This is a genomic window from Alkalilimnicola ehrlichii MLHE-1, from assembly GCF_000014785.1.
In the GTDB taxonomy this organism is placed as follows: Bacteria; Pseudomonadota; Gammaproteobacteria; order Nitrococcales; family Halorhodospiraceae; genus Alkalilimnicola; species Alkalilimnicola ehrlichii.
Genome location: NC_008340.1, coordinates 3,182,380 through 3,238,085, shown reverse-complemented (window position 1 = coordinate 3,238,085; position 55,706 = coordinate 3,182,380). Strand labels below are relative to the sequence as shown.

At 68.7% G+C, this 55,706-nt stretch carries 51 protein-coding genes and 2 riboswitches (2 of these 53 only partly in view); of the genes, 30 read left to right on the top strand and 21 right to left on the bottom strand.

Going from position 1 to position 55,706, the window contains the following annotated elements:
* The 5 genes from MLG_RS14405 to MLG_RS14385 form a co-directional block, all read left to right on the top strand.
* A protein-coding gene (locus MLG_RS14405) for an endonuclease/exonuclease/phosphatase family protein (protein WP_011630582.1) crosses the window boundary here: on the top strand, positions 1-182 show its 3' portion. Its footprint begins 649 nt before the window's first position; only the last 182 of its 831 coding nucleotides appear in the window; its start codon lies off the left edge, out of view; it ends in the stop codon at positions 180-182.
* Between the two features lie 58 nt (positions 183-240).
* Positions 241-1,626 carry a sodium-dependent transporter gene (locus MLG_RS14400; RefSeq protein WP_011630581.1) on the top strand — a complete coding sequence of 462 codons (1,386 nt, stop codon included), beginning with the start codon at positions 241-243 and terminating at the stop codon, positions 1,624-1,626.
* Between the two features lie 93 nt (positions 1,627-1,719).
* Complete coding sequence (gene coaBC, locus MLG_RS14395) at positions 1,720-2,973, top strand: bifunctional phosphopantothenoylcysteine decarboxylase/phosphopantothenate--cysteine ligase CoaBC (RefSeq protein ID WP_011630580.1); 1,254 nt, start codon at positions 1,720-1,722, stop codon at positions 2,971-2,973.
* A complete protein-coding gene (gene dut / locus MLG_RS14390) occupies positions 2,924-3,382 on the top strand; it encodes a dUTP diphosphatase (RefSeq protein WP_041718096.1) in 459 nt (152 codons plus the stop codon). Before coaBC ends, dut begins: the two co-directional genes overlap by 50 nt.
* Positions 3,383-3,640: 258 nt before the next feature.
* Entirely contained in the window at positions 3,641-5,050 is a 1,410-nt protein-coding gene (locus MLG_RS14385) for a phosphomannomutase/phosphoglucomutase (protein WP_011630578.1), read from the top strand.
* Between the two features lie 154 nt (positions 5,051-5,204).
* Here MLG_RS14385 and fba read toward each other — a convergent pair whose 3' ends face one another.
* The 9 genes from fba to MLG_RS14340 all read right to left on the bottom strand — a co-directional run bounded on the left by fba (position 5,205) and on the right by MLG_RS14340 (position 18,508).
* Complete coding sequence (gene fba, locus MLG_RS14380; RefSeq protein ID WP_011630577.1) at positions 5,205-6,269, bottom strand: class II fructose-bisphosphate aldolase; 1,065 nt, start codon at positions 6,267-6,269, stop codon at positions 5,205-5,207.
* Positions 6,270-6,370: 101 nt separating this feature from the next.
* On the bottom strand, positions 6,371-7,825 hold the full coding sequence (pyk, locus tag MLG_RS14375; RefSeq protein WP_011630576.1) for a pyruvate kinase: 1,455 nt from the start codon (positions 7,823-7,825) through the stop codon (positions 6,371-6,373).
* Between the two features lie 63 nt (positions 7,826-7,888).
* Positions 7,889-9,067, bottom strand: a complete 1,179-nt coding sequence (locus MLG_RS14370; protein ID WP_011630575.1) for a phosphoglycerate kinase — start codon at positions 9,065-9,067, stop codon at positions 7,889-7,891.
* Between the two features lie 112 nt (positions 9,068-9,179).
* Positions 9,180-11,177 (bottom strand): transketolase, encoded by a 1,998-nt coding sequence (tkt, locus tag MLG_RS14365; protein WP_011630574.1) that lies wholly within the window; start codon positions 11,175-11,177, stop codon positions 9,180-9,182.
* A gap of 481 nt (positions 11,178-11,658) precedes the next feature.
* Complete coding sequence (gene gap, locus MLG_RS14360; RefSeq protein WP_011630573.1) at positions 11,659-12,669, bottom strand: type I glyceraldehyde-3-phosphate dehydrogenase; 1,011 nt, start codon at positions 12,667-12,669, stop codon at positions 11,659-11,661.
* Positions 12,670-12,887: 218 nt separating this feature from the next.
* Positions 12,888-15,218: a hypothetical protein gene (locus MLG_RS14355; protein WP_049753619.1), complete on the bottom strand. Its 2,331-nt coding sequence runs from the start codon at positions 15,216-15,218 to the stop codon at positions 12,888-12,890.
* Between the two features lie 483 nt (positions 15,219-15,701).
* Positions 15,702-16,508 carry a CbbQ/NirQ/NorQ/GpvN family protein gene (locus tag MLG_RS14350; RefSeq protein ID WP_011630571.1) on the bottom strand — a complete coding sequence of 269 codons (807 nt, stop codon included), beginning with the start codon at positions 16,506-16,508 and terminating at the stop codon, positions 15,702-15,704.
* Between the two features lie 166 nt (positions 16,509-16,674).
* The gene (locus MLG_RS14345; protein ID WP_011630570.1) at positions 16,675-17,031 is read right to left on the bottom strand and encodes a ribulose bisphosphate carboxylase small subunit; all 357 of its coding nucleotides are present in this window, start codon (positions 17,029-17,031) and stop codon (positions 16,675-16,677) included.
* 55 nt (positions 17,032-17,086) lie between these two features.
* Positions 17,087-18,508: a form I ribulose bisphosphate carboxylase large subunit gene (locus tag MLG_RS14340; protein WP_011630569.1), complete on the bottom strand. Its 1,422-nt coding sequence runs from the start codon at positions 18,506-18,508 to the stop codon at positions 17,087-17,089.
* A gap of 143 nt (positions 18,509-18,651) precedes the next feature.
* On the opposite strand from MLG_RS14340, the gene MLG_RS14335 reads away from it, so the two are divergent.
* The 3 genes from MLG_RS14335 to MLG_RS14325 all read left to right on the top strand — a co-directional run bounded on the left by MLG_RS14335 (position 18,652) and on the right by MLG_RS14325 (position 21,489).
* Positions 18,652-19,581 (top strand): LysR family transcriptional regulator, encoded by a 930-nt coding sequence (locus MLG_RS14335; protein WP_011630568.1) that lies wholly within the window; start codon positions 18,652-18,654, stop codon positions 19,579-19,581.
* A gap of 275 nt (positions 19,582-19,856) precedes the next feature.
* Entirely contained in the window at positions 19,857-20,549 is a 693-nt protein-coding gene (rpe, locus tag MLG_RS14330) for a ribulose-phosphate 3-epimerase (protein WP_011630567.1), read from the top strand.
* Between the two features lie 61 nt (positions 20,550-20,610).
* Positions 20,611-21,489, top strand: a complete 879-nt coding sequence (locus MLG_RS14325) for a phosphoribulokinase (RefSeq protein WP_011630566.1) — start codon at positions 20,611-20,613, stop codon at positions 21,487-21,489.
* A gap of 55 nt (positions 21,490-21,544) precedes the next feature.
* Here MLG_RS14325 and MLG_RS14320 read toward each other — a convergent pair whose 3' ends face one another.
* From MLG_RS14320 to MLG_RS14310, 3 genes are read right to left on the bottom strand one after another with little or no spacing between them, the layout of a single operon-like run.
* Complete coding sequence (locus MLG_RS14320; RefSeq protein WP_011630565.1) at positions 21,545-22,060, bottom strand: alpha/beta hydrolase; 516 nt, start codon at positions 22,058-22,060, stop codon at positions 21,545-21,547.
* A 48-nt stretch (positions 22,061-22,108) separates the two neighbouring features.
* Entirely contained in the window at positions 22,109-23,197 is a 1,089-nt protein-coding gene (locus MLG_RS14315) for a peptidoglycan -binding protein (protein ID WP_011630564.1), read from the bottom strand.
* Positions 23,190-24,176: a hypothetical protein gene (locus tag MLG_RS14310; RefSeq protein ID WP_011630563.1), complete on the bottom strand. Its 987-nt coding sequence runs from the start codon at positions 24,174-24,176 to the stop codon at positions 23,190-23,192. The genes MLG_RS14315 and MLG_RS14310 overlap by 8 nt, the downstream gene beginning before the upstream one ends.
* A gap of 164 nt (positions 24,177-24,340) precedes the next feature.
* Between MLG_RS14310 and MLG_RS14305 the strand changes: the two genes are divergently transcribed.
* The 6 genes from MLG_RS14305 (at position 24,341) to cobU (ending at position 28,983) form a co-directional block, all read left to right on the top strand.
* Complete coding sequence (locus MLG_RS14305) at positions 24,341-24,547, top strand: oxidoreductase-like domain-containing protein (protein WP_011630562.1); 207 nt, start codon at positions 24,341-24,343, stop codon at positions 24,545-24,547.
* Positions 24,544-25,542, top strand: a complete 999-nt coding sequence (gene hemB / locus MLG_RS14300; RefSeq protein ID WP_011630561.1) for a porphobilinogen synthase — start codon at positions 24,544-24,546, stop codon at positions 25,540-25,542. The genes MLG_RS14305 and hemB overlap by 4 nt, the downstream gene beginning before the upstream one ends.
* A gap of 85 nt (positions 25,543-25,627) precedes the next feature.
* On the top strand, positions 25,628-26,302 hold the full coding sequence (locus tag MLG_RS14295) for a TIGR00153 family protein (protein WP_011630560.1): 675 nt from the start codon (positions 25,628-25,630) through the stop codon (positions 26,300-26,302).
* A gap of 17 nt (positions 26,303-26,319) precedes the next feature.
* Positions 26,320-27,576, top strand: coding sequence for an inorganic phosphate transporter (locus MLG_RS14290; protein WP_011630559.1), 1,257 nt, complete (start codon positions 26,320-26,322; stop codon positions 27,574-27,576).
* A gap of 85 nt (positions 27,577-27,661) precedes the next feature.
* Positions 27,662-28,474: a shikimate dehydrogenase gene (gene aroE / locus MLG_RS14285; RefSeq protein WP_011630558.1), complete on the top strand. Its 813-nt coding sequence runs from the start codon at positions 27,662-27,664 to the stop codon at positions 28,472-28,474.
* Complete coding sequence (gene cobU, locus MLG_RS14280) at positions 28,474-28,983, top strand: bifunctional adenosylcobinamide kinase/adenosylcobinamide-phosphate guanylyltransferase (protein ID WP_011630557.1); 510 nt, start codon at positions 28,474-28,476, stop codon at positions 28,981-28,983. Before aroE ends, cobU begins: the two co-directional genes overlap by 1 nt.
* Here the strand turns inward: cobU and cobT are convergent.
* The 6 genes from cobT to cbiB form a co-directional block, all read right to left on the bottom strand.
* Positions 28,976-30,013 carry a nicotinate-nucleotide--dimethylbenzimidazole phosphoribosyltransferase gene (gene cobT, locus MLG_RS14275; RefSeq protein WP_011630556.1) on the bottom strand — a complete coding sequence of 346 codons (1,038 nt, stop codon included), beginning with the start codon at positions 30,011-30,013 and terminating at the stop codon, positions 28,976-28,978. The two genes, cobU and cobT, sit on opposite strands and share 8 nt — an antisense overlap.
* Positions 30,014-30,029: 16 nt before the next feature.
* Positions 30,030-30,800, bottom strand: coding sequence for an ABC transporter ATP-binding protein (locus tag MLG_RS14270; RefSeq protein WP_011630555.1), 771 nt, complete (start codon positions 30,798-30,800; stop codon positions 30,030-30,032).
* A 1-nt stretch (position 30,801) separates the two neighbouring features.
* Complete coding sequence (locus MLG_RS14265) at positions 30,802-31,770, bottom strand: FecCD family ABC transporter permease (protein WP_011630554.1); 969 nt, start codon at positions 31,768-31,770, stop codon at positions 30,802-30,804.
* Between the two features lie 6 nt (positions 31,771-31,776).
* Positions 31,777-32,712: a cobalamin-binding protein gene (locus MLG_RS14260; protein ID WP_011630553.1), complete on the bottom strand. Its 936-nt coding sequence runs from the start codon at positions 32,710-32,712 to the stop codon at positions 31,777-31,779.
* Positions 32,713-32,747: 35 nt separating this feature from the next.
* Positions 32,748-32,950, bottom strand: a riboswitch (cobalamin riboswitch).
* Between the two features lies 1 nt (position 32,951).
* A complete protein-coding gene (gene cobD / locus MLG_RS14255; RefSeq protein WP_011630552.1) occupies positions 32,952-33,998 on the bottom strand; it encodes a threonine-phosphate decarboxylase CobD in 1,047 nt (348 codons plus the stop codon).
* Positions 33,971-34,906 (bottom strand): adenosylcobinamide-phosphate synthase CbiB, encoded by a 936-nt coding sequence (gene cbiB / locus MLG_RS14250; RefSeq protein WP_011630551.1) that lies wholly within the window; start codon positions 34,904-34,906, stop codon positions 33,971-33,973. Before cbiB ends, cobD begins: the two co-directional genes overlap by 28 nt.
* A gap of 49 nt (positions 34,907-34,955) precedes the next feature.
* Here cbiB and MLG_RS14245 point away from each other — a divergent pair, with 49 nt between their 5' ends.
* From MLG_RS14245 to MLG_RS14195, 11 genes are all read left to right on the top strand, one after another.
* Positions 34,956-35,576, top strand: coding sequence for a histidine phosphatase family protein (locus MLG_RS14245; RefSeq protein WP_011630550.1), 621 nt, complete (start codon positions 34,956-34,958; stop codon positions 35,574-35,576).
* Positions 35,577-35,580: 4 nt separating this feature from the next.
* Entirely contained in the window at positions 35,581-36,354 is a 774-nt protein-coding gene (locus tag MLG_RS14240) for an adenosylcobinamide-GDP ribazoletransferase (protein WP_011630549.1), read from the top strand.
* A gap of 40 nt (positions 36,355-36,394) precedes the next feature.
* Positions 36,395-36,653: riboswitch (cobalamin riboswitch) on the top strand.
* A gap of 191 nt (positions 36,654-36,844) precedes the next feature.
* Entirely contained in the window at positions 36,845-38,686 is a 1,842-nt protein-coding gene (locus MLG_RS14235) for a TonB-dependent receptor domain-containing protein (protein WP_408626112.1), read from the top strand.
* A gap of 29 nt (positions 38,687-38,715) precedes the next feature.
* A complete protein-coding gene (cobO, locus tag MLG_RS14230; RefSeq protein WP_041718095.1) occupies positions 38,716-39,321 on the top strand; it encodes a cob(I)yrinic acid a,c-diamide adenosyltransferase in 606 nt (201 codons plus the stop codon).
* Positions 39,322-39,338: 17 nt separating this feature from the next.
* Positions 39,339-40,613, top strand: coding sequence for a cobyrinate a,c-diamide synthase (locus MLG_RS14225; RefSeq protein ID WP_156774761.1), 1,275 nt, complete (start codon positions 39,339-39,341; stop codon positions 40,611-40,613).
* The gene (locus MLG_RS14220; RefSeq protein ID WP_011630545.1) at positions 40,610-42,142 is read left to right on the top strand and encodes a cobyric acid synthase; all 1,533 of its coding nucleotides are present in this window, start codon (positions 40,610-40,612) and stop codon (positions 42,140-42,142) included. The genes MLG_RS14225 and MLG_RS14220 overlap by 4 nt, the downstream gene beginning before the upstream one ends.
* 107 nt (positions 42,143-42,249) lie before the next feature.
* Entirely contained in the window at positions 42,250-42,708 is a 459-nt protein-coding gene (locus MLG_RS14215) for a MaoC family dehydratase (RefSeq protein WP_011630544.1), read from the top strand.
* Between the two features lie 84 nt (positions 42,709-42,792).
* Complete coding sequence (gene hldE / locus MLG_RS14210; protein ID WP_011630543.1) at positions 42,793-44,226, top strand: bifunctional D-glycero-beta-D-manno-heptose-7-phosphate kinase/D-glycero-beta-D-manno-heptose 1-phosphate adenylyltransferase HldE; 1,434 nt, start codon at positions 42,793-42,795, stop codon at positions 44,224-44,226.
* Between the two features lie 81 nt (positions 44,227-44,307).
* The gene (gene rfaD, locus MLG_RS14205; RefSeq protein ID WP_011630542.1) at positions 44,308-45,270 is read left to right on the top strand and encodes an ADP-glyceromanno-heptose 6-epimerase; all 963 of its coding nucleotides are present in this window, start codon (positions 44,308-44,310) and stop codon (positions 45,268-45,270) included.
* 15 nt (positions 45,271-45,285) lie between these two features.
* Entirely contained in the window at positions 45,286-46,206 is a 921-nt protein-coding gene (locus tag MLG_RS14200) for a Kdo hydroxylase family protein (RefSeq protein ID WP_011630541.1), read from the top strand.
* Positions 46,206-46,976: a 3-deoxy-D-manno-octulosonic acid kinase gene (locus tag MLG_RS14195; RefSeq protein ID WP_011630540.1), complete on the top strand. Its 771-nt coding sequence runs from the start codon at positions 46,206-46,208 to the stop codon at positions 46,974-46,976. The genes MLG_RS14200 and MLG_RS14195 overlap by 1 nt, the downstream gene beginning before the upstream one ends.
* Positions 46,977-46,986: 10 nt before the next feature.
* On the opposite strand, the gene MLG_RS14190 is transcribed toward MLG_RS14195, so the two are convergent.
* Entirely contained in the window at positions 46,987-48,075 is a 1,089-nt protein-coding gene (locus MLG_RS14190; RefSeq protein WP_011630539.1) for a glycosyltransferase family 9 protein, read from the bottom strand.
* A gap of 7 nt (positions 48,076-48,082) precedes the next feature.
* Entirely contained in the window at positions 48,083-49,057 is a 975-nt protein-coding gene (locus MLG_RS14185) for an LpxL/LpxP family acyltransferase (RefSeq protein WP_011630538.1), read from the bottom strand.
* 236 nt (positions 49,058-49,293) lie between these two features.
* On the opposite strand from MLG_RS14185, the gene MLG_RS14180 reads away from it, so the two are divergent.
* Complete coding sequence (locus tag MLG_RS14180) at positions 49,294-50,016, top strand: BUD32 family EKC/KEOPS complex subunit (protein WP_232209266.1); 723 nt, start codon at positions 49,294-49,296, stop codon at positions 50,014-50,016.
* Positions 50,017-50,045: 29 nt separating this feature from the next.
* Here MLG_RS14180 and msbA read toward each other — a convergent pair whose 3' ends face one another.
* Positions 50,046-51,815 (bottom strand): lipid A export permease/ATP-binding protein MsbA, encoded by a 1,770-nt coding sequence (gene msbA, locus MLG_RS14175; protein WP_011630536.1) that lies wholly within the window; start codon positions 51,813-51,815, stop codon positions 50,046-50,048.
* Positions 51,816-52,044: 229 nt separating this feature from the next.
* Here msbA and MLG_RS14170 point away from each other — a divergent pair, with 229 nt between their 5' ends.
* The 4 genes in view from MLG_RS14170 to MLG_RS14155 are tightly spaced (at most 45 nt apart) and all read left to right on the top strand, a layout consistent with a single transcriptional unit that may run on beyond the window.
* A complete protein-coding gene (locus MLG_RS14170; RefSeq protein WP_011630535.1) occupies positions 52,045-52,998 on the top strand; it encodes a UDP-glucuronic acid decarboxylase family protein in 954 nt (317 codons plus the stop codon).
* Positions 52,999-53,033: 35 nt separating this feature from the next.
* Positions 53,034-53,858, top strand: coding sequence for a glycosyltransferase family 2 protein (locus tag MLG_RS14165; protein ID WP_011630534.1), 825 nt, complete (start codon positions 53,034-53,036; stop codon positions 53,856-53,858).
* 45 nt (positions 53,859-53,903) lie between these two features.
* Positions 53,904-55,172: an O-antigen ligase family protein gene (locus tag MLG_RS14160; protein ID WP_011630533.1), complete on the top strand. Its 1,269-nt coding sequence runs from the start codon at positions 53,904-53,906 to the stop codon at positions 55,170-55,172.
* A 12-nt stretch (positions 55,173-55,184) separates the two neighbouring features.
* Positions 55,185-55,706, top strand: partial view of a hypothetical protein gene (locus MLG_RS14155; protein ID WP_011630532.1) — the 5' portion only. It continues 564 nt past the right edge of the window; 522 of the gene's 1,086 nt are visible here — the first part of the coding sequence; it begins with the start codon at positions 55,185-55,187; its stop codon lies beyond the right edge, outside the window.

Sequence of the window (55,706 nt, the reverse complement as noted above, 5' to 3'; positions counted from 1 at the left end):
TGGAGCCGGTGCACGACCTGCACACCTTCCCGTCCTGGAAGCCACAGCGCAACATCGACCATATCCTGCTGTCCTCGTCGCTGGAGGTGGGGCATGTGCGGGTACTGGACTATCCGTTGTCGGACCACCTGCCGATCACCATGGACATCAGTCTGCCCGAAGGGATAGAACTGGTCGGCTGAGGCGGGGACCAGCCAACAAGGAACGGGCCGAGGGCCTTGCCCTGGCCTGGGGGGGATCATGGCACGCAGTCAACGCACGTCCATCCATGGACAATGGGGCTCGCGCTGGGCCTTTATACTCGCCGCCACCGGCTCCGCCGTGGGGCTGGGCAATATTTGGCGTTTCCCCTACGTGGTGGGGGAGAGCGGTGGCGGTGCCTTCGTGGTGGTCTACCTGTTATTCGTGCTCGGCGTCGGTATCCCGGTGATGATGGGGGAGATCCTGCTCGGCCGCCACGGTCGGCAGAGCCCTATCAATACTCTGAGCACCCTCTGCCGCGAGTACGGTACTCAGCGGGCCTGGGTCTTGCTTGGCTGGATGGGGGTACTGGCGGGGTTCATCATCCTCTCCTTCTACAGCGTCGTGGCCGGCTGGTCGTTGGCCTACGTGCCGATGACTGCCGGCGGCGCCTTCCTCGACGCCGGCGCCGACCGGGTCGGTGAACTCTTTGCGGGCCTGTTGGACCGACCGTTGGAGCTGGTGCTCTGGCACAGCGTGTTCATGGCCCTGTGCTTTGCGGTGGTTTCGCGGGGCGTGCGCAGCGGCCTGGAGAAGGCGGTGCGCTTCCTCATGCCGGCGCTCTTCCTGCTGCTGATTCTCCTGGTGGGTTACGGCATGGGCGCCGGGGCCTTTGCTGAGGCCATGCGCTACCTCTTTTTGCCCGATCTGGGTGAGCTGCTGGCCGGCGGTGAGGCCGGGTCGCTGGGTGCGCTGATGCTGGGCGCGGTGGGGCAGGCCTTCTTCACCCTGAGTCTGGGGATGGGGGCGATCATGGTCTATGGCTCCTATTTGTCGTCGCGCTCGTCCATCCCTCAGAACTCGGTGATCATCGCCGGTGCGGACACCGCCATCGCCCTGATCGCCGGGCTCGCGGTCTTCCCCATCGTCTTCGCCGTCGGTCTGGAGCCCGACTCCGGCGCGGGGCTGGTTTTCATCACTCTGTCCGCCGGTTTCGGCCAGATGCCGGCCGGCGCGCTGTTCGGGACCCTGTTCTTCGTCCTGTTGAGCTTTGCCGCCTGGACCTCCGCCATCTCCATCATGGAACCGGCGACTGCCTACCTGGTGGAGAACCGCGGCTGGAGTCGGCGCCGGGCGGCGGCGGTGGTCGCCCTGGCCGCCTGGGCCATGGGCATCCTCTCGGCCCTGTCGCTGAACGTGATGAGTGGCTTTTCCATCGCCGGTATGGGGTTCATGGACCTGATGGAATTCCTCACCTTCGCCATCATGCTGCCGCTGGGCGGGTTGCTGGTGGCGCTCTATGTGGGCTGGGTGCTGCCCCGCCGGGTGGCGGAGGCGGAGCTGCAACTCAGTCACCCGATGTTCAGTGCCTGGCTGACCCTGATCCGCTGGCTCGTGCCGCTGGCGATCGTGCTGGTCTTTCTCAATGCGCTGGGGGTCTTCTAACGGCCCGCGCCGGCCACCGGCCCTGGGGTGTCAGCGTGCCGGACCGTGGTGATATACGTTAAGCTTGCGGCACATCATTAATCGGGCCAGCTCATGAGTACGTCAGCCATCCAGCGAATCGTGGTGGGCATGACCGGCGGTATCGCCGCCTACAAGACACCGGACCTGGTGCGGCGGCTGCGCGAGCGCGGGCTCGAGGTCCGCGTGGTGATGACGGAGGGGGCCCAGGGCTTCGTTACCCCGCTCACGCTGCAGGCGGTCTCCGGCCACCGGGTGGCCACCGAGCTGCTGGACGCCGAGGCCGAGGCGGCCATGGGCCACATCGAACTCGCCCGCTGGGCCGACCAGATTCTGGTGGCCCCGGCCAGCGCCAATTTTCTCGCCCGCCTCGCCTCCGGTTTTGCCGATGACCTGCTCACCACCCTGTGCCTGGCCACCGAGGCGCCCATTGCGGTGGCCCCGGCCATGAACCAAGTGATGTGGCGCGCGCCGGCCACCCGTGCCAATTGTGAACGCCTGACTGCCCGGGGCGTGCGCCTGCTGGGCCCGGGCGAGGGCGACCAGGCCTGCGGCGAGACCGGCGCCGGGCGCATGCTGGAGCCTTTGGAACTGGTCGAGGCCCTGCTGGGCGATGCCGCCGGGCCGGGCCCGGGCGTCCTGTCCGGGCGGACCGTGCTGATCACCTCCGGGCCGACCCGCGAGGCCCTGGATCCGGTCCGTTACCTCACCAACCACAGCTCCGGGAAGATGGGGCACGCCCTGGCCGCCGCCGCCCGCGATGCCGGGGCGCGGGTGCTCTTGATCAGCGGTCCCACTGAGCTGCCGGCGCCGCATGGGGTCGAGACCGTCGCCGTGGAGAGTGCCCGGGACATGCACCGGGCGGTCATGGATCGGGTCGCCGGCGCCGATATCTTCATTGCCGCGGCGGCGGTGGCCGACTACCGCCCGGAGCAGAGCGCCGGCAGCAAGATCAAAAAAACCGACAGCGAGACGGCCCTGCGTCTGGTACCCAACCCCGATATCCTGCGCGAGGTGGCGGCCCTAGAGCAGTACCGTCCCTTCACGGTGGGCTTCGCTGCTGAGACCGACGCGCTGGAGGCCCACGCCCGGGGCAAGCTGGCCCGCAAAGGGCTGGATATGATCGCCGCCAACTGGGTGGGGGCGGACCGGGGGTTTCATACCGACGACAACGCCCTGGAGGTCTACTGGCCCGGGGGCGGCCATACCAGCCTGGCCCGTGCCGACAAGCCGGCATTGGCCCGTCAACTCATTAACCTGATCACCGAGCGCTATCACCATGCCGCAACCCGTGGAACTGAAGATTCTCGATCCCCGTCTGGGCAGTGAATGGCCCCTGCCTGCGTACGCCACCGACGGCTCGGCCGGAGTGGACCTGCGCGCCTGCCTGGATGCCCCGCTGACCCTGGCGCCGGGGCAGACCGAACTGCTGCCCAGTGGCATGGCGGTGCACATGGCGGACGCCGGCATGGCCGCGACCGTACTGCCCCGCTCCGGACTGGGCCACAAGCACGGCATCGTGCTGGGCAATCTGGTGGGCCTGATCGACTCCGACTATCAGGGGCAGATCCTGATCTCCTGCTGGAACCGGGGGATCGAGCCCTTCGTGATCAATCCGGGCGAGCGGGTGGCGCAGCTGGTCTTCGTGCCGGTGCTGCGGCCGCGCTTTCAGGTGGTGGACGAGTTCACGCCTAGCACCCGGGGTGAGGGGGGCTTTGGCCATACCGGCCGGCACTGACTTCATCCGGCCTTGCGGTTGTGGGGGGCGATCACCGGGCCGGCCGACTTTGCGCACCGAGCAACGCAGCAAAAAATCGGATGAAGCGCGTGCCTGTTTGAGCGAAGCGAGTTCACGCGCGCCGATTTTTTGTGAGTAGCGCAGGGTACCCCGAAGGGGTGCGCAACTGGAGGCCGGCCCGATGATCGCCCCCCACAACCGCAAGGCAGGGCCCTGTGAAGGCGTTATAACCGAACAAGCCAGAGGACGGAAAGGACCATGAGTGAGAAGAAGGACCAGGCCCCGGGCCTGCCGGACAGCATCTTCCGCACCTACGACATCCGCGGCATCGTCACCCAGGGCTTCAATGCCGACGTGGCCCGGCTGTTGGGCCGGGCCATCGGCAGCGAGGCCGCCGACCAGGGCCAGCGGCGCGTTATCGTGGCCCGCGATGGCCGTCACTCCAGCCCGGAGCTGGTGGCGGGCCTGACCGAGGGGCTGCAACAGGTCGGGCGGGACGTCATCGACCTGGGCTGCGTCCCCACGCCGCTGATGTACTTCGCCACCCACCACCTGGGCACCGGCGCCGGGGTGATGGTCACCGGCAGCCATAATCCGCCGGAGTATAACGGCATGAAGATCATGGCCGGCGGCCGGACCCTCTCCGGGGACGACATCCAGGACCTGCGGCGGCGGGTGCATGAGGGTGACTACGCCCGTGCTGATGCCCCCGGTACCCGCGAGACGTACGACATCGTCCCGGACTATCTGGCGCGGGTGACCGGTGACGTGCGGCCCGATCGTCCGCTCAAGGTGGTCCTGGATGCGGGCAACGGCGTCGCCGGGGCAGTGGCCCCGGCGCTGTTCCGGGCGCTGGGTTGCGAGGTGGAGGCGCTTTACTGCGAGGTGGACGGGTCCTTCCCCAACCACCACCCGGACCCGGCGGAGCCGAAGAATGTCGCCGAGCTGATCGACCGGGTGCGGGCCGGTGGCGCTGACGTCGGCCTGGCCTTTGACGGCGACGGTGACCGCCTGGGGGTGGTGGACAACGAGGGCCGGATCATCTGGCCGGACCGCCAGCTAATGCTCTACGCTCAGGATGTGCTCTCCCGCCGGCCCGGTGAGCCGGTGATCTTCGATGTGAAGTGCTCAGCGCATCTGGCCCGGGTGATCCGCGAGGCGGGGGGCGAGCCCTGCATGTGGAAAACGGGGCACTCGCTGATCAAGGCCAAGCTCAAGGAGACGGGCGCACCCCTGGCCGGTGAGATGAGCGGCCACATCTTCTTCGAGGAGCGCTGGTACGGCTTCGACGACGCCCTCTACACCGGCGCCCGTCTGCTGGAGATCCTGGCCCGCCGGGCAGGCAGCAGCGCCGAGGTCTTCGCCGCCCTGCCCGACGCGGTGAGCACCCCGGAGTTGCGGGTGAACCTGGAGGAGGGGGAGCCGACGCCGCTTATGGAGCGCCTGCTGGCGGCCGGCCGCGAGCGGTTCACCGATGCCACACTGCACACCATCGACGGCCTGCGGGTGGAGTTCCCCGACGGCTGGGGCCTGATCCGCAGCTCCAACACCACGCCGAGCCTGGTGCTGCGCTTCGAGGCCGACGACGAGGCCGCGCTGGAGCGGATCAAGGCGGCGTTCCGCGCCCTGCTGGAGAGCATCCGGCCGGGGCTGTCGCTGCCTTTCTAAACTTCCGGTGGGGCACTGCGCTGGGGCTATCCCAGCGGCAACCCCACCGCAAGCCTTAAAGCCCCGCCGCCTTTCAAAAAAACCCCGGCCCGCCAAGCAGCGGACCGGGGCCACACAGGAAGGGGATCAACCCCTTTGAGTCACCTGTGTTGCTTCAGGACACCTTCGGGTCGAGCTCGCCGCTGGCGTAGCGCTCCACCATGTCCATCAGACCAATGGGCTTGATCTTGGAAGCCTGACCGGCACTGCCGAAAGCCTCGTAGCGGGCCTTGCAGATGTCCTTCATGGCTTCCGTGGCCGCCTTCAGGAACTTGCGCGGATCGAAGTTGGACGGGTTCTCCGCCAGATGCCGGCGCACCGCACCGGTGGCGGCGAGACGCAGATCCGTGTCCACATTCACCTTACGCACCCCGTGGCGGATCCCCTCCTGGATCTCCTCCACCGGCACCCCATAGGTCTCCGGCATCTCCCCGCCGAACTGGTTGATGATCTCCAACCACTCCTGCGGCACCGAGGAAGAGCCGTGCATCACCAAGTGGGTGTCCGGGATGCGCGCATGGATCTCCTTGATCCGCTCAATCGCCAGAATATCCCCTGTCGGCGGACGGGTGAACTTGTACGCGCCGTGGCTGGTGCCGATCGCGATCGCCAACGCATCCACGTGGGTCTCGCGCACGAACTGCGCCGCCTCCTCCGGATCGGTCAGCATCATCTCCTTGGACAGCTTGCCTTCGGCACCGGAGCCGTCCTCCTCGCCGGCCTCGCCCGTCTCCAACGAGCCCAGACAGCCCAGCTCGCCCTCCACCGAGACCCCGCCGGCATGGGCAATCTCCGAGACCGTACGGGTCACCCGGGCGTTGTACTCATAGTCCGAGGGGGTCTTCATGTCCTCGCGCAGGGAGCCGTCCATCATCACCGAGGTGAAGCCGCTCTGGATCGAGCGCAGGCACACCGCCGGCGAAGCGCCATGGTCCTGGTGGATGCACAGCGGGATATCCGGGTACTGCTCCACCGCCGCATGCATCATGTGGCGGAAAAAGGGCTCGCCGGCGTACTTACGCGCCCCGGCGGAACTCTGCAGGATCACCGGGCTGTCCGTCTCCCGGGCCGCCTCCATGATGGCGTGAAATTGCTCCATATTGTTGGCGTTGAATGCCGGCATGCCGTAGCCGTGCTCGGCGGCATGGTCCAGCAACTGTCGCAGCGTGATGAGCGCCATGGTTTTCCTCCGTTACCAAGAATAGCGGCCTGCACCTCAGGCCGGGATACCGGGTTTCACGCCGGCCCCAAAAAAGGGACCGGCCAGGTTTCCGTCGTTGCCTAATGCCCCGTGCCGTTCAACAGGTCACCCACCTTCACCACCTTCATGGTGTTGGTGCCACCGGCCACCCCCATCCGACTGCCGAAGGTCAGCACCAGGTGGTCCTCCTCCGTCACCAGCCGCTTCTCCCGCAGCGTCTGGACCAGGCGCTGGCGCACGCTGTCGGCATCGCCCTGGGTCGGGTCGAAGGCGATGGGGTAGACCCCGCGGTAGAGGGTGACCCGGCCCTGGGTCTCCGGGTGCCGGGTCAAGGCATAGATCGGGATGCCGGAGCGGATACGGGACATCCAGAGTGCGGTGGTGCCCGATTCGGTGAGGGCGATGATCGCCTTCACCGGCAGGTGGTTGGCGGTGTACATGGCCGCCATGGCCACCGCCTCCTCGGAGCTGCCGAAGCGGCACTCCAACCGGTGGCCGGACTCGGTGGCGGCCCGGCTCTTCTCCGCCTCCCGGCAGACCCGGTCCATGGCCGCCACCGCCGCGTCGGGATATTCACCGGCCGCGGTCTCCGCCGAGAGCATCACCGCATCGGTGCCGTCAAGGACGGCGTTGGCCACGTCGAAGACCTCGGCGCGCGTGGGCAGCGGGCTCTCGATCATGGACTCCATCATCTGGGTCGCCGTGATCACCACCCGGTTCAGGTCGCGGGCCTGGTGGATCAGTTGTTTCTGGACCTGCGGCAGCGCGGCATCGCCGATCTCCACGCCCAGGTCGCCGCGGGCCACCATGATGGCGTCGGCAGCCTGGATGATCTCGGTCTGGCAATCCAGCGCCTCGGCGCGCTCGATCTTGGCGATGATCCCGGCGTTGCCACCGGCGGCCTGCAGCAGTTCACGGGCCCGCTCCACATCCGCCGCCTCGCGCACGAACGAGACCGCCAGATAGTCGGCCCCCAGTTCCACCGCGGTACGGATATCCGCCTCGTCCTTGTCGGTCAGCGCCTCCGCGGAGAGGCCGCCGCCGAGGCGGTTCAGCCCCTTGCGGTTGGACAACCGGCCGCCGGTGGCGACCCGGCAGTGGATGGCCGTGTCGCTGACCGACTCCACCTTGAGCAGTACCCGGCCGTCGTCCAGAAGCAGGACGTCGCCCGGCTCCACATCCCGGACCAGCTGGGGATAGGCCACCCCGACGCGCTCCGTGTCACCGGCATCCTTATCCAAAGCGGTGTCGAGGGTGAATGGTGCGTCCTCCTCGAGGTCCACCGCGCCGTTACGGAAGCCCTCGATGCGGATCTTCGGACCTTGCAGGTCGGCCAGCACCCCGACCTCACGGCCGGCCTCCCGGGCCGCCTGACGGACAGCCTCCACCCGCCGGCGGTGATCGTCCACCGTGCCGTGGGAGAAGTTGATGCGGACCAGGTCGATCCCGGCCTTCACCAGCCGGGTGGCCATCTGCGGGCCGTCGGAGGCTGGCCCGAGGGTGGCGATGATCTTGGTGCGGCGGGGCAGGGGCATCGTCGCTACTCCCGGCCCGGGGCAGTCGCCCGGGCCTGATTGACGGAGGTGATGGCGGGCGCCTCAGTCACTGGCGCGGGCCTCAAGCATGGCCACGGCCGGCAGGGTCTTGCCCTCCAGGAACTCCAGGAAGGCGCCGCCGCCGGTGGAGATGTAGGAGATCCGGTCGGCCAGCCCGTACTTTTCCACCGCGGCCACTGTGTCACCGCCGCCGGCGATGGAGAAGCCGTCGCTCTCGGCGATGGCCTCCCCCAGCTTGCGGGTACCCTCGCCGAACTGATCGAATTCGAACACCCCCACCGGGCCGTTCCAGACGATAGTGCCCGCCTCGCGCATCATCCCGGCGTAGCGCTGGGCGGTCTCGGGGCCGATGTCGAAGATCATGTCCTCGTCGTCCACCTCGTCCACCCGCTTGACCACCGCCTGGGTGTCGGCGCTGAACTCGCGGCCCACCACCACATCGGTGGGGACGGGGATCTCGCCGCCGTTGGCACGGGCGGTGTCCATCAGCTGGCGGGCCTTATCCACCAGGTCCGCCTCGTACAGGGACTTGCCCACCGGGTGGCCGGCCGCGGCGATAAAGGTGTTGGCGATGCCGCCCCCGACAATCAGCTGATCCACCTTCTCGGACAGGGTCTCCAGCACGTCGAGCTTGGTGGAGACCTTGGAGCCGCCGACGATGGCGGTCATCGGCCGGGCCGGGGCCTCCAGCGCCTTGCCCAGGGCCTCGAGCTCGGCCGCCAGCAGTGGGCCCGCGCAGGCCACCGGGGCGTACTGCCCAACGCCGTGGGTGGAGGCCTGGGCACGGTGGGCGGTGCCGAAGGCATCCATGACATAGACGTCGCAGAGGGCCGCCATCCGTTTCGCCAGGGCCTCGTCGTTGGCCTTTTCGCCGACGTTGAAGCGGACGTTCTCGCACAGCACCGCCTGGCCCTCGGCGACCTCCACGCCGTCCAGCCAGTCCTCTGCCAGCGGTACCTCCTGACCCAACAGTGTGGCCAGGTGCTCGGCGACCGGCCGCAGCGAGGCGGCCGGGTCGGGCTCGCCCTCCTTGGGGCGGCCTAGGTGCGAGAGCAGCATCACCCGGGCACCCGACTCCAGGGCGTGACGGATGGTGGGCAGCGAGGCGCGGATGCGGGTATCGTCGGCGACCTTGCCCTCCTTCAGGGGGACATTGAGGTCCTCGCGGATCAGGACGCGCTTACCCTTCAGGTCGAGGTCGGTCATCTTAATGACGGCCATGGTGTCTCCTTGTGCTCCGTTGATTCAGATCCGGTATTTCCAGGAGCTGTAAGTGTCCTGTCACGGCGTCCGGCGCGCAAGCCGCGCCCGAATCGGGTGCCGAAACCGCGGGTTACAGGGTCTCCGTGGCCTGGACCACGGCGTCCACGGTCAGCCCGAAGTGCTCGTAGAGCGCCGGTGCCGGTGCCGACTCGCCGAAGGTGTCGATGCCGATCACCCGGCCGCGGTCGCCCAGCAGCGCCTGCCAGGGCATCGGGTGGGCCGCCTCCATGGCGATCACCGGCACCCCCGCCGGCAGCACCGCCTCGCGGTAGTCGGCCGGCTGCGACTGGAACACCTCCAGACAGGGCATGGACACCACCCGCACCCGCCGGCCCCGGTCGGCCAGCCGCTCGGCCGCCTCCACCATGATCGCCACCTCACTGCCGGTGGCCATCAGGATCAGCTCCGCCTCACCCTGCTTGGGCTCGGCCAGCACATAACCGCCGCGCCGAATCAACGCCACCTGCTCGTCGGTGCGCTGCTGCGCCACCAGCCCCTGGCGCGAGAGCGCCAGCAGACTCGGCCCGTCACGGCGCTCCAGCGCCGCCTGCCACGCCGCCTGGGTCTCAATGGCATCGCACGGGCGCCAGACATCCAGCCCCGGGATCATGCGCAGACTCCCCAGATGCTCCACCGGCTGGTGGGTCGGGCCATCCTCGCCCAGACCGATAGAGTCGTGGGTGTGGACAAAGATCTGCTGGATGCCCATCAGCGCCGCCATGCGGATGGCGTTGCGCGCGTAATCGGAGAACACCAGAAAGGTGCCGGTGTAGGGGATGAACCCGCCGTGCAGCGCCAGCCCGTTGGCAATGGCGCTCATGCCGAACTCACGCACCCCGTAGTGGAGGTAATTGCCATCGGCGTCGGCCTTCGCCCCGCCGATCACCGCGCAGTCTTCCCACTTGGTGTTGTTGGAGCCGGACAGGTCCGCCGAGCCGCCGAGCAGCTCCGGCAGGTACGGCCCCAGCCGGTTGAGCGCCTGCTCCGAGGCCTTGCGCGTGGCCACCTTGGCCGACTCGTCCACCGCCTCGGCCAGCGCCTCCTCGGCGTGCTGGGCAAACCGCTCGGGCAGCTCGCCCTTCATCCGCCGCTCAAACTCCGCCGCCATCTCCGGGTGCGCCTTGCGGTAAGCGGCCAGCCGCTCGTGCCAGGCCGCCTCCAACTGCTTGCCGCGCGCCCGCGCATCCCACCCGCTGTAGATCTCGCGCGGGATCTCAAACGGCCCGTGCTCCCACTTCAGGAACTCGCGCGTGGCCTGGATCTCCTCATCGCCCAGCGGCGCACCGTGCACCCCGTGGGTGCCACAGACGTTGGGCGCGCCAAAGCCGATCACCGTCTTGCAGCAGATCAGGCTCGGCCGGTCGGTCACCGCCCGCGCCTCATCAATGGCGCGCTTGATCGCCTCCGCATCGTGCCCGTCCACCTCGCGCACCACATGCCAGCCGTAAGCCTCAAACCGGCCCGGCGTATCGTCGGTGAACCAGCCCTCCACCTTGCCGTCAATGGAGATGCCGTTGTCGTCGTAGAAACCGATCAGCTTGCCCAGCTTCCATGTGCCGGCCAGCGAGCAGGCCTCGTGACTCACCCCCTCCATCAGACAGCCATCGCCCAGGAAGCAGTAGGTCCAGTGATCCACCAGCTCGTGGCCCGGGCGGTTGAACTGCGCGGCCAGGGTGCGCTCGGCCAGCGCCAGCCCCACCGCGTTGGCCAGCCCCTGGCCCAGCGGCCCGGTGGTGGTCTCCACCCCCGCGGTGTAGCCGTACTCCGGGTGACCGGGGGTCCTGGAGTGCAGTTGGCGGAAGGCCTTCAGATCGTCAATGCCCAGCTCATAGCCCGACAGGTGCAGCAGGCTGTAAAGCAGCATCGAGCCGTGACCGTTGGAGAGCACAAACCGGTCCCGGTCCCACCAGTGGGGGTTGGCCGGGTTGTGGCGCAGATAGTCGTTCCACAGCACTTCGGCGATGTCCGCCATGCCCATGGGCGCGCCCGGGTGACCGGAATGGGCGCGCTGGACCGCGTCCATGGACAGGGCTCGGATGGCGTTGGCCAGATCTCGGCGTGTGGGCATGAGGGTGATCTCCCTGGGCTGGGGACGGGGCGCACGCGGTTGGCGCGCCCCGTCGGTCATGTGGCGACGGCTGGCGCAGACGCCATGCCGTCTGGTGTAAGAAACCGGCGGGCTGTCAACCCCGCCGGAAAGGGCTTCACGAGGGAAAGAAGCCCGTCACCCGACTCGGTGAGCAACGGACCGTGGCCGCTCCGACGGGCGGTCTGCACGGGCCGAGTGCTGTTCATTGAGGTGGCGCGCGAAGCGGAAAAGCCACTGTTGCGCCAGGAAAGACTGCGGGCATGGCGGTTGGGTCATGCTCGGCTCTCCTCCTGCTTGTTCAGCCGGCGACCCTCTTGGCGGGGTCTGGCCGGTCTTCGGCGATTCGTGTAATCGGTTCGCCTTTCGTGTTGCATACATAGTGGCAAAGGCGGGTGGCCATGAAAATTCAGGCCTTTTTATGGATGGCATAAGCCCGCCTTTGCCAACGGTCAGCGTGGTGTCAGCCGGCCTGGGCCATGGCCAGGGCGGTATCCAGCATGCGGTTGGAGAAGCCCCACTCGTTGTCGTACCAGGCCGTGACCTTCACCAGGTTGCCGTTGACCTTGGTCAGGCTGGCATCGTAGGTGCTGGAGGCCGGGTCGTGGTTGAAGTCGATGGAGACCAGCGGGGCGTCGTTGTAGGCGAGGATGCCCTTCAGCGGCCCCTCGGCGGCACCACGCACGATCTGGTTGATCTCCTCCACCGAGGTCTCGCGGGCGGCGGTGAAGGTCAGGTCCACGATGGAGACGTTCACCGTGGGCACGCGGATCGCATAGCCGTCCAGCTTGCCGTTCAGCTCCGGCAGTACCAGGCCGACGGCAGCGGCGGCGCCGGTGCTGGTCGGGATCTGGCTCATGGTGGCGGAACGGGCCCGGCGCAGGTCCTTATGGTGGACGTCGTTGAGGACCTGGTCGTTGGTGTAGGCGTGAATGGTGGTCATCAGGCCACGCTCCACACCGATAGCCTCGTGCAGCGGCTTGACCAGCGGGGCCAGGCAGTTGGTGGTGCAGGAGGCGTTGGAGACCACGGTGTGCTCGGGCGTGAGGGTGTCGTGGTTGACGCCGAAGACCACGGTGTTGTCCACGTCCTTACCGCCGGGGGCGGAAATCAGCACCTTCTTGGCGCCGGCCTGCAGGTGGGCGCTGGCCTTCTCCCGGGTGGTGAACAGCCCGGTGCACTCCATCACCAGGTCCACGCCCAGCTCGCCCCAGGGCAGCCGGGCCGGATCCCGCTCCGCGAGCACCCGCACCCGGTCACCATTGACGATCATGCTGTCGCCCTCCACCTGCACCTCGCCGTTGAAGCGGCCGTGAACGCTGTCGAAGCGGGTGAGGTGGGCATTGGTCTCGGCGTTGCCCAGGTCGTTGATGGCCACCACCTGGATCTCGTCCGTGCGGCCGGCTTCGTAAAGGGCGCGGAGCACGTTGCGGCCAATGCGCCCGTAACCGTTGATTGCAACTTTGATCGCCATTGTTGTCTTCCCCCTGGCTTATGGTTTCTGTTTCGCCGTGGCGGCGACCGCCGCACGGGTGTTGTGGTTGGTCGTCATGCTGACAAAACCAACACGCTGAAGGAAATTAAGGCTTGCTGATGAAAGCATAAGCCTTTCTAGGGCGTGCAGGTGCAGCATTGTCGCGGCCGGGCGGGTTGGCACCCGGCCGGCCGCGGTCGCTGGTGGAGTAAGGCGGGTCAGCGGGTGAGGCTGGCGAACAGGGTGGGCAGCTTCTCAGGCAGCCGCTGGGGGTGGTCCAGCACGGTATAGCCGCGGGGGCCGAAGAGCTGCTGGACGTACTGATCCGCGCCCGGGTCCAGGGTCAGGCAGTGGGCGTGAACGCCACGGGCCTGGAGCGCCTCCACCGCCTTGCGGGTGTCCTGGCGCAGGTACTGCGGGTCCGGCGCGTCGATGTCGGAGGGGGCACCGTCAGAGAGCAGCAGGATCAGTCGGTGGCGCTCCGGGCGGCGGGTCATATAGTGCCCGGCGTGACGTAATGCCGCACCCATGCGGGTGGAGAGCCCCGCCTCCAGACCCGCCACCCGAGCTTGGGCGGCATCGTCCCAGGGCTGGTCGAAGTCCTTGAAGCGGTGGTAGTGGACATCGTGCCGGGTCTCCGAGGCGAATCCGTGCACGGCGAAGGGGTCGCCGATGCTGTCGGCCGCCCAGGCCAGCAGCGTGGTGGCCTCGCGGGTGAGCTGGATGAGCGGGCGGTCGGAGCCGGGCAGGGTGTCATTGGCCGATTCCGACAGGTCGAGCAGCAGCAGGACCGCCAGGTCCCGCTCCTGGCGGTGGTAGCGGATGCTCACCCGGTGGTCGGGCGTGTGGCCGGTTTTCTGGTCGATGCGGGCGCGGATGGCGGCGTCCAGGTCGATCTCGTCGCCATCCTCCTGCCGGCGCTCGCGCACCAGCCCCTGGGGGATCAGGCTGTCGATCACCCGCTGCAGCCGTCGGGCCACGGGGCGGTATTCGTCCATGATTGCCTTGAGGTCGTCCGGGTCACCGGCCGGCTGGCGGCGTTCCATAAGCGTGACCCAGTCGGGCCGGTGCAGTTGCGCCTTGTAGTCCCACTCCTGGTAATGGAAGGGGGGACTGGTGGCGGGCTTGCCCTCCAGCTCATTGATACTGACCCCCTCCGGATCGCCGTCGCGGTAGAACTCGGTGTCGAGGATCCAGATCTCCTGGGCATCGTCCCCGGCCAGCTCGCAGTCCAGTTCATTGACCATCTCGATGACGCTAGGCCGGCGCCGTACCTGGGCCTCCTTGGCGGGCGCCTGCCGCGCCAGTTCGGCCTCCTCCGGCTCGGCCCAGAGGTAGCGGTTGTCGTCGCGGTAGGCCAGCGGCAGGGTTTCCAGGCGGCTCAGGGGCGGCAGCGGGCCGGCGTCCTGAAGGTGGCCAATGAGGTCGAGGCCGAGCTCCGCGGACAGCTCCCAGCCGTGGTCGCCGGCCTGGATGCGCTGGTGGAAGCGGCCGGCCAGTTGCGCTACAACCGGGTGGTCGTCCTGCCACTGGGGGTCGAGCAGCGCGAGGGCGAGCCGCTGGAGCAGCGCCAGGGTGGGGTCCTCGGCGCGGGGGGCCTCGCTGAGCAGCCGGCGCCAGAGGGGGAAGAGGCCGGGAAAGGTGGCCACGCTTAGGGCCTCTACCCGGGCATCTTCGATCAGGGCCATCAGGTAACGCTGGGCGGGGCTCAGCGCCTCGGCCTGCATCGGCGCGCCCTCGCCGAAGCCGATGTGGGCGGCGGCGTGGGCGCACTGGGCGCGGTAGACCTCCAGGCCGCGGACACTGCCCACATCGTCCATGGCGTCGGGCAGGTGCAGGGTGCCAGCCTCGATGAAGGGGCGGGCCTCGGGGCTGCCCGGTTCGGCGGCGTTGGGGCGCAGGAAGAAGTCGCGGCCCCAAAGGGCGCGCAAATAGAAGCCCAGCCGGCGCTGGACGTCCACGAAGAGCACGCCGCGGCGCTCCTGTTGCAGGACCTGCTGACTGTCGGCCGATTCCAGCGCGAAGTAGGCGGCCAGGCGGTCGTAGTCCCGGGCGTAGGCCTGCACGCCCCAGAGTGCCCAGCGGCGAAGACCGCTGAGGGTGAGCACGGCCAGCAGCTGGTCGAGGTGGGTGAACAGCGGGCGCAGGGCGCGCGGGGCGCGGCCGGAGAGTTGGTGGATCAGGGCCAGGTATTGGCGCAGCAGGTCGTCGTCGCCCAGCCGTCGGGCGGCGGTGGGCAGGCTGTCGAAGAGTAGGCCGACGACTTCGCCGCTGACCATGGAGGCCAGTTTGAGCGCGGCGCTGGCGGTGTCGGGGACGATGGCCTCGCCGGCCTCGCGCGCCACCGGGGGCATGGCCTCGAGCCAAGTGATGACGATCTCGTGGCCGCGGCCCAGGCGGTTCAGGGCCAGGGCGGCCTCCAGATAACGGGCCTGGGTGTCGGCGGACATCACCCGGGTTGCTTCGGCGAGGCAGGCGTCGAGCACCTCGGCCACCTCGCGGTGGGTGCCGCGCAGTTCATCCGCCAAGGCTTGGATTTCGGCGTTCATGACGGCCTCCTGGGGCTGGGTGGGTTGGGCCCGGCAGAGACCGCGTGCCATTCCACGGCGCCGGCCCTAATCCGTAACTGGGTGGTAGCGATCTCCGGTGCCCTAGCCTGCACCTCAACGCGCAGGGAGAGCAGACCGTTGAACCCGCTTTGCGGATTAATCCGCGGATTGTCCGGGCAGTTAACAATGACCCATTGGACACCCGATTGCGCCGGAGTCGTGATCGGGGTCGGGGCATGGCTAGCCCTTTGGGGCGGGAGGTTGCGGTCATGGGGCGTAGCCGGCCATGGATGGCCGGCTACGAGCTTACAGGGACGTACTTGCAGCGTACCCATGACCGCAACCTCCCGCCCCAAAGGGCGCCTGTACAAGGGTTACCGAAGGACCAGCCGACATAGACCTGCACCTTTCAGCACCCGTGGGATTCGCCGGCACCGCCCCAACAGGGGCCGATGTCTCTTCCAGTGCCGGCATCCCTGCTCCTCAGTCCGGAAAGTGCGTGTCCACCGCCGCTTCCAGGGTATCCCGCAGGTCGGGATCGTCGGTGATCGGGTGCACCAGCGCCATGCGGCAGGCAGCCCCGGGGGCGATGCCGCGGGCGATGAGTTGGCCGGCGTAGACCAGCAGCCGGGTGGAGATGCCCTCGTCCAGGCCGTGGCCCTTGAGGTTGCGTCCGCGCTGGCCCACCTGCACCAGGCGCTCGGCGGTGGTCCGGTCCACCCCCGCTTCGTGCACCAGGATCTCCGCCTCGGTCTCCGCCTCCGGGAAATCGAAGTGCAGGGCACCGAAGCGTTGTTTGGTGGAGGGCTTCAGGTCCTTCATCAGGTTCTGATAGCCCGGGTTGTAGGAGATGACGAGATGGAAGTCCGGATGGGCCTCCACCAGCTCGCCCTTCTTCTCCAGGGGCAGCACCCGCCGATGGTCGGTGAGCGGGTGGATCACCACCGTGGTGTCCTGACGGGCCTCCACCACCTCGTCCAGGTAGCAGATGGCGCCAATGCGGGCGGCCAGGGTCAGCGGCCCGTCCTGCCAGCGGGTGCCGTCGGCATCCAGCAGGTAACGGCCCACCAGATCGGCGGCGGTCATGTCCTCGTTGCAGGCCACGGTGACCAGCGGCCGCTGCAGCCGCCAGGCCATCCAGGAGACGAACCGTGACTTACCGCAACCGGTGGGGCCCTTGAGCATGACCGGCATCCGCGCGGCGTGCGCCGCCTCGAACAACTCGGTCTCGTCGCCCACCGGGCGGTAATAGGGTTCTTGCTTGACGGCGTATTGATCGGTATCGGTCATGGCGGTCTACCCGTTCTTCAGGCCGGCGTGGCGGGGAGGGACAGGGCGGGGTGGGCCCCCGCGCCTGGTGCAGGTCCCGGGCCCTCCCCGTGGGGCAATGCGCCGACGGTCAGCCGGGCGTTCCGCTCCAGGGGGAGGGCCTGAGGGACCCGCAGGGCATGACCGTTTACCGCGGCGTGGCGCGGTAAACGGTCATGGCGGCGCCCTGGGACTGGGCGTAGTTGTCGTAGCCGATCAGGCGGACATGGTTGTTGGGGTGCGCCTTGTGGCACGCCTCGGCCTCCGCCAGCACCCGGTCCACGTCGGTTTCGCCGAACATCGGCAGCTTCCACATATACCAGAAGTACATGTGCGCGTTCTCCGGCTCGCTGTGCTCAATGGCCGGGTTCCAGCCCTTCTCGATAATGTACTCCACCTGCCGGCGCAGTTCGTCATCGGTCATCGGCGGCAGGTACGAAAAGGTACCCAGCTTGCGGCTGGTCGGATCGGAGAGGCTGGACGGATAGTCTTGAACCTGACTCATGGGGTTCTCCTCCAAGTAATCGGTCGCTGTTTGCGTACTGTTGGGTATCGGCGGCTTAGCGGTGCGTCGTGTCCAGCTTGTCCACCGTCTCGAATTCGAACTTGATCTCCTTCCAGGTCTCCATGGCGATCTTCAGCTCGGGGCTGTGCTGGGCAGCGGCCTGCAGGATCTCCTTGCCTTCCCGCTCCAAGTTGCGGCCCTCGTTGCGCGCCTTGACGCAGGCCTCGAGCGCCACCCGGTTGGCCGCGGCGCCGGCCGCGTTGCCCCAAGGGTGGCCCAGGGTGCCGCCGCCGAACTGGAAGACGGCATCGTCGCCGAAGATGGAGACCAGCGCCGGCATGTGCCAGACGTGGATACCACCGGAGGCCACCGCGAAGACGCCGGGCATGGCGCCCCAGTCCTGATCGAAGAAGATGCCGCGGGCCCGGTCCTCGGGGATAAAGCGTTCACGCAGCAGGTCGATCCAGCCCTCGGTGGCGGCGCGGTCGCCCTCCAGCTTGCCCACCACGGTGCCGGTGTGCAGGTGGTCGCCGCCGCTCAGGCGCAGGGCCTTGGCCAGGACCCGGAAGTGGATGCCGTGGCGCGGGTTGCGGTCCATCACCGCGTGCATGGCGCGGTGGATGTGCAGCAGCATGCCGTTCTTGCGGCACCAGCGGGCGAGGCCGGTGTTGGCGCAGAAGCCGCCGGTGAGGAAGTCGTGCATGATGATCGGGGCACCGATCTCCTTGGCGAACTCCGCGCGCTCGTACATCTCCTCAGGCGAGGGGGCGGTGACGTTCAGGTAGTGGCCCTTGCGCTCGCCGGTCTCCTGCTGCGCCTTCTCGGTGGCCTCCTGGACGAACAGGAAGCGGTCGCGCCAGCGCATGAAGGGCTGGGAGTTGACGTTTTCGTCGTCCTTGGTGAAGTCCAGGCCACCGCGCAGGCACTCGTAGACCGCACGGCCATAGTTCTTGGCGGACAGACCGAGCTTGGGCTTGATGGTGCAGCCGAGCAGGCCGCGGCCGTACTTGTCCATCTTGTCCCGCTCCACCTGGATGCCGTGGGGCGGGCCGTTGCAGGTCATCACATAGGCCAGCGGGATGCGCACGTCCTCCAGGCGCAGGCTGCGCACGGCCTTGAAGCCGAAGACGTTGCCCACCAGGGAGGTGAAGACATTGACCACCGAGCTCTCTTCGAACAGGTCGATGGGGTAGGCAATAAAGGCGTAGAAGGCTTCGTCGTCGCCGGGCACGTCCTCGATCTTGTAGGCACGGCCCTTGTAATAATCCAGGTCCGTCAGCAGGTCCGTCCACACGGTGGTCCAGGTGCCGGTGGAGGACTCGGCGGCCACGGCGGCGGCGGCCTCCTCACGGGGCACGCCGGCCTGCGGCACGACCTTGAAACAGGCCAGGAAGTCACTGTCCTTGACCTGGTAGTCGGGCTCCCAATAGGTATCGCGATAATCTTTGACGCCTGCTGAATAGCTTTTGCTGGACATTGCCGGTTCTCCTCCAGGGTTCTTGCGGTTGCGGTCCGGGCGATCCCGTTTTCCCGCGTCCATGGCAGGATAACCCGGGCAAACCAAAAGAAAACTCAATCCTTCTGATTGAGGGCATAAGGAAAGTCTTATAAATTGACCCCATGAACGTCACACTTCGACAGCTGCGCGTCTTCGAATCGGTGGCCCGGCACCTGAGTTTCACCCGGGCCAGTGAGGAGCTGTTCCTCACCCAGCCGGCCGTCTCCATGCAAATCAAACAGTTGGAAAGCCAAGTCGGGCTGCCGCTGTTCGAACAGTTGGGCAAGCGCATCTATCTCACCGAGGCCGGCCGTGAGTTGGTGGGCTTCGCCCGGCGGATCATGCGCGAGCTGCGCGAGGCGCAACTGGTGATGGAGGAGCTGCAGGGGCTGAACCGGGGGCGCCTGGGCGTGGCCGTGGCTACCACGGCGAACTACTTCGCCACCCATCTGTTGGCGGCCTTCTCCCGTCGCAATCCCGGGGTCAGTTTCAGCCTGGATGTCACCAACCGCGAGGGGCTGTTGCGCCTGCTCATGGAGAATGAGCGTGACGTGGTGATCATGGGGCAGCCGCCGGAGGGGCAGGAGCTGGTGGCGGATGCCTTCATGGCCAACCCCCTGGTGGTCATCGCCAATCCCGACCATCCCTTGACCCGGGAGCACGACATCCCGCCCGAGCGCTTGCAAAACGAACTTTTCGTGGTGCGTGAGCGCGGCTCTGGTACGCGGGTGGCCATGGAGCGGTTCTTCGCCCGCCAGGGGGTGCAGCTGCAGTCCGAGATGGAGATGAGCAGCAACGAGGCCCTGAAGCAGGCGGTGCAGGCCGGGCTGGGCCTGGGTCTGGTCTCGCAACACACCCTGGCCATGGAGTTGAGTCTCGGCTGCCTGGCGATCCTGGACGTGGTCGGATTCCCGATCCAGCGCCAGTGGTACGTGGTGCATCGGGCGGGCAAGCGCCTCTCGCCGGTGGCCGCGGAGTTCCGCCGTTTCGTCCTGGAAGAGGCCGAGGACCACTGGCAGTTGCCCCAGCAGCCCACCGATAGCAGCGCCTGAGCGGCGCCACCCCGGGACCAATTGCCGCACCCGGCTTCCGCTGGGGGCTGCGATAATGCCTCCAGCCGGCAGGTCTGCCGCGGCCGGCCAAGCTATTGATAGAAAGGTTTTTTTACCCGTCCCCGGGAAGGTCTCCGGGGTCTCCCGGGAGGGCCCTTTATCGTTATGATAACCAATCCTTAATTGAATCCCGGCGCGCCGCTGTCCGCATAATCGGGCCAACCGATTCCGGGGCCGCGCCGGTATTCGCGACCCGGAAGCATGAGGAGAGAGCCATGACTGATTATAAGATCGCACCGTCCATTCTGTCCGCCGATTTTGCCCGCCTGGGGGAGGAGGTGGATAACGTCCTGTCCGCCGGGGCCGACATGGTGCATTTCGATGTCATGGACAATCATTATGTCCCCAACCTCACCATCGGGCCGCTGGTCTGCGAAGCGCTGCGCAAGCACGGGGTGACCGCGCCCATCGACGTCCACCTGATGATCAAGCCGGTGGACCGGATCATCCCCGATTTTGCCGAGGCGGGTGCTAATTACATCACGTTCCACCCGGAGGCCAGCGAGCATGTCGACCGTAGTCTGCAACTGGTGCGCGATTGCGGCTGCAAGGCCGGACTGGTGTTCAACCCGGCCACGCCGCTCGATGTCCTGAAATACGTGATGGAGAAGGTGGATATGGTGCTGCTGATGTCGGTGAACCCGGGCTTTGGCGGGCAGAAGTTTATCCCGGGCACCCTGGACAAACTGCGCGAGGCGCGGGCACTGATTGATGCCTCGGGCCGGGACATCCGCCTGGAGGTGGATGGCGGGGTGAAGGTGGACAACATCCGCGCGGTGGCCGAGGCGGGGGCCGATACCTTCGTGGCCGGCTCAGCGATCTTCGGGACGGACGATTACCGGAAAACCATCGAAAGCATGCGGGCGGAACTGGCCCAGGCCGAGCGGCCCGGGCCCACCGCCTCATAAACCAGACCGGGTGTGACCGTTCCGTAGAGGCGGCGCGCCCCGGCGTCAGGAGGAGTCAAGCATGTCCAGAAAATATCCCATCATCGCCGTGACCGGGTCCTCGGGAGCGGGGACCAGTACTGTCAAGGATGCGTTCGAGCACATCTTCCATCGTGAGCATGTGGCACCCTGCATCGTCGAGGGTGACAGTTTTCACCGGTATAACCGGCAGGAGATGAAGCAGGCGATCAAGCAGGCCAACGAAGATGGGCGCAATCTCAGCCATTTTGGCCCGGAAGCGAACCTGTTCGACAAGCTCGAGTCCACCTTCCGCGAGTACTCGGAGACCGGCAGCTGTGAGCGGCGCTACTATGTGCACAATGACGAGGAGGCCGAGCACCGCGGGGTGGCCCCGGGCGAGTTCACCGCCTGGGAGCGGGTGGAATCGGGTACCGATCTGCTCTTCTACGAGGGGCTGCACGGCGGGGTCGTCACCGAGGAGGTGGATGTGGCCCGGTGGGTGGACTTGCTGATCGGGGTGGTGCCTATCGTCAACCTCGAGTGGATCCAGAAGATCCACCGCGACCAGGCGGAGCGGGGCTACGCGGCGGAGAAGACCGTGGACACCATCCTGCGCCGGATGGAGGACTATGTCACCTGCCTGACGCCGCAGTTCTCGCGCACCGACATCAACTTCCAGCGCGTGCCCACGGTGGACACCTCCAACCCCTTCATCGCGCGGGATATCCCCACGCACGATGAGAGTTTCGTGGTGATCCGCTTCCGCAAGCCGGAGAAGTTCGGGATCGACTTCCCCTACCTGCTGAACATGATCAAGGACTCCTTCATGTCTCGGCGCAACACCATCGTGGTGCCGGGGGGCAAGATGGGGTTCGCCATGGAGCTGATCCTCACCCCCATCATCCACGATCTGGTGGAGCGACGCACCCGCCTGACCTGATTGTGGCGCTGGCAGGTCATGGCAGGCGGCCCGTCATCATGGCGGGCCGTTTGCGTTATCGGGCCTGGACCTCACCGAGAAAGCGGTCGAAACAGGCGCAGAGCCAGGGGATGGTCTCGTTGAGATCGTGCCCGGCATTCAGCACATGCAGCCGGGCCCGGTGTTCCCGTGCCAGCCGAATGCCGTTGTCCACCGGCACGATGTCGTCATTCCAGCCGTGGACCACGGTCATCTGCCGGGCCTGGCAGTGGGGCTGCGCCGGGTAGCCCGGCAGGTAGAGGGCGGGGGCCAGCAGGAACAGCCCGTCCACGGGGATGGTGGCGGCGGCCACGGCCGAGACATAACCGCCCATGCTGGAGCCGACCAGCACCAGCGGCCGGGACCGCGCCTGCGGTGCCAGTGCCAGTAGCTGGCGCACCCGCTCATCGGGGTCATGGGTGTGGCTGTAGTCGGGGCTTTCCACCTGGAAGCCGGCGGCGCGGGCCACCTCCGCCAGGGCGGTGATCTTGCGGCCCCAGGGGCCGGATTCCTTGCCGTGGGCGAAGAATACCGTGGGTGGGGATGATGCCATGCCTTCCTCCAAGTCCCGTGGGCCGCCCCGGCACCCATCGTCCGGCCGCTAGCGGTTGGTCAATCGCAGTTCGATGCGCCGGTTGCGGGCCCAGGCCTCCGGGGTGTCGCGGTCGTCCACCGGATGGTATTCGGCGAAGCCGGCGGCGGCCAGCCGTTCCGGCGGGATGCCCTGGTCCATCAGGTAGCGCACGATGGTCTGGGCGCGGGCGGTGGAGAGCTCCCAGTTGGACGGGAACTCGGCGGTGCGGATGGGGCGGCGATCGGTGTGGCCCTCCACTTGCAGGACCCAGTCCAGGTCGTCCGGGATGCGCCCGCGCAATTCGTGCAGGGTGGTGGCCAGCCCCTCGAGCTGCTCCCGGCCCTCGCCACCGAGATCCGCCGAGGCGGTAGCGAACAGCAGCTCGGACTGGAACAGAAAGCGGTCGCCCTCAATCCGGATGTCCGGGTGATCACCCAGTACCTCGCGCAGCCGACCAAAGAACTCCGAGCGATAGCGGGCCAGTTCCTGCACCCGCTCCGCCAGCGCCAGATTGAGGCGCTGGCCGAGATCGCGGATCTCGGCGCGCTGGGCCGCGGCGGTGGCCTCGCTGAGGTCGAGTGCCTCGGACAGGGCGGTGAGCTGCTCTCTCAGGGCGATGATCTGCCGGTGCAGCCGGTCGATGCGGGCGGCCTGTTCGTCGGTGAGGGCGCGCTCGCGGGCCAGGTCCGCCTCGCGGCCGGCCAGCCGGTCCCGAAGCTCCGCGCGGCGCGCCGCCGCCTCGTCCAGGGCCTCCTCCTGATCGGCCAGACTGTCCTCGAGGGCGGCCTGCTGTGCCTCCAGGGTGCTGACCCGGGCGCGTGCCTGATCGCGCTCGGCGAGGGTGGCGACCAGCCGGGCCTCCAGCTCGGCCAGCTCCTCCTCCACCCCGGCACGCTCCTCCCGTTCCAGGGCGATGATCTCGGTGAGGGCGTCGATATCGGCCTGCAGCCGTGCCAACGCCGCCTCGCGCCCGGACAGGGCGTCGCTGAGGACGTACTGGGCCACCATGAACAGCGACAGCACGAAGACGAACAGCAGCAGCAGGGTGGCCAGGGCGTCCACGTAGCCCGGCCAGATGTTCAGCCCCCGGCGTCGGCGGCGGGTGTCCTCAAGCATCGCGGCCTCCGGCCCCGCGGCTGCCGGCCAGGGTGCGAGCCAGCAGCCGGATCTCGCTGCGCAGCTCATCGGTCAGTTGGGTGCGGTGGGTGGGCATGTCCTCCAGCAGCCGCATCAGGCAGGTGTCCATGTTGCGCAGGTGGTGCATGAGCGTCTCATCGACGTGGCCGTGGCGCTGGTCCTCAGCGCGTTGCATGGTCCGCTGCAGCTTGTCCAGGCTGTCGGCGGTCTGCTCCAGCAGGGCCTCGATGTAGGCCGGGACTGCCTGCTCGCCGTCGGCCACCGTGCCACCGGTGCTGACGTAGCCGGAGAGCCACTCCTCCAACTCGTTGTAGAAGCGGTTCTGGGCGTGGCCGGTCTGCAGGTCGACAAAGCCGAGCACCAGGGCGCCGCCGAGCCCGAACAGCGAGGAGCTGAAGGCGGTGCCCATGCCGGCAAGCGGCTCCTGCAGACCATCGCGCAGCGCGGCAAACAGGGACGCCGCCTCCTGGCCCTCCGGCGACAGCCCGGCGAGTACCGAGCCGATGGCCCCCAGGGTGTCGAGCAGGCCCCAGAAGGTGCCCAGCAGACCGAGAAAGATCAGCAGCCCGATGAAGTAGCGGGAGAGGTCGCGGCTGTCGTCCAGGCGGCCACGCACGCCGTCCAGCAGGGTGCGCGCAGCCAGCGTGGAGAGCCGTGGCCGCTCCCCGCGCCGGCTCATGGTGTGGCGCAGGGCCTGCAACGGGCTGGCGCGCGGGCCCGGACCCTGGTCCGAATAGCCCTGACGCATGCCGTCCACCCAGCGGGCCTCGGGGGCCAGGATGACCACTTGGCGCACGTTGATGGCCAACCCCACCAAGAGGGCCATCAGGATCATGCCGTTGAACACCGGGTTGGCGAGCAAGGCATCCAGCAACGGGACCCAGAGCAGCGCACAGACGGCGCCCACCGCCACAATGAATAGGGCCATCCAGTTGAGTACGCGGGTGGGAGGTGTCATCAGCGGGGCTCCTGGTTAACCATTCCGCCACAACGTAGCGGGATTCGGTCGGCGAAAAAAGTACTTGAGAGCGCGGTTTACCGCCGCGCCATCCGAATGGATGACTTCAGCCACAGGGGGGGCTTGTGGGAGAATAGCGACTGAAGATGAACAGGAGTTGACCCGTGACCAAGCTGCCGCCCGAACCCTCGCTGCCGCCGCAGCCGGAGAAGCCCGACCCCTCCGAGTGCTGTGGCAGCGGCTGTATCCCCTGCATCATGGATCTGTACGAGGAGAAGCTCGCCGAGTGGGGCGAGGAAGTGGCACGGATCAAGGCCGAGCATGAGCGGGCCGTGCGCCGCGCCCGTGAGGCCGGGGGGGTGGATGCATGAGCGCTTATCCCCGGACCCGCATGCGGCGGCTGCGCGCCGACGCCTTCTCCCGCCGGCTGGTGCGGGAGACACGGCTGAGTGTGGATCAGTTGATCCTGCCGCTGTTCGTGCTCGAGGGTGACGATCGTCGCGAGGCGGTGGCCTCCATGCCCGGGGTGGAGCGGCGCTCCATCGACCTGACCCTGCGCCACCTGGAGGAGATCGTCGGGTTGGGGATCCCGGCGGTGGCGCTGTTCCCGGTCATCCCGCCGGAGCACAAGAGTGAGGATGCCCGTGAGGCGGCCAATCCGGTGGGCCTGGCTCCGCGGGCCGTGCGCGCCATCAAGGAGCACTTCCCCGAGCTCGGTGTGATCACCGACGTCGCCCTAGACCCCTACACCAGCCACGGTCAGGACGGGCTGATCGACGAGGAGGGCTACGTCCTCAACGACGAGACGGTGGAGGTGCTGGTCCGCCAGGCGCTCTGCCATGCCGATGCCGGTGCCGACGTGGTGGCGCCCTCCGATATGATGGACGGACGCATCGGCGCCATCCGCGACGCGCTGGAGGCGCATGAGCACCGCAATGTGCGCATCCTGTCCTACGCCGCCAAGTATGCCTCCAGCTTCTACGGCCCCTTCCGGGATGCCGTGGGCTCGGCCTCGGCGCTGAAGGGTGCGGGCAAGCAGACCTATCAGATGGATCCGGCCAACAGCGACGAGGCCCTGCACGAGGTGGCCCTGGATCTGGATGAGGGCGCCGATATGGTGATGATCAAGCCGGGGCTGCCCTATCTGGATATCATCCGCCGGGTGCGGGATGAGTTCGGGGTGCCGACCCTGGCCTACCAGGTGAGCGGCGAGTACGCCATGCTCAAGGCCGCGGCACAGAACGGCTGGCTGGACGAGCGGGCCTGTGTGCTCGAGGCATTGACCAGCCTCGTGCGCGCCGGTGCCCACGGTATCCTTACCTACCATGCGGAGGCGGCGGCGCGCTGGTTGCAGAAGGGGGCTTAGCGGCGATCAGCCCAAGCTCTACTTTATCAAGCGCTTTCCCCTGCTGTAGTATTCAAGGCCCGGCAGACACCCGGAATCCGGGCCCATGAAAAGCTACTTCTCATCCATCTTTGGGCGCTCGCCTGTCAGCCCCCTGCAGCACCATATGGCCAAGGTGCTGGATTGTGCCGAGGCGCTGGTGCCCCTTTTCAAGGCGGTCTCCGAGGGCGACTACAACGCCGTGGCCACGGCCCAGCAGCGGGTCACCGACCTTGAACGCGAGGCCGACGCCCTTAAGAAGGAACTGCGCAACAAACTGCCCCACAGCATGTTCATGCCTTTCGACCGAGCCGACTTCCTCGAACTGCTGCGTGCCCAGGACCGCATCGCCAACAAGGCCAAGGACATCGCCGGCCTGGTGCTGGGTCGCAAAATGCAGCTCCCGGAGCCGCTGGTCGATCCCTTCATGGATTTTCTCAACCGCGCCATCGATGCCTCCCGCCAGGCCAAGAACACCGTGGACCAGCTGGACGAGCTGGTGGAGACCGGTTTCCGCGGCGCCGAGGTGGAGGTGGTGCAGGAAATGCTCGACAAGCTGGACGCCATCGAGCATGACACCGACCGTATGCAGGTCCAGCTGCGCAGCCTGCTGCAGAAGCTGGAGCCACGCATCCCCCCCGTCGATGTCATGTTCCTCTACCAACTGATCGAACGGGTGGGGACCCTGGCGGACCGGGCCCAGCAGACCGGAAGCCGACTGCAAATCCTGATGGCCCGCTGAGGGAGCGCCAGCCACGCATGGAATACGGTGTCGTATACCTGGTGTTGGCCGCCGCCTTCGGGCTGTTCATGGCCTGGGGCATCGGGGCGAACGATGTGGCCAACGCCATGGCGCCCTCCGTGGGCTCGAAGGTGCTCACTATCCGCCAGGCGGTGGTGGTGGCGGCGATCTTCGAGTTCGCGGGGGCCGTCCTGGCCGGGGGTGAAGTCACCGCCACGGTGCGCAGCGGCATTGTCGACGCCGGCCTGATGGAGGACTCGCCGGAGGTGCTGGTCTTCGGCATGCTGGCGGCCCTGGCGGCCGCCGGTACCTGGCTGCTGGTGGCCTCGAAGAAGGGCTGGCCGGTCTCCACCACCCACTCGATCATCGGCGCGCTGGTCGGTTTCGCCATCGCCGCTGTCGGCTGGAGCGCCGTGCAGTGGGGGGTGGTGGGCACCGTGGTGGCGAGTTGGGTGGTGTCGCCGGTGCTGGCGGGTATCGCCAGTTTCCTGCTCTTCCGCAGTGTCCAGTACCTGGTCTTTGACACCCCCGATCCGCTCCGCGCGGCCCGCGTCTGGGTGCCGGTCTACATCGGCCTGACGGGCTTTGTCATCGCCTCGGTCACCCTGCTCAAGGGCCTGGGTCATCTGGGGCTGGAGATCAGCGAGGCGCAGAGCTATGGCTACTCACTGTTCTTCGCCGTGGCACTGTGGCTGGTGGGCAAGGGCTTGGTGGCGCGCATCGGGGTCGACCCCAGCGCCGATCGGGATTTCCACTTCGCCTCGGTGGAGCGGGTCTTCGGTGTGCTGATGGTGGTGGTGGCCTGTGCCATGGCCTTCGCCCACGGCTCCAACGATGTCGCCAACGCCATCGGGCCGGTGGCGGCGGTGGTCAGTGTGGTGACCAGTGATGGCGACGTAACGGCCCAGGCCGAGCTGCCCCTGTGGATCCTGCTGCTGGGCGGTGGTGGCATCGTCGCCGGCCTGTTTATGCTGGGCCACCACGTGATCGCCACGGTGGGCAGCAATATCACCCAGCTCACCCCCAGCCGGGGCTTCGCCTGCGGTCTGGCCACCGCCGGCACGGTGGTCTTCGCCTCCGGTTTCGGCCTGCCCATCTCCACCACCCAGACCCTGGTGGGCGCGGTGCTCGGTATCGGCCTCGCCCGCGGTATTGCGGCGCTGAACCTGCGCGTGGTGGGTGGTGTGTTCATGTCCTGGCTGGTGACCCTGCCGGCGGGCGGCATCCTGGCGGTCTTCTTCTTCTATCTGCTGATGCTGGCCTTTGGCGGCTGACCCGGGGCCTGTCCTGGCCACTGGCGCATCGCGGCCGCGGTCCGGTTACAATCCCTGGCGCAACTATGCCAGCCCGGGAGTGGTTATGACGGACCGTTATGCCGTGATGGGCAACCCCATCGAGCACAGCAAGTCGCCCGAGATCCACCGGATGTTCGCCGAGCAGACCGGCCAGGCCATCGCCTACGAGCGGATGCGGGTGCCGCTGGAGGGCTTCGAGCCGGCGGTGCGCGCCTTCTTCGCCAGCGGCGGGAAGGGGCTGAACATCACCGTCCCCTTCAAGGAGCAGGCTTGGGTCCTGGTCGACCGGCGCGCGCCCCGTGCCGAGCGGGCCGGGGCAGTGAACACCCTGCTGGCGGAGGCCGGCCGGCTGGTGGGGGACAACACCGACGGCACCGGTCTGGTGCGGGATCTGACCGTGAACCACGGTGCCGCGCTGCAGGGACGGCGGGTGCTGGTCATTGGCGCGGGCGGTGCGGTGCGCGGGGTGCTGCCGGCCCTGCTGCCCGAGGCGCCCGGTGAGGTGGTGATCGCCAACCGCACGGTGGCGCGGGCGGAGGCCCTGGTGGAGCTCTTCGCCGACCAGGGCCGGTTGTCCGCGGTGGGGTTCGACCGCCTGCAAGGGCCTTTCGACGTGGTGATCAACGGCACCTCCGCCGGGCTGGCCGGTGAGCTGCCGCCGCTGCCCGACGATCTGCTGGCGCCGGGCGCCACCTGCTACGACATGGTCTACGGGGATCAGCCCACCCCCTTCGTGCGCTGGGCCCGGGCGCACGGCGCCGCAATGGCGGTGGATGGCCTGGGCATGCTGGTCGAGCAGGCTGCGGAGTCCTTTCTGATCTGGCGCGGGGTGCGTCCGGAGAGCGCACCGGTGATTGCGGCGTTGCGGCCCGAGTGATGCGCACCCTGATCACCGGCGGCATCCGCTCGGGAAAGAGCCGCTACGCCGAGCAGCTGGCCCGGGGCTGCGGGTGGCCGGTGACCTACCTGGCCACCGCCCGCCAGAGCGATGATACCGAGATGGCCGAGCGGATCCGCCGCCACCGGGAGCGCCGCCCCCCCGAGTGGCGCTCCCTGGAAGTGCCGGAGGCGCTGGCCGAGGGCCTTGGCCAGGCCGCCGGCGAAGGGCGTTGCCTGCTGGTGGACTGCCTGAACCTGTGGGTCTCCAACCTGCTGCTGGCCGGCGAGGCGCGCTTGGCCACCGAGCAGGCGCGGCTGCTGGAGGTGCTGCCCACGCTGCCGGGCCGGATCATCCTGGTCAGCAACGAGGTGGGCATGGGCCTGGTCCCCCCCAACCCCCTGGGCCGGCGCTTCTGTGATGCCCTGGGGGAGCTCAATCAGGCGGTTGCGGCCCGCTGCGAACAGGTGGTGTTCACGGTGGCGGGCCAGCCCCTGACCATTAAGTAAACCCGGCCTCCTGGAAGGTGGCCATCTCCCGGTAGAGCGCGCAGGCCATGCGCAGCAGCGGGACGGCGGCCGCAGCCCCGGTGCCCTCGCCCAGGCGCATCCCCAGGTCGAGCAGCCCCTCGGCCGCCAGCGTCTGGAGCAGGCGGGTGTGGCCGGGTTCGGCGGAGTGGTGGCCAAAATGCAGCCAGTCCCGCACGCCCGGGTTCAGCCGCACCGCCGTCAGCGCCGCCACCGTGGCGATAAACCCGTCCACCAGCACGGGGCTGCGGGCCTGGGCCGCGGCGATGAAGGCACCGGTGAGGCCGGCGATCTCCAGCCCGCCCACCCGGCGCAGGGCCTCCAGCGGCGACGCCAGGTGGGGCCCATGCCGGTGCAGGGCCTGATCGATGACCGCCCGCTTCCGCTCCACCCCCGCCGCGTCCAGCCCGGTGCCCGGGCCGGCCAGCTCGCTGCCCAGCCCCAGCAGGGCCCCGCCCAGCGCGGCGGCCGCCGTGGTGTTGCCGATTCCCATCTCGCCGCCAATGAACAGGTCGCAGTCGCCGGCCCGCCGGAAGGCCCGCCGCCCCTCCTCCAGAGCCGCGGCGACGGTCTCCCGGTCCATCGCCGGCCCGGTTCGCATGTTCGCCGTGCCGCGCGCCAGTCGGGCGTCCACCACGGCCGGCAGGGCGGGCAGGGGTTCGAGGGTGCCGAGGTTGATGACCTCCAGCCCCGCCCCCAGTTGGCGCGCCAGCACGGCGATGGCCGCATCGCCGGCGGAGAAGCGCCGTACCATACCCGCGGTCACGGCCTGCGGGACGCTGGAGATTGCCTCGGCGCAGACGCCGTGGTCGGCGGCGAAGACGCTGATATGGACCCGCTCCACCTGGGGTTCGGGCCGGCCCTGCTGGGCAGCCAGCGTTGCGGCTAGCGCCTCCAGCCGGCCCAGCGAGCCGGGCGGCTTGATCAGGGTGTCCAGCCGGCGCCGGGCGCGCGCCGCCAGGGCGGTGTCGGGTCGTGGCGGTGGGGTGTGCCACCAGGGCGTGTCGCTCATTGCGCTGTGGACTCCTTCAGTGGGGTATGAAGATGGGCACACCGCCCACCTGGCCGCGGGCCAGGCGCTGGCCGTAAAGCCGTTCCAGCGCCTCCGGGACCAGCATACGGTCGGTGGCGCCCCAGCAGGCCTGGCCATCGGGGTAGAGGAGCAGCAGGTGGTCGCAGTGGCGGGCGGCCAGGTTGACGTCGTGCAGGGAGAGCACGGCGGCGCCGTCCCGGGCCACTTCCTCGTGGATCAGGGCCAGCACCCGGGACTGGTGGTGCAGATCCAGGTGGTTGGTGGGTTCGTCCAGCAGGTAGAGCTCCGGGGTCTGGGTGAGGGCGGTGGCGATGGCCAGGCGCTGGCGTTCACCGCCGGAGAGGGTGGCGATCAGCCGGTGCTCCAGGTGCGCCAGGTCCACCCGCGCCAGCGCCCCGCGGGCGATGGCCAGGTCCTCGGGGGATTCCACATCCCAGGCACGCAGGTAGGGATGACGGCCGATCAGCGCCGTCTCCAGCACCGTGGCGGGAAAGCCGTCGTGGTGGTCCTGGAAGACCAGGGCCATCCGCCGGGCCACGGCCTGACGGCCCAGCTCGGCCAGCCGGGTGCCCGCCAGGCGTACGCTGCCCCGGCGCGGCGCGCGCAGCCCGGCCAGGGTGTGCAGCAGTGTGGTCTTGCCGACCCCGTTGGGGCCGAGGATCCCCCAGCACTGACCGGGGTGCACGGCCAGGTCCAGCGGTTCGCCCGACTCGCGCTCGGGGATGTGGATGACCAGATCGTGCAGGCTCAGCAGCGGCGTGGCCATGTCAGCGGCTCCGGTGCAGCAGGTAGAGGAAGACAGGTACACCGAGCATCGCGGTGATCACCCCCACCGGCAGTTGCTCCGGGGCGATGAGGGTGCGCGCCAGGGTGTCGGCCAGGGTGAGCAGTATGCCCCCGGCCAGGGCCGACGCCGGGAGGATGATCCGCTGGTCGTTGCCCAGCACCAGGCGCAGCATGTGCGGGACGATCAGGCCCACAAAGCCGACGCTGCCGGCCACGGTGACGGCGGTGGCCGTGAGCAGGGAGGCGGCCAGGTAGACCGTCCACTCCAGGGGGCGGACCCGCACGCCCAGGGCGGCCGCCTGCAGGCTGCCCCGGGCGAGCACGTTGAGGCTGCGGCCCAGCGGCCAGGCGCAGAGCAGGGCGAACACCAGCACCCCCAGGGGCACCCGGGGATCGCGGGCGTGGGAGAGGTCGCCCATCAGCCAGAAAAGCATGCCGGGCAGCTCCTGGGTGGGGCTGAGGGCGAGGATGAAATTGATGCTGGCGCCCCAGCCGGCGGCCACCACCACGCCGGTCAGCAACAAGCGGGTGGGGGTCCAGCTGCCGGTGCCGTGAGCGAGCCCGAAGACCAGCAGGGTGGAGGCCAGTGCACCGGCGAAGGCGGCGCCGGAGACCAGCGCCATGCCGAGGCCGGCCAGCATGGCCAGCAGGGCGCCCACGGCCGCGCCACCGGAAAGGCCCAGGACATAGGGGTCGGCCAGCGGGTTGCGCAGCAGCACCTGCATCAACGCCCCGGCCACTGCCAGCAGGCCGCCGGTGGCGAAGGCGGCCAGGGCGCGGGGCAGGCGCAGTTCCCGAACCAGGGTGTTGTGCAGCGGCAGCCCCTCGCCGCGCAGCCCGGCCCAGACCTCGGCCGGCGTCAACGCCACGCTGCCCACCGCGATGGCCAGCAACAGGCTGGCCAGGCCGGCGCACCCCAGGACGGCCACGATGGCGGGCAGTCGGGTCACTGCCAGCTACTCCGGCCGGCGCCCACGGGCGGTCTCCAGCGCCTCGCAGAGCAGCCGCGTGCCCTCGAGGATGCGCGGCGTGTGGCGCTGGAGCAGCGAGGGGGGGATGAAGAAGAGGTTGTCGCGCTGTACCGCCGTACTCGCCGGCCAGGCCCGCCACTCGTCCACCCAGTCCTCGCGCTCCTCGCCCATGCCGCTGGCCAGGATGGCCTCCGGGTCAGCGCCGAGCACGCTCTCGCGGTCCACCTTGGGGGTCAGGCGGTCACTGTCGCCAAAGACATTCCACCCGCCGCAGAGGGCGATGGCCTCGCCAATCAGGTGCTCGTCGTTCACGGTCATCAGCGGCTGATCCCAGATCTGGTAGTAGAGCGAGACCCGGTCGCGGTCAGCATACTGCCGGCGCAGCGCCGCCACCTCATCCCGAAACCCGTCGGCCGCCTCCGCCCCGGCCTGTTCCCGGCCGGCGAGCCGGCCCAGGCGCTCCAGGGCCCGGGCCACGTCCTCGAAGCGGCGCGGTTCGCTGACGTAGACCGTCAGCCCGAGGGCCTCCAGGCGTTCCACGTGGGCGCGGGGGTTGCCGCTGCGCCAGGCCACCACCAGGTCGGGCGCCTTGGCGAGCACGCGCTCCACGTCGATGCGGTTGTAACCGCCCACCCGGGGGATGGCCTCGGCCTCCGGCGGGTAATCGCTGAAGTTGACCGTGCCGACGATGAGTGCCCCGGCGCCGACGGCAAAGAGCTGTTCGGTGATGTGGGGGGCCAGGCTGATGATGCGGGGCTCGGCGGCCTGGACACAGATCTCCCGCTCCAGGTCGTCGCGTACGCAGCGGGGTTCGGCAGCGGGCCCTTGCGCTGCGCCAGTGGCCGCCCATAGCAAGAGGGCCAGGCCGGCCAGCAGTCCGGGCAGGCGGCGGCGACGTGCGGGTGTGGCGGTATCGGGCATGACTCGGGCTCCCTCGGCGTCGCCCTCCGCGACGCGTGGTATGGCGCACCCAGGCCGGTCTCCGGGCTGATGAGCCGGGGTGGTGGGGACCCCGAAGCGGCCGCCTTCCCGTGCCGGGGCACAGTGGCGTGGTGGCCGTTTCCGCTCAATCACCGTTGCGGGGGCAGCGTCGGACTGGCACCGACTTCCCGTTTCATCCCGGCGCAGGGGCCGGGAAACCTGGGGCGGGAGCGCAGACGCTAGCAATCGCCGCGGGGGCCGTCAACGTGGTGCAGGGGCTCGCCCCCTTCCCGGTCCGGGCTGGCGGCCCGCAGCGCCGCCTCCAGCCGCCGCCAGTCGTGGCTCTGGCCGGGGAGTCCGAAGCGGAGCGCCGAGGGCTCGGCGAAGTGTCGGGTGAGGATGCCCCGGGCGGCCAGGGCCCCGTGCAGGGTGGCGGCCCGGGGGTGGGGGCAGTACTGGAACAGCCCGGTGCCGCCCGCCGGCGGCAGGCCATGGTGGGCCAGGCAATCGGCCAGCCGTTGGGCCGCCCCGGCCAGACGGTAACGCTGTGCCACCTGCCATGGCCGGTCCGCCAGGGCGCGGGCCATCACCCAGCGGGCGGGGTGGCTGACGGCCCAGGGGCCCAGCTCGGCGTCCAGCCGGGCGCAGAGGGCGCGGGGGCCGAAGACCAGTCCGGCGCGCAGGCCGGCCAGACCGAAGAACTTGCCGAGCGAGCGCAGCACCAGCAGGCCCTCCGAGCCGGTGAGGGTGGCCAGGCTGGCTACTGGCTCGGTATCGATGAAGGCCTCGTCCACCACCAGCAACCCGCTACGGGCCGCCAGTTGCCGGTGCCAGGCCGCCAATCGTCCCGCCGGGGTGCGCCGGCCGGTGGGGTTGTTGGGGTTGATCCAGACCAGCACGTCCAGCGTCTCCAGTGGCGGTGCCACCGAATCGTGGGGTAGGGGGATGACGTGGTGGCCGGCCTGCCGCCAACAATGGGCGTGTTCGGCGTAGCCGGGGTGCGGCACGCCCACCCGCGATGGCGGCAGGCAGTGGGGCAGGCGTTGAATGACCGCCTGGGTGCCGGGGACCGGCAGGCAGCCGGCCTGCTCCGGCGCGCCGGCCCAGGTGCGGGCAATGTCCGGCAACCCGTCGGGCTCCGGCAACCGCTGCCAGACGGGGGTGGGTATCGCAGGGACCGGCCACGACCAGGGGCTGATGCCGGTGGAGAGATCCAGCCAGTCGGCCGGGGGGCGGCCCCACGCGCTCGCCGCCGCCCTCAGCCCGCCGCCGTGGTCAGGTGCCATGCCATACCTCCCAGGGTGATCAGGACCAGCCAGAGCACCAGCGTGCGTTGCACGAGGCGGGTGGCGCGGCGGATGTCGCCGGGGTTGGCGGGCCGCCCTTGGCCCAGCACCGGGCGCGCCTTCAGCCGGCCCCGGTAACGGCTGGGGCCACCCAGCCGCAGCCCCAGGGCGCCAGCCCCCGCGGCCATCACCGGGCCGGCGTTGGGGCTCTCCCAGCGGCCGGCCTGCTCGCGCCAGCAGTGCAGGGCCCGGCGGGTGTCGCCGCACAGGGCGTACCCCGCCGCGGTGAGCCGGGCGGGGACCCAGTTGAGCAGGTCATCCAGGCGCGCCGCCGTCCATCCGAAGGCGTTGAACCGGGCGGTACGGTAACCCCACATGGCATCCAGGGTGTTGATCAGCCGATGGGCCACCGCGCCGGCCGGTCCGGCGAGCAGAAACCAGAACAGGCTGGCAAAACCGGCGTCGGCGCCGTTCTCCAGCGCCGACTCCACCGCTGCGCCGGAGGCCCCGGTCGCATCCAGCGTCCCGGTGTCGCGGCTCACCACGCCCGCCAGCGCCTCCCGCGCCGATGCCAGCCGATCGTCCTCCAGTGGGGCCTGTATGGCCCGGGCGTGCTCGTCCAGGCTGCGCAGCCCCAGCGCCAGGTAAAGGAGGCCGGCGCTGATCAGCCAGGACCCCTGGGCCAGCCAGGCCAGGGCCGTGGTCAGGGGCAGCACCAGCAGCGCCAGGGCCAGCGCGCCCTTGACCTGGCGCGCACCGCCCCGGTTCAGGCCCCGCTCCAGCGCGACGGCAACGCGCCCGAAGCCCACCAGCGGGTGCCAGCGGCGCGGCTCGCCCAGCAGGCGGTCCAGCACCACCGCCAACAGCAGGGCAGCCAGGGGATCGGGGATGGGGGCGGTCTGGAGCATGGGCCGCAGTGTATCCTATGCGCCCAACCTGCTGACCGGGAGCACGACCTTGCACCAGCAACCCTTGTTCGTGGACCTGCTGCGCCACGGCGAGCCGGAAGGGGGCCGGAAGTATCGCGGCCGCCTGGACGATCCGCTGTCCGCGACCGGGTGGCGGCAGCTGCGCCGGGCGGTGGCTGTTGCCGGCCCCTGGGATGCGGTGATCAGCTCGCCGCTGTGCCGCTGTGCCGACTTTGCCCGCGACTACAGCACCCACCAGGGCCTGCCGTTGTACCTGGAGCCCGATTTCCGAGAGATCGACTTCGGCGAATGGGAGGGTTGGGAGCCCGCGGCCCTGTTCGAGGCCCAGGGCGACCGCCTCACCGCCTTCTGGCGCGACCCGCGCCGCCATCCACCGCCGGGGGGTGAGACCCTGGATGCGCTGCATGGGCGTCTGGCGAGGGGGTGGCGCCGGTGGCTGGACGAGCCGCCGGGGGAACGGCTGCTGGTGGTCTGCCATGGCGGGGCCATCCGGGTGCTGCTGGCCGAGGCACTGGGTCTCGATCCGGCCCCCCTGCTCGGCCGTATTCACGTGCCCTACGCCTGTCTGACCCGCCTGCGGGTGGACTGGATCGACGGCAACCCGGTCGCCACCCTGCTGGCCCACGGCTGTGCGGTGGACGAGGGGTGAGACCATGACCACGGCGGTGCGCGGCCTGCTGCTGGCCCTGGCCTTCCTCACCCGGCTGCCGGTTTGGTGGCTGGGCCCGCCCCGGCGTGAGGATCACGCCGCCTCGCTGCCCGCCTATCCGGTGGTGGGTCTGATTCTGGGCATCCTGCTGCTGGCCCTATACGCCCTGCTGCAATGGTTCTTTCCGGATCAGTTCGTGGTTCAGGCGGCCCTGCTGGTGGCTGCCTGGGCGCTGGTTACCGGCCTGCTGCATCTGGACGGCTTGGGTGACAGCGCCGACGCCTGGTTGGGCGGCCACGGTGACCGGCTGCGCAGCCTGGAGATCATGAAAGACCCGCGCAGCGGACCGGCGGCGGTGGCGGTGATCACGCTGGCGCTGGTGGTCAAGGTGGCGGCGCTGGCGGCCCTGCTGCGCCTGGATGCGGCGCTGGCCGCGCTGTTGATCGCGCCGGTGCTGGGGCGTGCCGCGGCCGCGTTGCTGATCGCGGGCACGCCCTACGCCCGCAAGCAGGGGCTAGCCGGACCGCTCGCCGAGGCGCCCGCCACAAGGTGGATCGGGCTCACGGCGCTGGGTGCGCTGCTTTTCGTTACCGCGCTGGCCGGCTGGGCGGGGCTGGCGGCCGTGCTGGGGGTGGTGGCGGTGGGGGTGTGGGCCCAGCACCTGATGATGCGCCGCCTCGATGGCTTCACCGGCGATACCGCCGGTGCCCTCGTCGAGGTGGCGGAACTGGCGGCCCTGTTGGGGCTACTGGCGGTGCTCGCGAACAGCGCTGGCTGATGCCGCCCCGGTTTTGACTCCCGCCGGGCGACTCGCTAGGCTTATCGACCCTGCGACAGGTGTTCCGGAGCGCGATCCGCGCCCGGGATGAAACGGGAAGCCGGTGCGGTGACTGCCCTGTCAGTCCCCATTCCGGCGCTGCCCCCGCAACGGTGATTGAGCGCAAACGGCCACCCTCGCCACTGTGTCCCCCAGCGTACCGCTTCGGGCATGGGAAGGCGGCCGCTTCTGAGCCCCGGGCCAACCGCCCGTCGCTCCGGCTCATCAGCCCGGAGACCGGCCTGTCGCGCATGCCGGGTCGCGGTGGGCGACCGAGGGCAGTCGTGGCCGATGCCGGTACCCTTCGCCTCGCCCGCCTGTCGCTCCTGTCCTGCTCCACCTGACTGCCGGTGTGCACCCGTGGCCGTGCGGGGGATGCGGCCGAAGGTCATGGTCCGTCCACCGGGACGGCCGAAGCTGGAGCCGCTCAACCATGTCGCGATACGCCCCTTTGGTGGCCACTGCCGCCAGCCTGTTTGTCGTTGCAACCCTCGTTCCCGCCATCGCCCAGGCCGACTCGGCGGAGGCGCGGCCGCTATCACCCATCGTGGTGACGCCGGCGCGCACTGCGCAGACGGTGAATGAGTCGCTCTCCTCGGTCACAGTCATCGACCGTGAGGAAATCGATCGGCAGCAACCCAAGCAGTTCACCGATCTGCTCGCCGGGCGTGCGGGGGTGACCGTGAGCAGCAACGGTCCCTTCGGCAAGGCCAGCAGCGTGCGGCTCCGCGGGGCGGATTCGGGGCACACGGTGTTGCTGATCGACGGGGTGCGCATGGGCTCCGCCACTTTGGGGGGGGCGAGTTGGCAGGTGCTGCCGCTCTCGGAGATCGAGCGGGTCGAGGTGGTGCGCGGCCCGCGCTCGGCGATCTACGGCGCCGACGCCATCGGCGGTGTGGTGCAGATCTTCACCCGTGAGGGGCGGGAGGGGCCGCCCCGGGTGAACGCCTTTGCCGGCGCCGGTAGCTTCGGCACCCACGAATACGGCGCGGGCGTGGCCGGTGGGACCGCCGATACCCGGTACCGCCTCTCCGGTAGTCATTTCCACACCGACGGCATTGATGTTCAGGACGGCGTCGGCGATGACGACGACGACGGGTACCGCAACAGCTCCCTCTCCGGAAAGGTCAGCCATCGGCTGTCCAACGGCTGGGAGCTGTTCGCCAACGGGCTGCGCTCCGAGGGGCGTTCGGAGTTCGATCGGCGGGACTTTTTCGGCAACGATGAGTCCGCCCATCACGATTTCGTGCATCAGGCCACACGAATCGGTGCCCGCGGCGACGTGACCGACCGCTGGCACACCGAACTGAGCATCGCCCATGCCCGGGATGAACAGGACACCTACTACGAGGGCGAGCTAGACGCGCGCCACGACACCAAGCGGGATCAGGCGCACTGGCTGAACGACTTCGTGTTGACCCGCACCATCACCTGGACTGCCGGCCTGGACTGGCAGGAGGAGCGCGTCTCGGGCACCACCGATTACGACGAGACCAGCCGCTACAACCAGGCGGCCTACCAGGTGCTGGCCGGCCGATTCGGGCGCCACAACGTGTCCGGCAGTCTGCGTTATGACGACAACCAGGCCTACGGCAGCCACACCACCGGGCAGTTGGCCTGGGGCTATGAGATCGATGACCGCCTTCAGGGCCGGCTGTCCTACGGCACCGCCTTCAACGCCCCCACCCTGAACGATCTTTATTGGCCGGGTTCGGGCAACCCCGATCTGCAACCGGAGGAGTCCGCCACCGCAGAGGCCGGGTTGCGTTACGCCGGCGGAGCGTTCTACTGGGATGCCGCCCTGTTCCGCACCGAGGTGGACGACCTCATCGAGTGGGCGCCGGTGAACGGCCAATGGATGCCGGACAACGTCGACGAGGCCCGGATTACAGGCCTGGAGCTGGAGGGCGGCTATCACCAGGGGCCCTGGCGGCTGCGCGCCTCCGGCACCTTTCTGGATACAGAGGACAAGGGCACCGGTCGGGAGTTGCGTCGCCGCCCCAACCACACCGTGCGGCTGGACGTGGACCGGGAGTTGGGTGCCTGGGCCTTCGGTGCCACCGCCCTGGCCCGGGGGCGCAGCTTCAACGACAAGGCCAACGATGACCGCCTGGCCGGTCATGGGCTCCTTCATCTGCGCGCCAGCTATGCCATCGATCCGCATTGGACCGTCCGGGCCAAGCTGGACAATGCCCTGGACAAGGATTACGCGACGGCCCGGGACGGTTCCAACGAGGTGGACTATAACCAACCGGATCGTGCCGTCTTTGTCTCCATCCACTACGCCCAGTGATGCCAATGGCACAGGCGTCGAGACCCGCGATGACCGACAATCCCAGTAACCGCGATCACGCCCGCCGTATGGCGGAGAAAAAGCAGGCGGTGGACGCCCGCATCAAGGCCGCCCGGAAGCGCAAGGGGGTGCTGCTCGTGCTCACCGGGCCGGGCAAGGGCAAGTCCAGTTCCGGCTTCGGCATGCTCGCCCGTGCCCTGGGCCACGGCATGCAAGTGGGCGTGGTGCAGTTCATCAAGGGCCGGTTCAAGACCGGGGAGGAGCGCTTCTTCCGGCGGCAGCCGGGGGTGCGCTACCACGTGATGGGCGAGGGGTTCACCTGGGAGACGCAGGACCGGGCACGCGATATCCGCGCCGCGGAGGCGGCCTGGGCCGTGAGCCGGGACCTGCTCTCCGATCCGGATGTGGATCTGGTGCTATTGGATGAGCTGAATATTGCGCTCAAACGGGAGTACCTCGATCTTCAGCAGGTGCTGGCCGACCTGGCTGACCGGCCGGCCCGTCAGCACGTGCTGGTCACCGGCCGTGATGCCCCGCCGGCCCTGCTGGATGCGGCCGATACGGTCACCGAGATGGGGCGGGTCAAACACGCCTTCGAGGCCGGCATCCGCGCCCAGAAGGGAGTGGAGCTGTGACCCGCCATTGCCCCGCGATGCTGGTCACTGCCCCGGCCTCCGGCCAGGGCAAGACCACCGTCTGTGCAGCTCTGGCCCGCTATCACCGCAATCAGGGCCGCACGGTGCGGGTCTTCAAGACGGGGCCGGATTTCCTCGACCCGCTGATGCTCACCCGCGCCAGCGGCGCCCCGGTGCGCCAGATCGATCTCTGGATGGTGGGGCGCCAGGAGAGCCGTCGCCAGCTCTACCAGGCGGCCGCCGAGGCGGACCTGATTCTCATTGAGGGCAGCATGGGCCTCTACGACGGCGTGCCCTCCAGCGCCGACCTGGCCGAGGCCTTCGGTGTGCCCGTCTGCCTGCTGATCGACGCCTCGGCCATGGGTCAGACCTTCGGCGCGGTGGCCTACGGGCTGGCGGAATATCGGGCCGACGTGACGGTGGCAGGGGTCCTGGCCAACCGGGTGGCCGGCGAGGGCCACACCCGGCTGCTGCGGGAGAGCCTGCCCGCGGGCATGACCTGGTTCGGTGCCCTGCCGCGCTCGCCCGCGGCGCAGTTCCCCGACCGCCACCTCGGCCTTTGCCAGCCGGAGGAGGTGGACGACCTGGACGGCCGGCTGGACGAGGTGGCCGCGGCCATGGGTAAGACCGGGGCCGGGGCGTTGCCGCCCCCCGTGGCCTTCCGACCCGAGCCGGAGGTGCCCACACCGGGGCTGTTGGCCGGCCGGCGCATCGGCATCGCCCGGGACGAGGCCTTCTCCTTCATCTATCCGGCCAATGTGGACGGCCTGCGGGCCCTGGGGGCGGAGGTGACCTGGTTTTCGCCCCTGCACGACGAGGCGCTGCCGGCGGTGGACGCCGTCTGGCTGCCTGGCGGCTATCCGGAGCTGCACCTGGAGGCGCTGTCGCGCAACCACGCCATGCATCGGGCACTGGCCGTCCACGTGGCGGCGGAGCGACCGCTGCTGGCCGAGTGCGGCGGCTTTCTCTATCTGCTGGAGGAACTGGTGGATGGGGAGGGTCACGCCGCGCCCATGGCCGGACTGCTGCCGGGCCGCGCCTGGATGCGCCCGCGACTGACGGCCCTGGGCCTGCAGCGCGCCGACTACCCGTCCGGTGGGCTGCGCGGTCACACCTTCCACCACAGCCAGGCGGAGGTGGCGCTCACCCCCTGGTTTCACTGCGAGCGGCTGCGCGGCGGGAAGGGCGAGGCGGTCTACCGCCGGGGCAGCGTGGTGGCCGGCTACCAGCATCACTACTTCCCCTCCAGTCCCGAGGCCACGGCGGAACTGCTCGGGGGGCCGGTGCAATGACTGACGGGGGCGCTGGCCCGGCCGGACCGGCCGCGACGGACAGCCCGGTCTCGGGGCACACCGTGATGATCCAGGGCACCACCTCGGACGCCGGCAAGACCACGGTGGTCGCGGGGCTGTGCCGGCTGCTGCACCGGCGGGGGGTGGACGTGGCCCCCTTCAAGCCGCAGAACATGGCGCTGAACGCGGCAGTGACTGACGACGGCGGCGAGATCGGCCGCTCCCAGGCCCTCCAGGCCCGCGCCTGCGGCCTGGCGCCCCATACCGACATGAATCCGGTGCTGCTCAAGCCGGAGAGCGACCGGGGGGCGCAGGTGATCGTCAATGGCCGGGCCATCGGCCACCGGGATGCCGTTGGCTATCAGCGCTACAAGGCGGTGGCCCGGGAGGCGGCGCTTGGGGCCCATGCCCGGCTGGCCGCCCGCCACGCCCTGGTGCTGGCCGAGGGCGCGGGCTCACCGGCGGAGATCAACCTGCGCGAGGGCGATATCGCCAACATGGGGTTCGCCGAGGCGGTGGACTGCCCCGTCATCCTGGTGGCGGACATCGACCGTGGCGGGGTCTTCGCGCAGATTGTCGGCACGCTGGCGCTGCTCTCGGAGAGTGAGCGGGCGCGGGTCTGCGGCTTTATCATCAACCGCTTCCGGGGTGATTCGGCGTTACTGCAGCCGGGCCTGGACTGGCTGGAACGGCGCACCGGAAAGCCGGTGTTCGGGGTGCTGCCCTGGGTGCGGGGGCTATTGCTGGATGCGGAGGACAGCATTGCGCCCGGCGATGGGGGCGGCGCGGGAGGCACAGGGTTTCACGTGGTGGTGCCGGCCCTGCCCCGGATCAGCAACCACAACGATCTGGACCCCCTGCGCCTGGAGCCGGGGGTGTCGGTGACCTTCGTCGGGCCCGGGCAGCCGCCGCCCCCGGCGGACCTGATCGTGCTGCCGGGCAGCAAAAGCGTGCGCGCCGACCTTGCCTGGCTGCGCGAGCAGGGCTGGGCGGAGGTCATCTCCCGGCACCTGCGCTATGGCGGTCACGTGCTGGGGCTGTGCGGCGGCTATCAGATGCTGGGCCGGCGGATCGCCGATCCTGGCGGCGTGGAGGGCCCGGCCGGCAGTCTACGGGGTTTGGGGTGGCTGGATGTGGACACCGTGCTTGCGCCGGACAAGCAGCTCCGCCAGGTGGCAGGTGATCTGGTCGGGAACCCGCAGGCGCGCTGGCGGGGTTACGAGATTCACAACGGCGTCACCGCCGGTCCCGGTTGTGCCCGTCCGCTGCTGCGGGTGGAACCGGATGGGCGCGCGGAGGGTGCCGTGTCGGCGGACGGCCAGGTGATGGGCAGCTATGTGCACGGGCTGTTGGACGAGCCCGACGCCCGCCGTGCGCTGCTGGCAGCCATGGGCTGGCGCGCGCGGGGCAGAGCGGTGAGTTACGACAGCCGCCGCGAGGCGGACCTGGACCGCCTTGCCGAGACCTGCGGGCGGCATCTGGACCTGGCCCGGCTCCGCCCCTGGCTCGGTCTGAGCCCGGATGGCTGATCGGGGGCGCGCCGGGCACCGTGCGGGCCTTGCAAAGACTGACGCCATGGTGCATTGTGCAGTGCATCATGACCGTTGGTCTTACCACGCATTCTGAGGTGCCTGAGATGATGTTGGACGAGTATCAGGGTTACTACATCGAGGACCTGGAAGAGGGCATGTCCGGCTCCTACGCCAAGACGGTCACCGAGACCGATGTGGTGCTCTACGCCGGCCTGTCGGGTGACAACAACCCGGTGCATATCAACGAGGAGTTCGCCTCCAACACCTTCGCCCGCGGCCGCATCGTGCATGGGATGTTCCTGGCGGGGCTTATCTCCTGCGTGCTCGGCACCCGCCTGCCGGGACCGGGGGCGATTTACCTGGACCAGTTCATCAAGTTCAAGGCGCCGGTGCGTATCGGTGACACCGTTAAGGCCACCGCCACCGTGCGCGCCCTGGACGTCGAACGCCGCCGGGCGACGCTGGAGACCGTCTGCACGGTGAAGGGGCGCGTGGTGGTGGTGGGCGAGGCCACGGTACTGGTGGCCTCGCGGGCCGAGAGCCAGGAGACGGCGGCGGCCTGACGGGCGACCGTAAACCGTCCCTAACCCCCGCCCAATGCCGTTATACTGCCTGTCCACGCAGAGGCAGGCTATTATTGGCGATCCATGAAAATCACCCTCCCTCCCTTCGACCAGGCCCGCGTGCTGGTGGCCGGTGACCTGATGCTGGACCGCTACTGGCACGGCGGTACCGACCGCATCTCCCCCGAGGCGCCGGTGCCGGTGGTGCACGTGCGCGATATCGAGCAGCGCCCCGGTGGCGCCGGCAACGTGGCGCTCAACGTGGCCGCCCTGGGCGGGCAGCCCGAGCTGGTGGGCATCACCGGCCAGGACGAGGCCGCCAACGAACTGGCCTCCCTGCTCGAGAACGCCGGGGTGGCCTGCCACTTCCGCCGCCAGCCCGGGGCGGCCACCATCACCAAGCTGCGGGTGATCAGCCGCCACCAGCAGCTTATCCGGCTGGACTTCGAGGATGGTTTCCCAGGGGCCCACGCCCGCGACCTGTTGCCCCAGTACCGCCCGTTGCTCGCCGGTTGCGGTGCGGTGGTGCTCTCGGATTACGCCAAGGGGGCGTTGCGCGACCCCCGGCCGCTGATCGAGGCGGCACGCGAGGCCGGGGTGCCGGTGCTGGCCGACCCCAAGGGGCGGGATTTCTCCATCTACCGCGGCGCCACCCTGATCACCCCCAACCTGGCGGAGTTCGAGGCGGTGGTCGGCCGCTGCGCGGACGAGGACACCCTGGTCCGGCGCGGCGAGGCCCTGGCCCGGGAGTGTGGCATCGAGGCGCTGCTGGTCACCCGCGGCGAGGACGGCATGAGCCTGGTGCGCCCGGGCGAGGCGCCGGTACACCTGGCGGCGCGGGCGCGGGAAGTCTTCGATGTCACCGGCGCCGGCGATACGGTGATCGCGACCCTGGCCACCGGCCTGGCCACCGGGCTCGCCCTGCCCCAGGCCATGGCGCTGGCCAATCTCGCCGCCGGCATCGTGGTGGGCAAGTTGGGCACCGCCACGGTCAGCGTGGCGGAACTGCGCCGGGCGCTGCAGGAGCAGGAGCAGAGCGGGCGCGGCGTGCTCACCGAGCCGGAGCTGCTGCACGCGGTGGCCGATGCCCGCGCCCACGGCGAGCGTATCGTCATGACCAACGGCTGCTTCGATCTACTCCACGCCGGCCATGTGGCCTACCTGGAGCAGGCGCGCAGCCGGGGCGACCGGCTCATTGTGGCGGTGAACGACGACGCCTCGGTGCGCCGGTTGAAGGGCGAGGGGCGCCCGATCAACCCCGTGCAACAGCGCATGGCGGTATTGGCCGGGCTGGCCTCGGTGGACTGGGTGGTGCCCTTCAGCGAGGACACCCCGGCGCGGGTGATCGGCGCGGTGCTGCCCGATGTGCTGGTCAAGGGGGGCGACTACCAACCCGAGGCGATCGCCGGCCACGATGCCGTGGTGGCCCACGGCGGCCGGGTGGAGATCCTCGACTTCCTCGACGGCTGCTCCACCTCGGCGATGATCGAGCGCATGCAGTCCGCCCCCGACACCTGAGCGCCGGCCCCGGCGGCTGCTTTTCCCCGCCGGGTACCCCGCTTACAATGCCTTCAATATCCCAATGGCAGGAGCAGTACAGTGATCATCGTTACCGGCGGAGCCGGCTTCATCGGCAGCAATCTGGTCCACGAGCTCAACCGGCGTGGGCGCACCGACGTCATCGTGGTGGACAACCTCACCCGGGGCGAGAAGGCGCTCAACCTGGCCGACTGCGTGATCGCCGACTACTACGACAAGGACGACTTCATCACCCTGATCGAGGCCGACGAAGGCCTGGGGCCGGTGGAGGCCGTCTTCCACCTGGGGGCCTGTTCCGCCACCACCGAGTGGGATGGGCGCTACATGATGCGCAACAACTTCGAGTACTCCCGGGCGCTGTTCCACTGGTGCCAGGACCGGCGCATCCCCTTCATCTACGCCTCCTCGGCGGCGGTCTATGGCGGCAACTCGGTGTTCACCGAACACCCGGAGCACGAGCGGCCGTTGAACGTCTACGGCTACTCTAAGTTGGCCTTCGACCAGTACCTGCGGCGGTACCTGGACGACCTGTCCGCCCAGGTGGTGGGCCTGCGTTATTTCAACGTCTACGGGCCGCGCGAGCAGCACAAGGGGGGCATGGCCAGTGTGGTCCACCACTTCAGCCGGCAGCTGCGGGAGAGCGGCCAGGTGCGGCTGTTCGAGGGCAGTGACGGGTACGCCGACGGCGAGCAGCGCCGGGACTTCGTCGACGTGAGCGACTGCGTGCGGCTCAAGCTCTGGCTGCTGGACCACCCGGAGGTCAGCGGGATCTACAACTGCGGTACCGGGCGGGCACGCACCTTCAACGCCATGGCCCATGCCGTGATCGACTGGTTCGGTCACGGCGAGATCGAGTACATCCCCTTCCCGGAACACCTGAAGGGGCGCTACCAGAGCTATACCCAGGCCGACCTCAGCCAGCTGCGTGCCGCCGGCTGTGACCTGGCCTTCAACGATATCGAGACCGGCGTGCGCAACTACCTGGACGCGGTGGCGGACGCCCCCGCGGTCATGCCCAGCTGATCCGGAGAACAAGCCATGAGCGACCAGCCCCTGCATCGCGTCACCGCCGAGGAGTACGAGCACCCCGGCGACCGCCTGGAGCGGACCCTGGAGGAGGGCAACATCCTGCTGTTCGAGCCGGGGCGGCTGCCCCTGCCCAGCGAGGAGGACCTGCACTTCCTGCGCAGCGAGGTGGGCCGGCTGATCAAGCTGAAGAACATCAGCTATCACCCCCACGGTGACTACATCAGCGGCATGAAGAACGAGGGTGATGCCGGCGAGCAGGTGCTGCGCATCCTGCGCGAGCACAGCCGTACGGTGAACGCCTTCCTGGGTCGGATGCTGCCCGGCTATGCCACCAGCTGGAGCCCGCGCAAGGTCAACTTCCGGCCGGTGCAGGAGAAGGGCCGGGTGATCAAGCGCCACTCCAACAACGAGCTGCTGCACGTGGACGCCTTTCCGGCCGGTGCCACCCACGGCTGGCGGCCGCTGCGCTTTTTCACCAACATCAACCCGGACGAGGCGCGCATCTGGCGGATCGCCGAGCAATTCCGTGAGCTCTACCAGGCCTACGGTGGGGCCGCCGGCATTGCGCCGGCCCCCTCGCTGCGCCAGGGCGTGGCCGAGCGGGCCTGGAGCGGTGCCCTGCGCGGGCTGTCCGCCCTGGGCCTGCCGCAGCTTCAGGTGGTGGGCGACACCTCGCCCTACGACCGGGCCATGCGCCGGATGCATAACTGGATGAAGGACAGCGACGACTACCAGAATGACCCCGATCGGGGCGTGCAGTTGGCCTTCGAGCCCTTCCACAGCTGGTGTGTGTTCACCGACCTGGTGAGCCACGCGGCGCTTGCCGGTCAGCATGCGCTGGTGGCCACCTACTACGTTAAGCCGGAGGCCTGTCACCTGCCCGAGCGCTCCCCCTGGCAGGTGCTGGAGCAGGCCGGCCAGGCCGCCTGATGGAGGGGCGGCACTGGCGCGAGGGCCGGGTCCGCGTGCTCCACGATACGGCCCTGGCGCAGCCGCCCGCCCACTGGTGGTTCGACCCGGCGGAGCTGGAACGGCGCAGCCTGGTGACCGGCCGCGGTGGCGGGCGGGGCAGCGTGGTCTTCTTCCGTGTGCCTGACGCCGCCGGAGGACGGCCCGGGGAAGGCTCGCGCGATGAGCCGCCGCAATGGGTGCTGCGCCACTACTTGCGGGGCGGGACTATTGCCCGGGCCCTGGGGGATCGCTACCTCTGGCAGGGCCTGCAGGAGACCCGGCCCTGGCAGGAGTGGCACTACACCGCCCGCCTCTATGACGAGGGCCTGCCGGTGCCACGCCCCGTGGCCGGGCGAGTGGTGCGGCTGGGGCCCACCTACACCGCGGACCTGATCACCGTCCGGGTGCCCGGCGCCCGGTCGCTGGATGAGAACCTGGGCGGGCAAGGGGTCAGCGAGGCCACTTGGCGGGCGGTGGGGGCCTGTATCCGCCGCTTCCACGACGCCGGCCACTGGCATCCGGATCTGAACAGCCGCAACATCCTCATCGACCCCAAGGGCGAGGTCTGGATCATCGACTGGGACCGGGGCGAGCACCGGCCGGAGTCCGCGACCGACTGGCGCCAGGCCAACCTGCAGCGGTTAAAACGGGACCTGGAGAAACGCCTGCGCATCCGCGAGCGTTGGGTCTATTCCGAGGCCTGCTTCTCGGCACTGCTGGCCGGCTACGAGGGTGCCCGTCCTCGATAGCGGCCCGCCCTCAGGTCTCCGGCGGAATGGCGCGCGGGGCACCGGCGGCCATCAGGGCATCCAGCCGTTCGATCACGTCCTCCGGGGTGATCAGCGCCATCACACCCGGGCGCTCGATCTTGGTGCCCCAGCGGATCTCGCTGGCGGGCCTGCCCAGCTCCCGCCTTGAGGCCTCGTCATAGCGATCAACGCACCACTGGCCGCTGTAATAGGGCCGCGCCCGACCGGGGTTAGTGCAGGCGTAGAGCCCGATCACGGGCGTGCCCATGGCGTTGGCCATGTGCGCCGGGCCGGAATCGGGGCTCACCACCGCCGTGGCGCGGCCCAACAGGGCGAGCATCTCCTTGATGGAGGTCTGGCCCACCAGGTTCTCCGGCGCCGTTTCTGCCTGCGCGGCGATGGCCGCGCCCGTCTCCCGCTCCACCTCAGAGGGGCCGCCGGTGATCAGCACGCGCAGTCCGTGGCGGCGTGCGGCGTGATCCGCGACCCGGGCGCAGCCCGCCACCGTCCAGTTGCGCAGGGCGTGGCTGGAGCAGGGGCTGATCACGAGCGTGGGGGTGTCGTCCGGGGTCAGTGCCCGGGCACGGGCCTCGGCCGCCTCCGGCACGGGAATGTCCCAGACCATGTGCCGGCGCCGGAGCCCCAGGGTTTCGATGAAACTGAAGTAGATGTCGATGACGTGCTGGCCCGGGTGGGGCGGGATGCGGGCGTTGATGAACAGCCCGTGCAGGTCCCGGGAGCGGGCCCGGTCGTAACCCAGCCGCAGGTCCGCGCGGATGCCCAGGCTGGCGATATTGGCCCGCAGGGCGAACTGGTTGTGCAGCAGCACGTCGAACCGCTGTCCGCGCAGTTGCCGCCACAGGTCCCGATAACCGGCCCAGCCAGCGGCCTTGTCGAAGACCGCGAAGTCCACACCGGGGATATCCCCCACCAGGGTGTGTTCGGCCTTGCCGACGATCCAGGTCAGGCGGGTCTCCGGCCATTCCCGCTGCAGGGTACGCACCACCGGGGTCATGTGGGTGACGTCCCCCAGCGCGGAAAAGCGCAGGATGCAGAGCGAGCGGGGCGGTGTGGTCAGCGGCAGTTCGGCTCGGGCCATGGCGGGTTCACTGTTGCTGCTGGCGGGCGCGACGGCGGCGTCGCTCGCGGCGGTGGTCTTTGACGCCCGGGTACATGTCCACGTCGCCATCGGGCTGGCTCTTGAAGCGGCGGTGGGCCCAGAAGTACTGTGCCGGGTGGGCGCGCACCGCCTCCTCGATGATGCGGTTCATCCGCTCCGCATCGGCCTGGTCATCCCCCGACGGGAACCCTTCCAGCGCCGGCTTGAAGACCACCCGGTAGCCGGGGCCGTCCTCGCGGGCGTGGTAGAAGACCGGCACCACCCGCGCCTTGCTCAACCGCGCCAGCCGGGAGAGCCCGGTGACGGTGGCGGCGGGAATGCCGAAAAAGGGCGCGAAGACATTCTGGCGGCTGCGGTAGTTCTGGTCGCCGGCGTACCAGACGGGTAGCCCTTTGCGCAGGGTGCGCACGATGCCGCGCAGGTCGTCCTTAGAGAGCGCGGGGCCGATGGCCCGCTCTCTGCCCTCACGCATGGTGCGGTCCGCCAGCGGGCGCTTGTCCATGGGTTTGTAGATCACCGCCATCTCCGAGTGCCGGCGCAGGAGTCGGCCGCAGATCTCCACGGTGGTGAAGTGGCCCGAGAGGAGGATCACCGGCGAGCCATCAGCCTGCGCCGCGCGCAGGTGCTCCAGGCCCTCCACGGCCAGTGGTAGCCGGTCCACCCGGGGGCCGCCGAACCAGGACAGGGCCAACTCCGCCAGGCCGCGCCCGGTGTAGCGGAAATTGGCCCGCACCAGCGCCTCTCGGGGCGCCGGGTCCTGCTCCGGAAAGCAGAGCTCCAGGTTGCGGCGGACGATCAGCCTCCGTGCCCGGGCCAGGCGATAGCCCAGGGCGCCGAGCCCGGCGCCCAGCCCCAGGGCCAGTCGGGGCGGCATACGGCCGATCAGCCAGAGCAGTGCCAGGCCCAGGGCGTGGCCCCAGTTGCCGGGATGGGCCGGATTGTCGTTGCGTTGTTTTGCCATGCCAACGGGGATTGCGGTTCAGGCGCGCAAGTATACCAGCGGCGGCGCATCAGGGGCTGTGACGGTGGGCCGCATGAGATAGACTCGGACGTTCATAATACGGTCACAGCCCCGTTATGCCGATGTCAGGAATCGCCCCCACTTTCGAAGCCGTACCCACCCTTGACCACCTCCGGGCGGCGGCGAGGAGGGCGCGGGGGCGGGTCTTTTCTGTCCAGCAGGGCGGGCGTCGCTGGGTGGTCAAACAGGCAGTCCCAGGTCGCGGGCGCGCTCGGGCCTGGGGCGGTGCACTGCTGGGACGAATCCTGCTCGGTTACTGGCTGCCGCGGACGCCCCTGCGGATCGGTGGTGATCGCCAGCTCCACTACGAGGCCGGCCGTCTTCAGCGCCTGCACCGGGCGGGGGAGGTGGTACCGGCGGTAGCGCAGGTCGGCGAGGGTTTCCTGGTGTTGGAAGACGGGGGCGCGCCCTTGTGGCGGCGCATCCGCCATGCGGGCCTTGACGCGCTTCGACCGGTAATCGCCCGGGTCGCCGGGGACCTGGGTCGCTTTCATGGTGCCGGTCACTGGCACGGTGGGGCACAGTTGCGGAATTACCTGCTGGCCGGGGAGGGGGAGCGGCTGGTCCGGATCGACTTCGAAGAGCCGCTGGACGAGGTCATGCCATTGGCCGCCCGCCAAGTGATCGATCTCTACCTGCTTATCCACTCGATCACGGCCTTCCGACAGCTGAGCGCAGGGGAGACCACCGGACTTTGCCGGCATGCCCTGGAGGCCTACCTCGCCGGCCATGCACCCGATGAGCGTATGGTGGCGTGCCTGGTGCGGGCCCAGGCGACCCTGCGCGCCATCGAGCGCCGGCCCGGGCGCCTGTTCCGCCACACCAGTAAGGACCTGCGACGGCTGTTCATCACTGCGGCGGCCATTGAGCAGACCCTGCCGCGGGACTGGCGCCCGTAGCCGACCGGTGTGAAGGGCGGATCCGCCCCTCAGGACGGACCGTTGAACTGGACACGGTGCAACGAGGCGTAGTGCCCGTTGTGGTCCAGCAGCTCCCGGTGGGTCCCGGTCTCCACCACCCGGCCGGCATCGAGCACCACGATTCGGTCGGCGTCCTCGATGGTGGACAGCCGGTGGGCGATGACCAGGGTGGTCCGGCCGCGCATCAGTTTCTCCAGCGCCTCCTGGATGCGCTTTTCCGATTCCGAGTCCAGGGCGGAGGTCGCCTCGTCGAGGATCAGAATGGGCGCATCCTTGAGCAGGGCCCGGGCGATGGCGATGCGCTGGCGCTGCCCCCCGGAGAGCATGACGCCGTTCTCGCCAATGACGGTGTCGAAGCCCTCCGGCAGCTCCTCGATGAACTCCAGGGCATTGGCGGCACGGGCCGCGGCCTGCAGTTGCGCCGCTGTCGGCCGCTCGCTCAGGCCGTAGGCGATGTTGTTGGCCAGGGAGTCGTTGAACAGCACCACCTGCTGGTTGACCAGAGACATCTGCGAGCGCAGCGCCTGCAGCCGGTATTCCGCCAGCGGGTGGCCGTCCAGTCGGATCTCGCCCCGCTGCGGGTCGTAAAAGCGCGGCAGCAGGCTGGCCAGGGTGGTCTTACCGCTGCCCGAGCGGCCCACCAGGGCCACCGTCTCGCCGGGCTGGATGGACAGGTTGATGTCCCGAAGCACCCAGTCCTCGGATTCCGGGTAGCGGAAGGCCACCCGGTCGAACTCGATCAGGCCCCGGGCCCGCTCCAGCGGGCGCTGCCCGTGGTCGGGTTCCGGCGGGGCGTCCAGCACCTCGAAGACGCTCTCCCCGGCGGCCAACGCTTTCTGGATCTCGGCGTTCACCCCGATCACCCGTTTCAGCGGCGGCAGCATCAGCAGCATGGCGGCGATGAACGAGATCATGCCCCCGGGGCTGATGGTCTCCAGGATCACGTCCATGGTCGCCAGGTAGAGGATAATGGCCAGGGCGATCACTGCGCCCAGTTGCGCCAGCGGCTGGCTGGCCGCCTGCACCGCCTTGTAGCGCATGAGCTGCCGGTGGTGGCGGGTGTTGGTCCGGTCGAAGCGCTCCGCCTCGTAACGCTGGCCACCGAAGATCTTGACCTCAGCCTGTCCGCGGATCCCGTCCTCGGCGATCTGGGCGTACTCCCCCACCGAGGCCTGCATGCGCCGGCTCAGCTTGCGGAAGCGCTTGTTGGCTGCGGTCACCACCACGGCCACCAGCGGGCCCAAACCGAAGACGATCATCACCAGCCAGCCGCTGAGGTAGGTCATATAGGCCAGCAGGAAGATCACCGTGAAGGTGTCGCGCACCAGTACGACCACCGCCTTGGAGGCCGCCGCACTGATCTGATTGACGTTATAGGTCAGTTTGGCCAGCAGGGTGCCGGGGGAGTTCTTGTCGAAATAGCTGGTGGGCAGCCGAAGGTACTGCTCGAAGACCGCCTGGCGCACGTCCTTGACCACCCGCCGGCCGACCCAGGCCACGGTATAGTCGGAGGCGAAGGTGGTGACGCCGTGGAAGAGGAAGATGCCGACCAGGGTCGCCGGTACCCAGAGCCGGGCGCCTGGGTCCTGCTCGATGAAGGTGCCGTCCACCAGCGGCTGGATGATCCAGGCAAAGGCCGCCTGACCGGCCGCCGCCAGCACCATACAGACGATGGCCAGCACGCCCAGCCGCCAGTAGGGCTTGATAAAGCCGAAAATGCGCTTATACAGGTGCCAGGACTCGCCGGCGCTGGGATGGTCGCTGTGCCCTTTGCTCATGACCGCGCGGCCCCGCGCTTGGGAGTGGTGCCTGAGTGCATGGGTGATCCTTGTCGGTGGCGGTTGTGTGAGACCTGCCGCAGTCCGCCGGCGTCGCGCGGCGTCCGCCGCGCGCGCCATGATAACATCCGCGCGGGATCGCGTTGTCCGTCAGCCCAAGGCGCCGGTCCCTTTGCAGACCCCGGGCGGGGCGCACGATCGCCGGTATCGATTGGAGGGAGGGCGGCGCATGAGAGACCCATTGCGCAAGCGGGTATTGGTCACAGGGGGCGCTGGCTTTATCGGTTCGCATCTGTGCGAGCGGTTGCTCGCGGAGGGGCATGAGGTACTGTGTGTCGACAACTTTTTCACCGGCACCAAGCAGTCCATCGCCCACCTGCGGGATTACCCGGAGTTCGAGGCGATCCGGCACGATATCACCTTCCCTCTCTATCTGGAGGTGGAGGAGATCTACAACCTCGCCTGTCCGGCCTCACCGGTGCACTATCAGCACGATCCGGTGCAGACCACCAAGACCAGCGTCCATGGCGCCATCAATATGTTGGGCCTGGCCAAACGGCTCAAGGCGCGGATCCTGCAGGCCTCCACCAGCGAGGTGTATGGCGACCCCAGCGTGCACCCGCAGCCGGAGTCCTACGTCGGCAGCGTTAATCCGATCGGGCCGCGTTCCTGCTACGATGAAGGCAAGCGCTGTGCAGAGACGCTGTTTTTCGACTACTACAAACAGCATGCGCTGGAGATCAAGGTGGCCCGGATCTTCAATACCTACGGGCCGCGTATGCACCCGCATGACGGCCGGGTGGTCTCCAATTTCATCGTGCAGGCCCTGAGCGGCGAACCGATCACCGTCTACGGAGAAGGTCGGCAAAGCCGCTCATTCTGTTACGTGGACGACCTGGTGGACGGCCTGGCCCGGCTCATGGCCACCCCACCCGAGGTGACCGGTCCCATCAATCTGGGCAATCCGGTGGAGTTCACCATCCGGGCGCTGGCCGAGCGGGTGATTGAGCTCACGGGCTCAAAGTCCCGGCTGGTCTTCCGGCCACTGCCCCAGGACGATCCGCGCCAGCGCTGCCCGGACATCAGCCGCGCCCGTGCCGAACTCGACTGGGCCCCGGTAACGGCGCTGGATGAGGGCCTGCGCCGGACCATCGAGTATTTCGACCAACTGCTGTCGCGTTGACAGCCTGCAGAACCGGAGCGAGATCGAGACCACCGATGACACAACCCTACGCCGACCGCAAGGTGACCCTCTGTATCCCTCACTGGGAAGTCAAAGAGCTGATGCAGATCTGCCTGCGCTCCATCCGCAAGCACTCGCAGGGCTACAATCTCGAGGTCATCGTCGTCGACAACGGCTCCAAGGACGACAGCCTGGACTGGCTGCGCTCGCTGCCCTGGATCCGCCTGATCGAGCGTCCGGAGGAGGGCTTCCACAACTTCCCGGACAATGTTTTTACATCCTGGGATCTGGGTATCCGCGAGGCGACGGGCGATTACTTCATGGTCATGCACTCGGACGTCTTCGTGAAGAGCGACCGTTGGCTCGATCCCTTCTTCCGGGAGTTCGACAAGGGCGATGAGCGTACGGCCGGGGTGGGGGCCTGGAAGCTGAACCTGGAGCATCCGCTCTACACCTTCCAGAAGAAGGTGGGCCATGTCATCCGCACCCGCATCAAGTCCCTGTTCGGCAGCAAGAAGGTCTACCGCTGGCGCCAGGGGGATTACCCCCGCGACTACTGCGCCATGTTTCGCCGCCGGCTGATCCTGGACCACGACATCACCTTTCGGGCCATCCACGGTCAGGGGGGCGGCTATTCCACGGCAAAGCAGATCTGGGACGCGGGCCTGAATGTGCGCATGATCCCGGTGCCCGAGATGTACCGCAACGTGGTGCACATCGCTCATGGTACCGCGGCGGTGGCGGCGCGGCGGCCGAGGACGGGTTCCAAGCATGAGGACAAGGCGGAGCGCAGGGTGCATGACCTGTTCAGTAAGCCCTGGGTGAAGGCGTTACGAGATGACGCCACGCTGGATAGCTGACGCGGACCGGCCTGCATCCGTGTGTGCCCGCAGCGATCAGGTCTGATGGCGGTTCTGAGCCTGCCCGTCCATCGCCTCCAGGTTTTCTTTGACGGTCAGCGGTGGCGCCGGCTTGCGAAGGAGACCCATTGGGTCTCCTGGGGGCTCGCTCTGTTCTGGGCAGGGTTTATTTTTGCCTGGAGCACCCGGGTGCACCGGGACAGCCTGTATTTTCTCGTCTTTCTGCCCTTCCTTATGGTCCTGGGCCGGCAGCAGTTTCAGTGGCTGCTCAGCAGCCGGGTTATCCAGTGTCTGGGGTTGTTCCTGGGCTATCTGTTGTTATCGGTGAGCTGGAGTCCGGATGCGTCGTGGGCGCTCTTTGGTAGCAAGTTGCGCTACGGGCTCATTATTTTCGCAGCGGTCCTGGCCACGGCTTACATGGTGGCCCGCGATGAGCAATGGGCGGAGCGCCTTTTCTGGTTTTTAGGCCTGGCTGCCTGCATCGTCTTTTTCTACTCTGTTTACCATTATTATCAGGCGCATCCGTTTCCCGCTGCGCGGCTGTCGAACCTCGTCTATTACCACACCAATCCGAACCCGGACGCGGTTGGATTCCTGCTGGCGTTCACCTTCGCCCTGTGCTTTGTGTTGTCGGACCGATCACCCCGCTGGCGGGTTGTCGCCGCGGTGCCTCTGATGTGTGCCGGGGCGTTCCTGCTGTTGGCCCAGAGCCGCGGGCTGATTCTGGGGGCCGCGTTGGTGTCAGTCTTCCTGCTCTTGCGCCTCCGTTACTGGAAAACCCTGGCGCTTTTCCTGGTGGTCGCCTCGGCCGCTCTGGTGGCGGTCGAGACGGTGGAATGGGGAGGGCGCGGGTTGATCGAACGCGCGGATGCCCAACGTATCGGGATCTGGCAGGTCGCCCTGGCGCGCATCGCCGAGGCGCCCTGGTTCGGGGCGGGCCTGGCCAGTGACACCTCCATCACCTATGGTGACCGAATCCATATCAGCCCGCACAATCTGTGGTTGATGACCCTAATGGCGGGTGGAGTACTGGGGGGTGCCCTGCTGGTGGCCCTGTATGGGTTGGCGCTCCGGATCGCGTACTGGGACCGCGATGACCGCTCGCCTGGTGCCATCCTGGCTGTTGCCCTGCTGGTGGCGGGCCTGGTGCCGCTGGGCGTCGATGGCCACCAGATCATTACCCGTATCCATCCGCATATCTGGGTGGCCTTGTGGTTGCCCATGGGTGCGCTCGCCGGTCGGGAACTTCTGCAGCGGCAAAGGGGGCAGACGGAAGGCCCGGGTGCCAGGGTGAGTCGATCCCGCTCTGGATGAATTCGAGGTGTCATGGTTGAGGAAGTAGCGAGTCCGGTCGTCCTGTTCGTGCCGATCAGTGGGCGCGAGGGCTCCGGTGAGTATTACCGGCTGTTGACCCTTGCGAAGGGCCTGTCGCAACGGTGCCCGGATTGGTCGCTGCAGTTCGTGGTCAACCGGAGCGCCCGGGTGGAGCGCCCCGCCTTTATCCGCGTCCATGAGCTCGAGGGGACGCCCAAGCGGAATCCGAACCGGCTCAGCAACCTTATCCAGCAGTTGCGGCCGCAGGTCGTGGTGTTCGACAGCACCCTGAGGCCTTGGATGCTTAGGGCGGCGCGGTCTGTGGGCGCCCGCACCGTCTATGTCAGCTGGCGCCCGCGCACGCGCCGGCTGGGTTTTGCCCGCAAGCACTTGCGTTTGCTGGATGAACACTGGCTGGTGGGCGATCCCGGAGACCTGCGCCTGACGTTCGGTGAGCGTTGCCGGCTCATGGCGGCGGGGAGCCGCACGGCGATCCGGTTCTTCTCAGCCCTGATGCCGCTGCCCGACCAGCAG

Excerpts from the sequence above, each read along its gene's own strand:
- MLG_RS14400 (WP_011630581.1), top strand. The coding sequence starts at position 241 with ATGGCACGCAGTCAACGCACGTCCATCCATGGACAATGGGGCTCGCGC.
- coaBC (WP_011630580.1), top strand. The coding sequence starts at position 1,720 with ATGAGTACGTCAGCCATCCAGCGAATCGTGGTGGGCATGACCGGCGGT.
- dut (WP_041718096.1), top strand. The coding sequence starts at position 2,924 with ATGCCGCAACCCGTGGAACTGAAGATTCTCGATCCCCGTCTGGGCAGT.
- MLG_RS14385 (WP_011630578.1), top strand. The coding sequence starts at position 3,641 with ATGAGTGAGAAGAAGGACCAGGCCCCGGGCCTGCCGGACAGCATCTTC.
- fba (WP_011630577.1), bottom strand. The coding sequence starts at position 6,269 with ATGGCGCTCATCACGCTGCGACAGTTGCTGGACCATGCCGCCGAGCAC.
- pyk (WP_011630576.1), bottom strand. The coding sequence starts at position 7,825 with ATGCCCCTGCCCCGCCGCACCAAGATCATCGCCACCCTCGGGCCAGCC.
- MLG_RS14370 (WP_011630575.1), bottom strand. The coding sequence starts at position 9,067 with ATGGCCGTCATTAAGATGACCGACCTCGACCTGAAGGGTAAGCGCGTC.
- tkt (WP_011630574.1), bottom strand. The coding sequence starts at position 11,177 with ATGCCCACACGCCGAGATCTGGCCAACGCCATCCGAGCCCTGTCCATG.
- gap (WP_011630573.1), bottom strand. The coding sequence starts at position 12,669 with ATGGCGATCAAAGTTGCAATCAACGGTTACGGGCGCATTGGCCGCAAC.
- MLG_RS14355 (WP_049753619.1), bottom strand. The coding sequence starts at position 15,218 with ATGAACGCCGAAATCCAAGCCTTGGCGGATGAACTGCGCGGCACCCAC.
- MLG_RS14350 (WP_011630571.1), bottom strand. The coding sequence starts at position 16,508 with ATGACCGATACCGATCAATACGCCGTCAAGCAAGAACCCTATTACCGC.
- MLG_RS14345 (WP_011630570.1), bottom strand. The coding sequence starts at position 17,031 with ATGAGTCAGGTTCAAGACTATCCGTCCAGCCTCTCCGATCCGACCAGC.
- MLG_RS14340 (WP_011630569.1), bottom strand. The coding sequence starts at position 18,508 with ATGTCCAGCAAAAGCTATTCAGCAGGCGTCAAAGATTATCGCGATACC.
- MLG_RS14335 (WP_011630568.1), top strand. The coding sequence starts at position 18,652 with ATGAACGTCACACTTCGACAGCTGCGCGTCTTCGAATCGGTGGCCCGG.
- rpe (WP_011630567.1), top strand. The coding sequence starts at position 19,857 with ATGACTGATTATAAGATCGCACCGTCCATTCTGTCCGCCGATTTTGCC.
- MLG_RS14325 (WP_011630566.1), top strand. The coding sequence starts at position 20,611 with ATGTCCAGAAAATATCCCATCATCGCCGTGACCGGGTCCTCGGGAGCG.
- MLG_RS14320 (WP_011630565.1), bottom strand. The coding sequence starts at position 22,060 with ATGGCATCATCCCCACCCACGGTATTCTTCGCCCACGGCAAGGAATCC.
- MLG_RS14315 (WP_011630564.1), bottom strand. The coding sequence starts at position 23,197 with ATGCTTGAGGACACCCGCCGCCGACGCCGGGGGCTGAACATCTGGCCG.
- MLG_RS14310 (WP_011630563.1), bottom strand. The coding sequence starts at position 24,176 with ATGACACCTCCCACCCGCGTACTCAACTGGATGGCCCTATTCATTGTG.
- hemB (WP_011630561.1), top strand. The coding sequence starts at position 24,544 with ATGAGCGCTTATCCCCGGACCCGCATGCGGCGGCTGCGCGCCGACGCC.
- MLG_RS14295 (WP_011630560.1), top strand. The coding sequence starts at position 25,628 with ATGAAAAGCTACTTCTCATCCATCTTTGGGCGCTCGCCTGTCAGCCCC.
- MLG_RS14290 (WP_011630559.1), top strand. The coding sequence starts at position 26,320 with ATGGAATACGGTGTCGTATACCTGGTGTTGGCCGCCGCCTTCGGGCTG.
- aroE (WP_011630558.1), top strand. The coding sequence starts at position 27,662 with ATGACGGACCGTTATGCCGTGATGGGCAACCCCATCGAGCACAGCAAG.
- cobU (WP_011630557.1), top strand. The coding sequence starts at position 28,474 with ATGCGCACCCTGATCACCGGCGGCATCCGCTCGGGAAAGAGCCGCTAC.
- cobT (WP_011630556.1), bottom strand. The coding sequence starts at position 30,013 with ATGAGCGACACGCCCTGGTGGCACACCCCACCGCCACGACCCGACACC.
- MLG_RS14270 (WP_011630555.1), bottom strand. The coding sequence starts at position 30,800 with ATGGCCACGCCGCTGCTGAGCCTGCACGATCTGGTCATCCACATCCCC.
- MLG_RS14260 (WP_011630553.1), bottom strand. The coding sequence starts at position 32,712 with ATGCCCGATACCGCCACACCCGCACGTCGCCGCCGCCTGCCCGGACTG.
- cobD (WP_011630552.1), bottom strand. The coding sequence starts at position 33,998 with ATGGCACCTGACCACGGCGGCGGGCTGAGGGCGGCGGCGAGCGCGTGG.
- cbiB (WP_011630551.1), bottom strand. The coding sequence starts at position 34,906 with ATGCTCCAGACCGCCCCCATCCCCGATCCCCTGGCTGCCCTGCTGTTG.
- MLG_RS14240 (WP_011630549.1), top strand. The coding sequence starts at position 35,581 with ATGACCACGGCGGTGCGCGGCCTGCTGCTGGCCCTGGCCTTCCTCACC.
- cobO (WP_041718095.1), top strand. The coding sequence starts at position 38,716 with ATGACCGACAATCCCAGTAACCGCGATCACGCCCGCCGTATGGCGGAG.
- MLG_RS14225 (WP_156774761.1), top strand. The coding sequence starts at position 39,339 with ATGCTGGTCACTGCCCCGGCCTCCGGCCAGGGCAAGACCACCGTCTGT.
- MLG_RS14220 (WP_011630545.1), top strand. The coding sequence starts at position 40,610 with ATGACTGACGGGGGCGCTGGCCCGGCCGGACCGGCCGCGACGGACAGC.
- MLG_RS14215 (WP_011630544.1), top strand. The coding sequence starts at position 42,250 with ATGATGTTGGACGAGTATCAGGGTTACTACATCGAGGACCTGGAAGAG.
- hldE (WP_011630543.1), top strand. The coding sequence starts at position 42,793 with ATGAAAATCACCCTCCCTCCCTTCGACCAGGCCCGCGTGCTGGTGGCC.
- MLG_RS14200 (WP_011630541.1), top strand. The coding sequence starts at position 45,286 with ATGAGCGACCAGCCCCTGCATCGCGTCACCGCCGAGGAGTACGAGCAC.
- MLG_RS14195 (WP_011630540.1), top strand. The coding sequence starts at position 46,206 with ATGGAGGGGCGGCACTGGCGCGAGGGCCGGGTCCGCGTGCTCCACGAT.
- MLG_RS14190 (WP_011630539.1), bottom strand. The coding sequence starts at position 48,075 with ATGGCCCGAGCCGAACTGCCGCTGACCACACCGCCCCGCTCGCTCTGC.
- MLG_RS14185 (WP_011630538.1), bottom strand. The coding sequence starts at position 49,057 with ATGGCAAAACAACGCAACGACAATCCGGCCCATCCCGGCAACTGGGGC.
- msbA (WP_011630536.1), bottom strand. The coding sequence starts at position 51,815 with ATGAGCAAAGGGCACAGCGACCATCCCAGCGCCGGCGAGTCCTGGCAC.
- MLG_RS14170 (WP_011630535.1), top strand. The coding sequence starts at position 52,045 with ATGAGAGACCCATTGCGCAAGCGGGTATTGGTCACAGGGGGCGCTGGC.
- MLG_RS14165 (WP_011630534.1), top strand. The coding sequence starts at position 53,034 with ATGACACAACCCTACGCCGACCGCAAGGTGACCCTCTGTATCCCTCAC.
- MLG_RS14160 (WP_011630533.1), top strand. The coding sequence starts at position 53,904 with ATGGCGGTTCTGAGCCTGCCCGTCCATCGCCTCCAGGTTTTCTTTGAC.